This window comes from Halolactibacillus halophilus, assembly GCF_900115605.1.
Classification (GTDB): domain Bacteria; phylum Bacillota; class Bacilli; order Bacillales; family Amphibacillaceae; genus Halolactibacillus; species Halolactibacillus halophilus.
On the sequence record NZ_FOXC01000003.1, the window covers coordinates 1 to 57,671 of the forward strand.

Annotated in this window: 43 protein-coding genes and 1 pseudogene (1 of these 44 running past the window's edge); 14 read left to right on the forward strand and 30 right to left on the reverse strand. The window is 38.7% G+C overall.

What is annotated here, in order from left to right:
- The 3 genes from BM098_RS02160 to BM098_RS02170 form a co-directional block, all read right to left on the reverse strand.
- Positions 1 to 730, reverse strand: a 730-nt coding sequence (locus BM098_RS02160) for an HTH domain-containing protein (protein ID WP_143423363.1), incomplete at its 3' end; no start/stop codon positions are given.
- A 299-nt stretch (positions 731 to 1,029) separates the two neighbouring features.
- Complete coding sequence (locus BM098_RS02165) at positions 1,030 to 2,250, reverse strand: TraB/GumN family protein (protein WP_089829941.1); 1,221 nt, start codon at positions 2,248 to 2,250, stop codon at positions 1,030 to 1,032.
- A gap of 144 nt (positions 2,251 to 2,394) precedes the next feature.
- Positions 2,395 to 2,595, reverse strand: a complete 201-nt coding sequence (locus BM098_RS02170) for a hypothetical protein (RefSeq protein WP_089829943.1) — start codon at positions 2,593 to 2,595, stop codon at positions 2,395 to 2,397.
- A 175-nt stretch (positions 2,596 to 2,770) separates the two neighbouring features.
- Between BM098_RS02170 and BM098_RS02175 the strand changes: the two genes are divergently transcribed.
- Positions 2,771 to 4,027 carry a hypothetical protein gene (locus tag BM098_RS02175; RefSeq protein WP_089829945.1) on the forward strand — a complete coding sequence of 419 codons (1,257 nt, stop codon included), beginning with the start codon at positions 2,771 to 2,773 and terminating at the stop codon, positions 4,025 to 4,027.
- Between the two features lie 275 nt (positions 4,028 to 4,302).
- Here BM098_RS02175 and BM098_RS02180 read toward each other — a convergent pair whose 3' ends face one another.
- Entirely contained in the window at positions 4,303 to 6,954 is a 2,652-nt protein-coding gene (locus tag BM098_RS02180) for an HAD-IC family P-type ATPase (protein WP_089829947.1), read from the reverse strand.
- A 373-nt stretch (positions 6,955 to 7,327) separates the two neighbouring features.
- Between BM098_RS02180 and gdhA the strand changes: the two genes are divergently transcribed.
- The gene (gdhA, locus tag BM098_RS02185) at positions 7,328 to 8,683 is read left to right on the forward strand and encodes an NADP-specific glutamate dehydrogenase (RefSeq protein ID WP_089829949.1); all 1,356 of its coding nucleotides are present in this window, start codon (positions 7,328 to 7,330) and stop codon (positions 8,681 to 8,683) included.
- Between the two features lie 370 nt (positions 8,684 to 9,053).
- Here gdhA and BM098_RS02190 read toward each other — a convergent pair whose 3' ends face one another.
- A complete protein-coding gene (locus BM098_RS02190) occupies positions 9,054 to 10,772 on the reverse strand; it encodes a glycoside hydrolase family 13 protein (RefSeq protein WP_159430085.1) in 1,719 nt (572 codons plus the stop codon).
- Positions 10,773 to 11,114: 342 nt separating this feature from the next.
- On the opposite strand from BM098_RS02190, the gene BM098_RS02195 reads away from it, so the two are divergent.
- The 3 genes from BM098_RS02195 (at position 11,115) to BM098_RS02205 (ending at position 15,498) form a co-directional block, all read left to right on the forward strand.
- Positions 11,115 to 12,140, forward strand: coding sequence for a LacI family DNA-binding transcriptional regulator (locus tag BM098_RS02195; RefSeq protein WP_089829954.1), 1,026 nt, complete (start codon positions 11,115 to 11,117; stop codon positions 12,138 to 12,140).
- Positions 12,141 to 12,361: 221 nt separating this feature from the next.
- Positions 12,362 to 12,943, forward strand: coding sequence for a TetR/AcrR family transcriptional regulator (locus BM098_RS02200; protein WP_089829957.1), 582 nt, complete (start codon positions 12,362 to 12,364; stop codon positions 12,941 to 12,943).
- A 104-nt stretch (positions 12,944 to 13,047) separates the two neighbouring features.
- Positions 13,048 to 15,498: a YhgE/Pip domain-containing protein gene (locus tag BM098_RS02205; RefSeq protein WP_089829959.1), complete on the forward strand. Its 2,451-nt coding sequence runs from the start codon at positions 13,048 to 13,050 to the stop codon at positions 15,496 to 15,498.
- A gap of 73 nt (positions 15,499 to 15,571) precedes the next feature.
- Here the strand turns inward: BM098_RS02205 and serC are convergent, their stop codons facing one another.
- Positions 15,572 to 16,663, reverse strand: coding sequence for a 3-phosphoserine/phosphohydroxythreonine transaminase (gene serC / locus BM098_RS02210; protein WP_089829961.1), 1,092 nt, complete (start codon positions 16,661 to 16,663; stop codon positions 15,572 to 15,574).
- Between the two features lie 275 nt (positions 16,664 to 16,938).
- Between serC and BM098_RS02215 the strand changes: the two genes are divergently transcribed.
- Positions 16,939 to 17,655, forward strand: coding sequence for an HAD family hydrolase (locus BM098_RS02215; protein ID WP_089829963.1), 717 nt, complete (start codon positions 16,939 to 16,941; stop codon positions 17,653 to 17,655).
- A 373-nt stretch (positions 17,656 to 18,028) separates the two neighbouring features.
- Here the strand turns inward: BM098_RS02215 and BM098_RS02220 are convergent, their stop codons facing one another.
- The 17 genes from BM098_RS02220 to BM098_RS02300 form a co-directional block, all read right to left on the reverse strand.
- Positions 18,029 to 18,556, reverse strand: coding sequence for a GNAT family N-acetyltransferase (locus BM098_RS02220; RefSeq protein ID WP_159430086.1), 528 nt, complete (start codon positions 18,554 to 18,556; stop codon positions 18,029 to 18,031).
- Positions 18,557 to 18,749: 193 nt separating this feature from the next.
- Positions 18,750 to 21,242, reverse strand: a complete 2,493-nt coding sequence (locus BM098_RS02225) for a beta-mannosidase (RefSeq protein ID WP_089829967.1) — start codon at positions 21,240 to 21,242, stop codon at positions 18,750 to 18,752.
- Between the two features lie 219 nt (positions 21,243 to 21,461).
- A complete protein-coding gene (locus BM098_RS02230) occupies positions 21,462 to 22,298 on the reverse strand; it encodes a sugar phosphate isomerase/epimerase family protein (protein ID WP_089829969.1) in 837 nt (278 codons plus the stop codon).
- 38 nt (positions 22,299 to 22,336) lie between these two features.
- Positions 22,337 to 23,317: a zinc-binding dehydrogenase gene (locus BM098_RS02235; RefSeq protein WP_089829971.1), complete on the reverse strand. Its 981-nt coding sequence runs from the start codon at positions 23,315 to 23,317 to the stop codon at positions 22,337 to 22,339.
- A gap of 68 nt (positions 23,318 to 23,385) precedes the next feature.
- A complete protein-coding gene (locus BM098_RS02240; protein ID WP_089829973.1) occupies positions 23,386 to 24,339 on the reverse strand; it encodes an alpha/beta fold hydrolase in 954 nt (317 codons plus the stop codon).
- Between the two features lie 9 nt (positions 24,340 to 24,348).
- A complete protein-coding gene (locus tag BM098_RS02245; protein WP_089830099.1) occupies positions 24,349 to 25,278 on the reverse strand; it encodes a glycoside hydrolase family 113 in 930 nt (309 codons plus the stop codon).
- A gap of 16 nt (positions 25,279 to 25,294) precedes the next feature.
- Complete coding sequence (locus BM098_RS02250) at positions 25,295 to 26,554, reverse strand: anaerobic sulfatase maturase (protein WP_089830101.1); 1,260 nt, start codon at positions 26,552 to 26,554, stop codon at positions 25,295 to 25,297.
- A 70-nt stretch (positions 26,555 to 26,624) separates the two neighbouring features.
- Positions 26,625 to 28,349: an arylsulfatase gene (locus tag BM098_RS02255; RefSeq protein ID WP_159430087.1), complete on the reverse strand. Its 1,725-nt coding sequence runs from the start codon at positions 28,347 to 28,349 to the stop codon at positions 26,625 to 26,627.
- A 110-nt stretch (positions 28,350 to 28,459) separates the two neighbouring features.
- Positions 28,460 to 29,482 (reverse strand): glycoside hydrolase family 130 protein, encoded by a 1,023-nt coding sequence (locus tag BM098_RS02260; protein ID WP_089829977.1) that lies wholly within the window; start codon positions 29,480 to 29,482, stop codon positions 28,460 to 28,462.
- A gap of 25 nt (positions 29,483 to 29,507) precedes the next feature.
- Complete coding sequence (locus BM098_RS02265) at positions 29,508 to 30,338, reverse strand: carbohydrate ABC transporter permease (protein ID WP_373863171.1); 831 nt, start codon at positions 30,336 to 30,338, stop codon at positions 29,508 to 29,510.
- 1 nt (position 30,339) lies between these two features.
- Entirely contained in the window at positions 30,340 to 31,248 is a 909-nt protein-coding gene (locus tag BM098_RS02270; protein ID WP_234987381.1) for a carbohydrate ABC transporter permease, read from the reverse strand.
- 114 nt (positions 31,249 to 31,362) lie between these two features.
- Positions 31,363 to 32,724 (reverse strand): ABC transporter substrate-binding protein, encoded by a 1,362-nt coding sequence (locus BM098_RS02275; RefSeq protein WP_089829981.1) that lies wholly within the window; start codon positions 32,722 to 32,724, stop codon positions 31,363 to 31,365.
- Positions 32,725 to 33,639: 915 nt separating this feature from the next.
- Complete coding sequence (locus BM098_RS02280; protein ID WP_089829983.1) at positions 33,640 to 34,467, reverse strand: sugar phosphate isomerase/epimerase family protein; 828 nt, start codon at positions 34,465 to 34,467, stop codon at positions 33,640 to 33,642.
- 224 nt (positions 34,468 to 34,691) lie between these two features.
- Complete coding sequence (locus tag BM098_RS02285; RefSeq protein ID WP_089829985.1) at positions 34,692 to 35,285, reverse strand: DUF624 domain-containing protein; 594 nt, start codon at positions 35,283 to 35,285, stop codon at positions 34,692 to 34,694.
- A 30-nt stretch (positions 35,286 to 35,315) separates the two neighbouring features.
- Positions 35,316 to 36,329, reverse strand: a complete 1,014-nt coding sequence (locus tag BM098_RS02290) for a substrate-binding domain-containing protein (protein ID WP_234987382.1) — start codon at positions 36,327 to 36,329, stop codon at positions 35,316 to 35,318.
- 179 nt (positions 36,330 to 36,508) lie between these two features.
- Positions 36,509 to 37,687: a glycoside hydrolase family 130 protein gene (locus tag BM098_RS02295; RefSeq protein ID WP_089829986.1), complete on the reverse strand. Its 1,179-nt coding sequence runs from the start codon at positions 37,685 to 37,687 to the stop codon at positions 36,509 to 36,511.
- Positions 37,684 to 38,850 (reverse strand): AGE family epimerase/isomerase, encoded by a 1,167-nt coding sequence (locus BM098_RS02300; protein ID WP_089829988.1) that lies wholly within the window; start codon positions 38,848 to 38,850, stop codon positions 37,684 to 37,686. The genes BM098_RS02295 and BM098_RS02300 overlap by 4 nt, the downstream gene beginning before the upstream one ends.
- A 345-nt stretch (positions 38,851 to 39,195) precedes the next feature.
- On the opposite strand from BM098_RS02300, the gene BM098_RS02305 reads away from it, so the two are divergent.
- The 5 genes from BM098_RS02305 to BM098_RS02325 all read left to right on the forward strand — a co-directional run bounded on the left by BM098_RS02305 (position 39,196) and on the right by BM098_RS02325 (position 44,715).
- On the forward strand, positions 39,196 to 39,507 hold the full coding sequence (locus BM098_RS02305; protein WP_089829990.1) for a PTS sugar transporter subunit IIB: 312 nt from the start codon (positions 39,196 to 39,198) through the stop codon (positions 39,505 to 39,507).
- A 15-nt stretch (positions 39,508 to 39,522) separates the two neighbouring features.
- Positions 39,523 to 40,806, forward strand: coding sequence for a PTS cellobiose transporter subunit IIC (celB, locus tag BM098_RS02310; RefSeq protein WP_089829992.1), 1,284 nt, complete (start codon positions 39,523 to 39,525; stop codon positions 40,804 to 40,806).
- Between the two features lie 85 nt (positions 40,807 to 40,891).
- On the forward strand, positions 40,892 to 41,197 hold the full coding sequence (locus BM098_RS02315; RefSeq protein ID WP_062319679.1) for a PTS sugar transporter subunit IIA: 306 nt from the start codon (positions 40,892 to 40,894) through the stop codon (positions 41,195 to 41,197).
- A gap of 14 nt (positions 41,198 to 41,211) precedes the next feature.
- A complete protein-coding gene (locus BM098_RS02320) occupies positions 41,212 to 42,591 on the forward strand; it encodes a glycoside hydrolase family 1 protein (RefSeq protein WP_089829993.1) in 1,380 nt (459 codons plus the stop codon).
- A gap of 183 nt (positions 42,592 to 42,774) precedes the next feature.
- Positions 42,775 to 44,715: a BglG family transcription antiterminator gene (locus BM098_RS02325; RefSeq protein ID WP_089829994.1), complete on the forward strand. Its 1,941-nt coding sequence runs from the start codon at positions 42,775 to 42,777 to the stop codon at positions 44,713 to 44,715.
- An 89-nt stretch (positions 44,716 to 44,804) separates the two neighbouring features.
- On the opposite strand, the gene BM098_RS02330 is transcribed toward BM098_RS02325, so the two are convergent.
- Positions 44,805 to 48,620, reverse strand: coding sequence for a glycosyl hydrolase (locus tag BM098_RS02330; RefSeq protein WP_089829995.1), 3,816 nt, complete (start codon positions 48,618 to 48,620; stop codon positions 44,805 to 44,807).
- 400 nt (positions 48,621 to 49,020) lie between these two features.
- On the opposite strand from BM098_RS02330, the gene BM098_RS02335 reads away from it, so the two are divergent.
- Both BM098_RS02335 and manA read left to right on the forward strand, forming a co-directional pair.
- The gene (locus BM098_RS02335) at positions 49,021 to 49,932 is read left to right on the forward strand and encodes an ROK family protein (RefSeq protein ID WP_089829996.1); all 912 of its coding nucleotides are present in this window, start codon (positions 49,021 to 49,023) and stop codon (positions 49,930 to 49,932) included.
- Positions 49,933 to 50,029: 97 nt separating this feature from the next.
- A complete protein-coding gene (gene manA / locus BM098_RS02340) occupies positions 50,030 to 50,989 on the forward strand; it encodes a mannose-6-phosphate isomerase, class I (protein ID WP_089829997.1) in 960 nt (319 codons plus the stop codon).
- 262 nt (positions 50,990 to 51,251) lie between these two features.
- Here the strand turns inward: manA and BM098_RS02345 are convergent, their stop codons facing one another.
- The 3 genes from BM098_RS02345 to BM098_RS02355 form a co-directional block, all read right to left on the reverse strand.
- Entirely contained in the window at positions 51,252 to 51,914 is a 663-nt protein-coding gene (locus BM098_RS02345) for a Crp/Fnr family transcriptional regulator (RefSeq protein WP_159430088.1), read from the reverse strand.
- A gap of 67 nt (positions 51,915 to 51,981) precedes the next feature.
- A complete protein-coding gene (locus BM098_RS02350) occupies positions 51,982 to 53,826 on the reverse strand; it encodes a heavy metal translocating P-type ATPase (protein ID WP_089829999.1) in 1,845 nt (614 codons plus the stop codon).
- Between the two features lie 118 nt (positions 53,827 to 53,944).
- On the reverse strand, positions 53,945 to 54,151 hold the full coding sequence (locus BM098_RS02355) for a heavy-metal-associated domain-containing protein (RefSeq protein WP_089830001.1): 207 nt from the start codon (positions 54,149 to 54,151) through the stop codon (positions 53,945 to 53,947).
- Positions 54,152 to 54,381: 230 nt separating this feature from the next.
- Between BM098_RS02355 and BM098_RS02360 the strand changes: the two genes are divergently transcribed.
- The gene (locus BM098_RS02360) at positions 54,382 to 56,040 is read left to right on the forward strand and encodes a thiamine pyrophosphate-binding protein (RefSeq protein ID WP_089830003.1); all 1,659 of its coding nucleotides are present in this window, start codon (positions 54,382 to 54,384) and stop codon (positions 56,038 to 56,040) included.
- Between the two features lie 74 nt (positions 56,041 to 56,114).
- On the opposite strand, the gene BM098_RS13955 is transcribed toward BM098_RS02360, so the two are convergent.
- The 3 genes and pseudogenes from BM098_RS13955 to BM098_RS02370 all read right to left on the reverse strand — a co-directional run.
- Positions 56,115 to 56,606, reverse strand: coding sequence for a methyl-accepting chemotaxis protein (locus BM098_RS13955; protein WP_373863173.1), 492 nt, complete (start codon positions 56,604 to 56,606; stop codon positions 56,115 to 56,117).
- Positions 56,607 to 56,648: 42 nt separating this feature from the next.
- Positions 56,649 to 57,038 (reverse strand): annotated as a pseudogene (locus tag BM098_RS13960) (PAS domain-containing protein); the annotation flags it as partial.
- A gap of 412 nt (positions 57,039 to 57,450) precedes the next feature.
- A protein-coding gene (locus BM098_RS02370) for a methyl-accepting chemotaxis protein (RefSeq protein WP_089830007.1) crosses the window boundary here: on the reverse strand, positions 57,451 to 57,671 show its final stretch. 1,468 nt of this gene lie beyond the right edge of the window; the window shows 221 of its 1,689 coding nt (coding positions 1,469–1,689); its start codon lies off the right edge, out of view; it ends in the stop codon at positions 57,451 to 57,453.

Here is a 57,671-nt window from a genome sequence, read left to right on the forward strand (position 1 = left end):
GACAAATAATTGAATATTTCCGCATAAGTCTCTGAACCTTTTTACGATTAACGATAATCTTTAACTTGTTATAGAAGTACATGACGATGCCACGATATCCTTTATCATATTTGCGGTAATGATAAGCTTGTTCAATTTGCTTTTTCCACATGAGATCCATCGTTTCATTCGCTTCTCTTTGATCAGCGCTGTTGAGGTAATTGTAGTAGCCAGAACGCGACACACCTAGTAGATCACACGCATCAACAATCGTTCCTGTATAGGAGCCATTTGTTTTCATGTGATGGATACGTTCGAAAACATCACTTGGACGTTCGCTTCTTTCTTGCCTCCTTTCGCTCCATTCTGATTTTTTTAACAGATTATTCTCTTCTTCCAAAAGCGTGATCTTCGATTGTAACTTCTCAATCTGTTGTTCCGGCGTTAAGGCAGATTTTCTAGGGCGACCTAAGTTTTCAACCCGCGTATCTTTTAGAGCGGACACCCCATGTTCACGATACTTATTTCGCCATTTCTTGGCGAATGATTTCATTCTGTAATCGCCCAGTACCTCTGGATCAAATCCTGATTCAGAGAAGATTTCTTTCATTGTTAAACCGTTGAGCGATTCTGACACAAAATGTTGTTTAAACTCATCCGTGTAAGTAATACTTTTATCTGATACTCTTTTGACATAAGGATTAGATGCAAGTGTTTGTATCTGTTCATGTGTGAATGTTCGTTTCGCCATAAGTAGCACCCTTTCTGCATGAAGTATGGAACGGGCTTGATGAAGTTGGCGAATATCGTGACCCAGTGTGTATTGACTGTCAAAAGAAGAAGCGACAGCGACTTTTGATAGTCAATACACACTGGGTTATCATGAAGAAGCCACTTCAAGCCCACTGATTGTGATTTGATTTGAGTATAACAAAACAGACCCTAAAGAGGGGACTTTTTTTAGTGTCCATTCTTTAGGGTCCATTTTAGTGTGTCGGTGCTGCCTTTCTTATAACTATGAACTTTTTTTGTCATGTTTATCAATCGCTATTAAAAGATGTTTTCAATAAATAGCCGAATGACATCTGTACTTGCAATAATGGTACCGAGTGTTGAGCCTAAGTTAGCTAACATAACCACAAGCAAAATACGTGTCACTTTATTTTGCCAAAAACCTTTCACAGTATACACATCATCACTAAGCGCTTCGAAATCACTCACTTTCGGTTTTTTCACGTAGGCTTGAACAAGTCCACTGACCCAACCTGCGGCCATTAATGGATTGAGTGATGTAATCGGGGCGGCCACCAGTGCTGAGAGAACAGCAAGCGGGTGTCCGAAAGCAAGCGCTGTTCCAAGGGCTGAGAAGAGACCGTTCCAAATGAGCCAACTCATTACTTGATCGGTTCCTGCCTCTGGATTCATAATAAATGTTGCGAGTATCATTAAAACAATCCCAACCGGAATACCCCAGGCAATTCGTTTAGGCCATTTTGATTTTTTAGGGACTTTATTTAACTGCTTTAAATCATGATCTTTTTTAATTTCTTCGGTAATACCTGGCACGTGGGCAGCACCTAAGACTGCGACAACCTTGTCGCCTTTCGCCCGTTTAATTTTTTCGGCTAAGTATTGATCTCGTTCATCGATAAGCGGCGTTTTTAGGCGCGGAAAATGTTCGGTAAACTCATCAAGAATCGCACCAATTGCATCTTGACTTTTCATCTTTTCTAACTCTTCTTCTGTGATAGATTCATTAGAAAAAATACCAGCCATCACTTGTGTCAGTAACATGAACTTTCCCTTTGTTCCAACATTACCCCAAATACGTGAGAAGGTGATTTGGATATTACGGTCCGCAAGGACAAGTTCTGCGCCAACGTCTTCAGCCGACTTAATGCCCTGCATCATCTCTTGACCCGCCTCAATATTAAATTGCTTAGCCATCCGCTTTTGGAAAGAGGAAATTGCTAAATTCATTAACAATAGTGTAGCTTTCTTATCTTTAATAACCTTAAAGATGTCCATCTTCTTCCACTTATCGCTGTCCATCATCGATTGATAGCGTTGTTCATCTAATTCAATACATACCGCATCTGGTTGTTCGCGTTCAATAACTGCTTTTACTTCATCCGCACTCGTTTTAGACACGTGGGCTGTTCCAATCAGTATGTAGGTTTTACCTTCTTGTTCAATTCTAACGACAGTATTCGCCTGGTCATCAGATGTTATTTCTGCTTGTTCAGATGTTGCTAATTGATCTGTATCCATATTTAAATCCTACCTCTTTTTCTGTCTTATCTTTCTAGTATAACTTATCTCACAGCTATATGGCTAAAGAAACCTACCTAAAAATTTAAAAAAGGTGAGTAAGCATCTGCTCAATCACCTTTTCGATAGAAGCAACAAGTATTATTACAACTTAAACTGTTCAACAATCCGCTTCATTTGGACAACTAAAGCTGATAACGCCGTGGCACCTGCTGTTATATTATTCATTGACCCACTCACTTCTTGACTAGAAGCAGAGGTTTCTTCAACACCAGCTGCTGATTGTTCAGAAATAGTGGCGATTTCCTCAACCTTAGATAAGAGTTTTTTACTTCGGTCGGACATCTCATTTAATGCGAGCGAAATCGCATCAATACCAGTAGCCGATTGCTTTTTTCAGTCCACCTACTACTCAAAAGAGATACATAATTCTTCTTGCCTTTGTTATACTAGTTAAATAATCATTTAACGATTAAAAATGGACGTAATAATTATAATATAACTTCAAAGGAGATCAACGATGACGGAAGAATATATTTCTACAGCTACAATACTGGATGCTTTTAGGCGGGACTTGGAAGCAAAAAAGTTAACAACGAAAACGATTGATAAGCATATGATTAACGCAGAGAATTTTTATGAGTTTATCGAAGATGATCAAATGGAACCGCCCCACTATTATGATGTATTGATCTTATCCTTTCTAGGCGACTACTACATTAGAAAATACTTATTCAGCGCCAAAAGTGATGTTGGTCCGTATTTGGCGACGTTTAAAAAGCTCGCCAATACACTTAGTAATCACAACTGGATCTCATCAGAAGAAAAAACAGCTATTAAAGACTTATGTAAAGAGAAAGCATTCTTTATGCACCGGTTTGATACATTTCAAACAACACGTGATTTTCTCGACTGGACGTTTAAAAATGATCCACATCTTTATCATCAGCCAACAATGAATCATAAGAATAATCATGAAGCAGCAAGCGCGCTTGATGTCGACGACTTACTTGTGGCCCCGTTAAAAACAATTGAATTTGACCAACCACCCTTTTTTGATATGTTTAATGCTTTTCTTAATGTGCTCAGTCAAAAACAACGTCACAAAGTTACCAATGGTACCCAGCATTTAACGCGTGCCTTTTGGAAAGACTTTGATGATATGAACGACTTCAATTTTTTCAAAAAGCCAACCTTAAACCAGCGAGATATTCCTTGTTTCCACCTGTTGTATACATTTGCGGAGGCCGGTGATTTTTTCATTATTGATGGGAATAACTTAATTCCGACCGATTTCGTCACTGACTACTTGAATGCTGAAATAGAAGCACAAGTGGCTTATGTAATGGAAGTCTTCTGGCATGGTGTTGACTGGCGATTATTAGATGATCACAATGGTAAGCATCTGCTTGACGCACTCCAAGTAGACCGGAATAACTTTGCTGAGATACTGAGTACGTTCCCACCAGGCGAAGCAATCACAGCGGACCAGCCATTGTTCAAACCACTCTTTGGCTACACATCTCATCTACGCCCGACTTTGGATAGCTTCTTTTTAGACGTTTTACCTGCCTTTGAACCATTCGGTTTGTTGAAGCTTGATTATCATTATTTCAGCCCGGTAAACACGGTAACTTTTAAAGAACTATCAGCGATCACAGTTACTCCACTTGGGCATATCTTCTTCTCTATTTTCAAGGACATGGCTGATGCGTTCGATGATGATGATGATGACGATGAAGACGACTTTTTCCGTTTGATTCTCGATTCACTGTAACAAAAAAAGCGCTAAACCATCTGGTTTAGCGCCTTTTCTATTAATTCAAACTTCACTTACCTATCTACGATAAAGCGTAAAGTTAGTCTTTTAGTTTATTGGCCTGTTCTTCGGCCCACTTATATCTTGCAGTCCACCCCCAAATACTTGACCCTACTAAAATAATACCTAGTCCAACATATACATAAGTCACGTTGATCCACTCCTTTTTGTCATATTAAAATCAATGATACAAATATACCCTTAATACCAGAATATCTAATTCATTACTTTTGCTACTGCCGCTTAAATACGCGGTGAGTCAATAGCTTTTCAATTTCAACGATAACAAAGACGCCAAGGCCAATTATCACCGGATAGAACCACTCTTGAACTGAGATGGGGCGCAAGTCGAGCGCCACTTGCATAAATGGTACATATGTCACCAGTAGTTGGACGATAATCAAGATAGCGGACACAATAAAGGCTGCTTTATTTTTAAAGAAGTCTTTGTTTATACTAATGTGTCGTTCATTTCGTACATTAAACATATGAAACAGTTGAGCAAAGACGAGCGCATGTAACGTAATCGTACTAACATTTTCTTGGCCGTATTGTTCAATCCAGTGCGGATAAAGTAACAAGATCGACCCACCAATTAATAGTGCCACAAACACAATCCGGAACATGTAATAAGGGCTCAGTAAACGTTCAGTTGACTTTCTCGGCGGTTTTTCCATTGTTCCCCGTTCAATCGGTTCAAAGGCCAATGCTAAGGCGACGGTCACGGCTGTCACCATATTTACATAAAGAATTTGTACCGCTGAGAGCGGCATGGTAATCCCTAACAGTAAGGCCGCCATCACAAGAAAAGCTTCGGCGCCGTTGGTCGGTAAAATAAATAAAATGGTTTTCTTTAAGTTATCATACACACGCCGGCCTTCCTTTACGGCGTTAACAATCGTTTTAAAATTATCATCGACAAGGACCATTTCTGATGCTTCTTTAGCGACCTCTGTCCCTTTAATCCCCATCGCGACGCCAATATCGGCGCGCTTCAGTGCTGGTGCATCATTGACCCCGTCTCCGGTCATCGCACTAATTTCACCGTTTGTTTGGAGTGCTTCAACGAGTTGTAATTTATTTTTAGGACTCGTTCGAGCAAAGACATCGACTTGCCTGACAATCTCACATCTTTCTTCATCCGTCATCGCATCAAGGTCACGACCTTCAACAACTACATCACGACCGGTTAAGTCCATCTGTTTAGCAATTGCAAGTGCGGTGTCTTTATGGTCACCAGTAATCATCTTAACGGTGATCCCTGCTTGTTTACATGCTTTAATTGCTTCAATTGCTTCTTCACGGGGCGGATCAATAATCCCCGCAAGACCAAGTAATGTCATTCCTTCAGTGACATTCTCATGACCAATGGCTTCTGTTTCCTTATTGACCACTTTTACTGCCGCTGCAATCACCCGCTCTCCTCGAGCCGTCCGCTCTTTCATTTGTTGTTCCCAGTAATTACGTTCGTCTGAGCCTTCTTTTAAACCAGCCATATCAAATACCCGATCAGGCGCACCTTTTAAGTAAATCTTCTTTTCCCCTTCTTCTTCGACGAGTGCCGCCATATATTTATAAGAGGAATCAAATGGAATCTTTGACTGCATTGTGAGTTTCTTAATATGTTGGTCAGCTTTATCTGCCAATGTCACAAGGCAACCTTCGGTCGGTTCCCCCTGGACAATCCACTGGTTATCTTTTTCAATCACATCTGACTCGTTTACCGTTTTAACCGCCGTTAGAAAACTTAACAGTGCAGGGTAGTCAGCTACGGCGATCTTCGCATCTTTATGGCGCAATTCACCCGTAGGTTCATATCCTGTGCCAGATACATCAAACTGGTTATCTTCTGTCACGACGGTCGTAACCGTCATCTCATTTTTTGTAAGTGTGCCCGTTTTATCTGAACAAATCACCGTCACTGCCCCGAGTGTTTCAACAGACGGGAGCGTGCGCATAATTGCCTTATTATCTGCCATCGATTGGACACCTAACGCTAAAATAATCGATAAAATAGCGGGTAAGCCTTCCGGAATAGCCGCCACCATTAAGCCAATCACAGATAGCAAGAGCTCTTGCCAGTCATATTGATGAAATACAAGACCAAATCCGAAGAGAACTACCGCGAGGATGACAATGACAACCGAAATCAACTTACCGAAATCATTCGTTTGTTTAAGGAGAGGCGTTTTAATCTCCTCAACGTCTTGCATCGATTGATTGATTTGACCAATCTCTGTATTTTCACCCGTAGCAACAACGATTCCTCGTCCAGTTCCTTGTGAGAGCGACGTCCCGGAAAACAACATATTAACCCGGTCGCCTAGTACCGCCTCATCATCTAATACCATTGTTTCTTTTTTAACAGACGTTGACTCCCCGGTTAGAGATGCTTCTTCTGCCTTTAGGTGATCAGCTTCCACGAGACGGATATCCGCCGGCACTTTATCACCTGCTTTAACTAAAACAACATCACCCGGAACAAGGTCTTCCGCTTCGATATCATGGCGTTTTCTCTCGCGAACAACGGTCGCATGTAGCGACAACATGTTTTTGATCCCGTCGAGGGCTTTTTCTGCTTTTCCTTCTTGAATATAACCAATTAAGGCATTGATGACAGCGACAAGAATAATTACAATTGTATCAATATAGTGGCCTAGGATAAACGTCACCACCGCTGCCACGAGTAAAATATAAATTAAGACATCGTGGAAGTGTTTAATAAATTTTAACCACTCAGGTGTCTTTTCTTGTTCAGGTAGTTTATTCTTTCCATAATACTCACGCTTTTCTGTGACTTCACGTTGGACTAACCCTTCTTCACGGTCGGTTTCTAATTGTTTTTCGATTGCGTCCAAATCTAAGCTAAACCATTGCCTACTCATATAAGCACCTTCTTTCATATTTAAATATCTATATTAGCAGTTATTGTTCGAACGTCATCTTCATGTCTTTTTCCTGCTATTTATTTTTTCCTTTTCTACGGTGCAGTTAAACATTTTCCTCAACATGCCTGATTGTTTCGTCTTTCTAATAATGCAGGCGGTTATAACTACATAAAAGAGCATTAATTAAACCCTAAATGTGCAAATAAATGATTAATCAATCTAAAATATAGATTAATTTGATGTTAGATGCGTATTGTTTCGGGGTATAAATAAACGGTAGAATTAAAAATATATCAAGTTCAAAATTATCAGTCAATTTATTTTGATTTTACAGAGAGAAAAACAGTAAATTAACAGGAGGAATTATTGTATGTCAAAAGATCGCGCATTAAATTATGTTAATGACGTATTCGAAACAGTAAAAAAACGCAACCCAGGAGAAACTGAGTTCCAACAAGCAGTTAAAGAAATTTTAGATTCACTTGTTCCTGTCTTTGAACAAGACCCTAAATATATCGACCATTCTATTTTGGAGCGTATGATTGAGCCAGAGCGTATCATTCAGTTCCGCGTTCCTTGGACAGATGACAGTGGTAAAGTTCATGTCAATCGTGGTTTCCGTGTCCAGTTCAACAGTGCAATTGGACCGTATAAAGGTGGGCTTCGTTTCCACCCATCAGTAAACGCAAGTATCATTAAATTCTTAGGTTTTGAACAAATCTTTAAAAACTCATTAACTGGCCAACCAATCGGTGGTGGTAAAGGTGGGGCAGACTTCGACCCTAAAGGAAAGTCAGATAACGAGATTATGCGTTTCTGTCAAAGCTTTATGAGCGAGTTATCAAAATATATCGGACCAGACACAGACGCTCCTGCCGGTGATATCGGTGTAGGTGCTCGTGAGATTGGTTTCTTATTTGGTCAGTACAAGAAAATGCGTGGTGGTTATGAAGCTGGCGTCTTAACAGGTAAACAAGTTGGCTTTGGCGGTAGTTTAGCACGTACAGAAGCAACTGGTTTCGGTACGGTATACTTCGCACAAGAAATGTTAAAAGGCCAAAATGATTCATTCGACGGCAAAACCGTTGTTGTTTCTGGTTCTGGTAACGTATCAACGTATGCGATGCAAAAAGCAACTGAACTCGGCGCTAAAGTCGTTGCCTGTTCAGATTCAAATGGTTATGTCTATGACAAAGACGGCATCAACTTAGATACTGTGAAACGTCTAAAAGAAGTTGAACGCAAGCGTATTAAAGAATATGTAAAAGAACATCCAAACGCTGAATACCACGAAGGATTCGAAAATATATGGCGTATAAAATGTGACGTTGCACTTCCATGTGCGACTCAAAACGAACTCGATGAATCAAGTGCCCAAACACTTGTCGATAATGGCGTAAAAGCAGTTGCTGAAGGAGCTAATATGCCTTCAACACTTGAAGCAGTTGACATCTTCCAAAAGAACAACGTACTCTTTGGACCTGGTAAAGCTGTAAATGCTGGTGGTGTGGCTGTATCCGCCTTAGAAATGGCGCAAAACTCTGCCCGTATCACGTGGAAATTTGAAGAAGTTGATGAAAAACTTCATGAGATTATGGTGAACATCTATAAAAACAGTATAGATGCTGCTGAGAAGTATGGCGAACCTGGTAACCTTGTTGTCGGTGCCAACATTGCTGGTTTCTTAAAAGTTGCCGATGCGATGATCGCACAAGGCGTCATTTAATTCATCCACTCTTTAAACATCTATATAAAGAACCCAACCATTTACGTGGTTGGGTTTCTTTTTATGGGCTTTTCTATTAAAACTGTCTCACTCTAACCTTATTGCTTCCTACTTTCTTTTTAGATAGTCAAACACACTAAATTTTTAATCCGCATTAACTTTATCGGAATTATATGTTATAATATTTTCAATACGGTGAACGGAGTGATATAAATGAAACGCATCCCTATTATTGATATTCGAAGTTTTATTTTATTATTAATACTCGTACTGATCGTTAGTTTTGTACGCTTGTATAGTTAAAAACGCTTCCCAATATTAACCCATATGAATAGGCGGTCGAATAGCTCAACCGCCTATTTATTATAAATTATTTTTCTTGTTTAATCACACAATACCCATAACCATTTAGTATCTGGTCCTCCGTTGAATAAAGAAGCAGATCTCCCTTATAATCCGATACGCGGATTGGTTCGGCCGTTGGATTGATAATAAAGATTAACTGTTCATTGGTTGTTTCTTTTTGATACGTTAAACTCTCATCTGACGTCTCAACAAAAGTAAACGTTGCCTCATTTGAAAAGCCTGTTTCGGTTTTTCTTAAATGAATCAGTGTTTGAATAAAGGTTCTTAACTCTAAATCTTGTCTTTCTTTATCCCAAATCATACAGCCACGACTTTCAGGCTCTTCTCCGCCAACCATGCCAATCTCATCACCATAATAAATACAAGGTGAACCAGGATAAGAGAATTGGAACAGATACAAGAGTTTTGCTTTATCAATTGAATCACCTGTTTGAGTAATTAAGCGTGCGGTGTCATGACTCGCAAGAATATTAAATAAGTGTTCCGTTACGTGTTGTGGATACATGTGCAAAAGATGAACAATTCGTTCTTTAAATGTTTGCTTATCAATCGACTGTTCTTCAATATAACGAATTAAACTGTCCACAAGTGGATAATTCATGACCGCGTCGAATTCATCACCACGCAACCAACTCATTGAATCATGCCACACTTCTCCGACAATATAAACATCTTCTTTCACACCTTTAACAGCATCTCTAAACTTACGCCAAAAGCGGTGATCAACTTCATTCGCCACATCTAAACGCCAACCGTCAATATCAAAAACTTCAACCCAATACTTACTCACATCGAGTAAATAATTTTGCACCTCTTTATTTTGTGTGTTTAATTTTGGCATCCGACTTACAAAACCAAATGTTTCATAGTTGGGTTTCGGTTCTGTTTGAACCGGAAAATCATGCATATGGAACCAATCTTTATATTTAGAAGCTTGTTCATTTTTTAGCACATCTTGAAACGGCTCAAACTCATAACCGCTATGATTAAAGACAGCATCTAACATCACGCGAATGCCGCGACTATGGCAGGCTTCCACTAACCGCTTAAACGTTTTTTTGTCACCGAAATGTGGGTCAATCTCATAGTAATCAATCGTGTCATACTTATGGTTACTTGGTGATTTAAAAATTGGGGTAAAGTAAATCCCATTAATACCTAAATCCTCTAAGTAATCAAGGCCATCGATAACACCTTGTAAGTCACCACCATAATAGCTCTTTGGTGTGACAACGCCTTCCTCCCATGCGACCGCATCACGCGGCGAGATACTAGGTTCGCCGTTTTTAAATCGTTCAGGAAAAATTTGATACCAAACGGTATCTTTCACCCAATCCGGCGCCTGGTACTCATCATTCGGATGGAAATACGGAAAACAGAAATAATCGCCAATTTCTTTAGATGGCGCTGCGAACGTGCCTCGTTCTAAATAAAAGACTTCTTCACCGTTATAACCGGTCAATTTAAAGCCGTAGCGCATCCGATTGTTCGGTGGTTTTACTTTCGCTTTATAATAATCAACTGTCGTTGTCTCACCTGTTCGTTCAACTGGAACTGTCACATAGTTCCATGTTTTTTGTTCAAAATCATAAGGATCGCCGTAGATGAGTTCGACTTTCTCTGCATCTTTATGTTTTGTCTGCAAGACAAGATGAATTGTTTGATCATCATATCCGTAAGCGTATTCATTTATTGCTCGGTGGAAAATCATTGCTTTTTCCATTCTATTGTTTCGCCCCTTTTCCTCACTTAGGGCAAGCGGTTGCATTTTTAAGTCTACCTACCCCTGTTTTTATGTTAATAGCATTCATAATATACGCTTTTAAATATAAACGCTTACACCTATATGGTCAAGCCCTTTATAAGAAAATGAATTAAATTAAATAAGCTATTTAAATCACAACAGAAATCAGATATAATATAAGTACGCGCTTTCACATTTTTTCATCAACCGTTTGCATATGTGATTTCACAGATTTTCTCTGTACGAAATATTCATACAAAAAAGTGAATGGATTTATCCGTTACGCTTTTAATTCATAGCTTTTTAAGGAGGCATAAACCTATGGCGGTAACCATTAAAGATGTTGCCAAAAAGGCAGGGGTGGCGCCGTCTACGGTCTCTCGCGTGATCGCAGATAGCCCGCGCATTAGTACTGATACGAAAAAACGCGTGAGAAAAGCCATGAAAGAATTAGGCTATCATCCAAACGTCAACGCAAGAAACTTAGCTGTTCGTTCTTCAAAAGCTATTGGGGTCATCATGCCATCTTCAGCTGAAACAGCCCTACAAAACCCATTCTTCCCTGAAGTGTTACGTGGCGTGGGTACTGTAGCTCACGACACCGAGTATTCGTTATACGTCTCAACCGGTGGAAATGACCAACAATTATACGAAGAAGTCAAACGCATGGTCTACGGCCATCGTGTTGACGGGATTATTCTACTTTATTCACGGATGAATGATGCGATTATGGACTTTTTAGTCGAGGAGAAGTTCCCATTTGTTGTTGTAGGAAAACCTTATGAAAATGAGTCTAGTATTACATACGTCGATAATGACAATGTAAGCGCAAGCAAAGAATTAACAAAACATCTCATTGATTTCGGTCATAAAAATATCGCCTTTATTGGTGGAACGACTGACCTTGTTGTGACATCCGATCGATTTGAAGGTTACAAGCAAGCCCTGATTGAATCAGGTATAAAAGTGAGAGAAGACTATATTATTAATGATGAATTTAACCGGTCAAGTGGTAAAAAAGCGGTTGAAAAACTATTAAAGCTTAAAAACCCACCCACAGCGATGGTGATCAGTGATGATATGATGAGTCTTGGCGTTATTAATATGCTAGAAGAGTTTGGTCTTGATTGTCCTGAGGATGTATCTATCACAAGTTTTAACAACTTATACTTATCTGAGATTACTCGGCCACCCCTTACAACGGTCGATATTCAAATTTATAAACTTGGTATTCAAGGGGCCAAGTGTTTAATCGAACAGCTCCAAACAAAAGATGAGCCTGCTAAACGGGTGATTGTCCCTTATGCGATTAAGTACCGTTCATCAACAAAGCGCTTTGAACCTTAAGTGAAAATACAATCTTAGCCCGAGCAATCAAGGATTGCTCGGGTTATTCGCCTCTATATCTTTAGGTTTATCCAGGGATTTTAGACATGCTCTAAAACGATAAACCTTTTGGTTAAATCTCTTTAATGCTCTTTTTCACTTGTAGCACTTCATAGTATATGTTAATATATCTATATTGAACTTATGACCGTTTTATTCATTTGGTCAATTAGGAGGGGTTGATGATTGTAACTATCGATCGAAAACAACAAATATTAGAAGCAGCTACACACTCTTTTTCATTATTTGGTTATAAAGCAACGACGATTGATCAGATTGCTAAAATCGCCAATGTAGGAAAAGGGACCATATATACTTTTTACAAAAATAAAGAGCAACTGTTTCATCAAATCATTTCACTGCTTATCCAAGAAATGAAGGCAGCTGTTGATGCTATCATTAATGATGACTTAACTTTTCACGAAAAAGCTGACCGGGCCTTATTTAAATTATTAGAATATCGAACCGATCACCAACTAATGATTAAATTACTACAAGAAGAAAAAGAATTAGGCACACCCGCAGTCAAAGAAGTGATTCAGTCCATCGAACAAATGATTATCGATTATTTAAAAACAATTATTCAAAAAGGCATTGATGAAGGCGAAATTAAGCCTTGCCATACTGAACTTACCGCCTTTATTATGTTGAAACTTTACGTGGCACTTATTTTTGACTGGGATGAACAACATAAACCATTAGATAAGGATGAAATTTCAGCTCTACTTAAATTGTATGTGCTTGACGGTTTAACACCATCATAAACGAGCTAAAATTCAAAGAAGACCGACATGCATCGGTTATTCTTTTTGAAATAAAATGACCAAATGATCAAAATGGTCAAACGTTCACATAGGAGGTACATTAGATGAAACATTCAGCTTTTTTAAGCGAATTAAAACACATCGTAAAAAACAAAAAAATCATTATCCCTATTATCGCCGTCATTCTAGTCCCACTTCTGTATAGTGGCATGTTCCTTTGGTCATTTTGGGACCCTTATGATCAAATGGAATCTTTACCCGTCGCTGTTGTCAATCTAGATGAAGGCGCAACTTTTGAGGGGACAGCACTCCATTTAGGTGATGAATTAATCAATCAGCTGAAAGAAGAAAAACCGTTCGATTTGCATTTCATAGATGGCGAAACAGCCCAAAGTGCTTTGGAGGCACGCGAGTATTATATGTTAATTGAAATCCCTAAAGATTTTTCACAACACGCCACTACGTTATTAAACGACACACCCGAACCACTTATCTTAAACTATATACCAAATGAAAGTCATAACTTTCTTTCAGCACAAATCGGTGAAACCGCCATGCAAGAAATTAAAGGACAAATGGCAAAACAAGTCTCAGCCACTTACGCCGAGACGATGTTTCAAGTAATCAATGATGCGGGCGATGGTTTGGTTAAGGCTGAAGAAGGAAGTGATGCCCTTCAAAATGGCGCAAAGCAAGTAGATTCAGGCGCAAAGGTATTGCGGGACCATTTAAAAACACTTGCTTCAACGTCCGTTACCTTTAAAGACGGGGTAAGTACACTAGCCATTGGTGCCAATGACCTTAAACAAGGAACAGCTACATTATCAAATGGCGCCGAGCAATTATCAGCTGGGAGTGCCACTTTATTAGCTGGTTCAAAGACAATAAAAGAAGCTACTACTGAAGTGTCAGATGGAACAGAGGCGCTTGATAAAGGTATAAGTGAAGCATCAGATGCACTCCCGACGTTAATGACAGGCACAGAAACATTAAAACAAGGATTAGTTCAAGCAAAAAACAAACTGCCTGAACAACTAGCAGCAGCGATTACCTCTGAACTTAGTCCCGTATCTGGCTTAGAACAGCTAAACACAACCATTGATCAGCAGTTATCATCCACTGTTGACGACCGAGTGAAAACGGAACTAACGTCCTCTCTAGCAAATGCTGTAGCCAAAGACATGATGGTGGCACAACAAAAGCAGCAGAAAACATTAGAACAAGTTTTAGTTGATGCGAACATGTCAAGCGATACAATCAATCAACTGCTTGCATCATTAGAGAGTAATATGCCGTCACAAGAAACATTAACCACATCACTACTTGAACAGTTAACACCATATGTGAGTGACTATATTGATGGCAGCATCCAAACGATGACAACTCAAATAGATGAAGGATTTGAGCAATATCAAAAAGGTGTCACTAAAGCAATGACAGATACCGAAACAACACTTATTGAAGCAATTAAAACAGCAACGGCACCAACGTTTGATCAATTTATTGTGGGTGCTGATCAGTTACTTGAAGGTGAACGGACATTAAATAGTGGTTTAAATCGATTAAGCGACGGTGCCACAACCTTACACGCTGGAACGAAAGATTTACACCAAGGCCAAGTGGCATTTGTGAATAATTTCAATATATTAAACGACAAAATATCCAGCTTAAATAATGGAACAATCGAACTGGCCGATGGCGCAACAGCACTTACAACTGGCCTTACAGAATTAACTACTGGGACAGATTCGTTAACAACAGGTGCTGAGCAATTGTATGAAGGAGCAACAGACCTCTCAGAAGGTACAGATCAGCTTACAAGCGGATCAGATGAATTGCACACTGCTTTGTCAGAAGGCGCAGAGCAATTATCTAGTATTGATGCCAATCAAGCAACTTACAATATGATAGGTGAACCTGTATTCGTCAATAAAGAAGCTGTGAATTCCGTACCTAACTATGGGACTGGTTTTGCACCATACTTTATCTCACTTGGCTTGTTCGTTGGTGCACTGTTGATGACGATTGTTTTTAATATGAGAACACCCGCTTCAACACCAACCTCAGGCATTCAATTGTTTATAAGTAAATTTGGAATCATTGCCATTGCCGGTACACTTCAAGCACTTCTTGTCGCTGGTGTCTTGTTAGCGGTGTTAGATTTACACGTCAAAAGTGTACCATTATTTATCGTTGGTACGGTGATTACGAGTCTTGTCTTTATGACGCTGATTCAATTTCTAGCAACAACGCTCGGCAACGTCGGTCGGTTTATTGCGATTATCATTCTCGTCATGCAACTGACAACAAGTGCCGGTACGTTTCCACTTGAATTAATTCCAAACGTATTACAGCCAATCCATCATCTTCTACCAATGACGTATTCTGTTCAAGCATTTAAAGCGATTATTTCTAGCGGTGACTTCGCTTATGCTTACCAAATGCTTTTTGTTCTTGGTATCTTTACTATCATTCATATGGTAATGACAATGGGTTACTTATCGATCAAATACAAACGTCATCCTGAAGAAATTTTAATAGAACAAGCAAGTTAGGCAAAGCTTTAAAAAATACAATAGCCACATAAAAAAGCGATCAACCTCAATTAGGCTGATCGCTTTTATAATCCTATTGATTATTTTCGTCAAATTCTTTAATGAAATCTACAAGGGCTTGTACACCTTCCATTGGCATCGCATTATAAATACTTGCGCGCATACCTCCAACAGAACGGTGACCTTTTAGTGTGACCAGACCACGTTCGCCTGCTTCTTTAATAAATTTTGCTTCAAGTTCAGTATTACCGGTTTTTGAAATGAACGGTACGTTCATCCAAGAACGGTCACGATCTTTGATCGTTGCTTCAAATAATACTGAATGATCAATCGTATCATATAAAAGATTTGCTTTTTTCTCGTTTAGTTCCGCCATTTTAGCTAAGCCACCGATATCATTTTTAATCCAATCAAAGACAAGTTTCGCCATGTAGATTGGGAATGTTGGTGGTGTATTGTAAACTGAATTTGCTTTTTGGTGTACTTGATAATCTAACATTGTTGGTACATTTTCAGACGCATGGCCAATGAGATCGTCACGAATGATGATAACAGTCATACCCGCGGGCCCGATATTTTTCTGTGCACCGGCATAAATTAAACCATAATCCGTCACATCAATGAGCTCTGATAGAATGTTTGATGACATATCCGCGACAATCGGAATATCACCCGTATCAGGCAACTCATAAAAACATGTACCTTCAATTGTATTATTCGTTGTAATATGCACATAATCCGCTTCTGGGTCAATCATGTCGCGGGTTACTTTTGGAATGTGTGACAAGTCGGCACCATGTGAATTGGCAATTACACGCGGCGTACCATATTTCTTTGCTTCTTCATATGCCTTTTGTGACCACGTACCGGTAATCACGTAATCAGCTTTCTTGTTTTTGATCATCAAGTTCATTGGGACCATCGCAAACTGCGTTGACGCACCCCCTTGAAGGAACAAGACAGTATAATTATCAGGAATATTCATTAACTCACGTAATGTTTTTTCTGCATCTTGGATAATATCCATAAATAATTTTGATCGGTGACTCATTTCCATAACTGACATGCCAGAGCTTTTATAGTCGGATAACTCTGTCTCTGCTTTTTTCAGTACACTTTTCGGTAATGTCGATGGTCCTGCTGAAAAGTTATAAACTGGATTCATAAATTTAACCACACCTATTCTTTTAGTTTTTTTACCATCTTTCTTTATTTAAAATAAGGTCCCCCTTATTTCTCCACGAAATCATAACATAAAGCTTAGTTTTTTTATGTGAGTCTACCCGACCCATTATAACAAAAATCCCTCACTCATTCAAGTGAATATTCTCAAAATTAGCACAATTAAAACTTATGAAACTTTTTCGCGCACTCATTTTATGTTAAAATAAGTGAAGTTAAAATGCAAATAACTGACCTAAAAAGAAAGAGGCGACTCCTATGAATAAACAGCTTTCCACCGTTATTTTCGATGTCGATGATACGTTATACGACCAGCACTTACCCTTTAAACAAGCACTCGTTAATAGTTTTGATTACCCCTTTACTGAGACAGATATTGAAAAATTATATCTTCTTAGCCGCAAATATAGCGATGACGTCTTTGATGAAGAACAAAGCGGAAAAATAACAACAGAAGACTTACAAGTTTACCGCATCACCGCCTCATTGAAAGACTTAGGTTATGCGATCACAAAAAAAGCAGCCCTTCGCTTTCAGGAAGCGTATGTCTCTTACCAGAACCAAATCACACTCATACCTGAAATAAAAACTTTGCTTGATTATTTAAACAGTAAACAGATCAATCTCGCGGTTCTTACAAACGGCAACACCGACCACCAACAGATGAAAATAACGCAGCTCGGCATAGATCAGTGGATAAACCCTGATCAACAGTTTATTTCTGGTTCTTTACCGTTTCAAAAACCGGACCCACGTGTCTTTGACTATATCGTCGATACACTCAAACTAAACAAAGACACCACCTGTTATATTGGTGATGCCTACATCAATGATGTATTAGGCGCTAAAAGCGCTGGACTTTCCGTTGTCTGGTTTAATCATCGACTCCGGACTCCAGAAGGTGACGTCACGCCTGACTTTTCAGCAACGACAGCTGAAGAGGTGTTAGCGTTCTTTAAATCACATCTAGATTAACTCATCTGGATTGAATCCGGCGATAAGCAGTAATGACAGCGGAGTGAAATTGCCAACCATCGACAAGTGATAACTCAACGTTTCAAACGTGTTTTGATCCGACCGTATACTGACCGAACGGCAGCATGCAATTCATTAACACTTGTGGACCAAATATCCATTATCCCTGGAATCACTTTCCATTGAACAAACTGACGAAAATAACACTGATTAATAGCGGCGGTAGCGTCGACGAAACAGCAATAATATCATCTGTTAACACGCCATAGCACATATTTGATTGATCTAGCCAAACCCTTTTTAGCCGAGTACTAAAGCTGATAAATCAGCAGTAATTAAACTCGGTAAAAAGGGTGTTTAAAAGAACGTAACTTTACGACGCAACCTCAGATGCCAATACACTCATTAAGTGTAAACTAAGATAGTCCCCTTGAAATAACCGGGCATCACGCATTACGCCTTCTTCCTTAAAACCGACTTGTTCATACATCTGTTTTGCTTCTAAGTTATTACTTAATACATAAAGCGATAAACGGTGTAAACCCAAGTCGCTAAAAACATAACGTTTCATCGTTTCTATTAAAGCTTTTCCATATCCTTTTCCTCGGCTTTCTTCACGAATATATACACGATTTAAAAAGGCCGATTTATTCACAGCGTCAATATCTGACATTTGGATATGACCTATTTTTTCTCCTGTGTCTTTTTGGATGACAGTAAAAAGCTTGACGGGTAGCGTTTTTCGATTTACTTCCGCTTCATAGGCAACTAATTGTTCTTTTGTGACAGGTGGTGTAAAGGTACGACCCGCAAAAAGAAATAAGTCTTTTTCTGTTGCATCCTTTTGCCACTCAATAAATGCGGTATAGTCTGATTCATCAAATTGTTTTAAGATAATCATAGTTTCTCCTTTCAGTAAAATAAGTCTGTTTATTGATTTGTTATTAACTTTCCTTCTTAAGTTTAGCACAAACGTATCGTCAACTGCGGATAAAGGTAGCGTAAAAGACATAAACGAAGGAAGATAACAATCAAACGTTGACCATATCAATGATCAACGTCTGATTCTTTCAGCTATCACGTGTCTCTCGATACTATTTTATAAAAGCACCCATGCCTTCTGCTTCTATATCTATGCACTGACTTCCATCACTCGGATAAAATACCACTTCTTTCACTTCATCCGGTAACAAATCAAAATAGTTCTCTGAAAAATGTCCCTCAACCGAGGCTACTAATCGAACGGCTTTTTGGAAAGCCAACGATGAAATAGCATACGTATGGTTTTTCAATTGTTTTACCGTCACTGCTTGCTTTTTAAGTTCTAACGCTTTTGTTTCAACAAAATAGTGTCGTTGCTCGATCACTTGTTCATGCATACGTTTAAATTGAACAACTAACACTAGACCGGCAGGCTCAACACCTTCTAACAGGTTTGATTGATCAAACATCTTAAGTGTCGTACTCGTTTTCCGCATCAACGTTACATTATCCACTTCCTCAAATAACACCTCACCAGTTAACGTCTGAAGAACAACACTTAACTTACCGGTCACCGCTTCTTGGTCATTCACTCCGTGAATCGCGAGCTGTTGATCGGTCTCACTGACAACCAAAATTTGTGATTTAAAACTTTCTTTTGCTTGGTAATGCATCGCTTTATAACGACCATAATAATCGACACTAGACCACGAGGCAACTGGCCAACAATCATTCAGTTGCCAGTAAAGCGTCCCCATACAGTACGGCATTGCTTTTCGATGCGCTTCAATCGCTTGTTTCATTGCTTCTTGTTGAAGCACTTGCGACAAGTATAAGAAACTTTCAAAGTCTTTCGGTTCCGGTAAGGCATCTTTCATATATGTCTCAATCAAATGATTGCCATCGCCATTCTTTTGATGATGCAACATTGGAACAGAATCAATTTGGTAATCTTTTTCAGTCATAAACGTTTCAATGGTGCTTTTTTCCGGAAATGACTGAAAGCCATATTCACTCATGAATCGTCCGACATGATCGTGATAGGAGGTAAACGGTTGTTTTCCGTGCCACACATCCCAGTAATGGACATCACCTGAACCACTCACTCCGAGCGCATGTCGTGACGCATCACTTGCTTCAAATTTAAGGGGAGAACTGGACCAATAACAAACATCAGTACGCTCATCAACAACCTCTTTAAGAATCGTGTGAAAAATCGTTTGATAATCAGCCCAGATCTTCTCTCTCAAATCATGACTAAAGGCTTGCTTCCAACCCCAACCACCATTTTCTTCATAATGCGCCCAAGCTGAATCCATTTCATTATTGCCACACCATAGCGCAAGTGAAGGGTGACGTCTTAAACGTATGACTTGATCAATCGCTTCTTGTTTGACATTGTCTAAAAAGGCTGCGTCTCCTGGATACATGCTACACGCAAACATAAAGTCTTGCCAGACAAGAATACCCGCTTCATCACACAGCTCATAAAACTCATCCATTTCATATATGCCACCACCCCAGACACGCAACATATTCATGTTACTAAATAAGGCAGCATCGATTTCTTTTTGATAGCTCGCTTTGGTGACTTCTGTGACAAAGCTATCACCTGGAATATGGTTCGCACCTTTTATAAAGAGTGGCTCACCGTTTAATTCAAAATAAAACGACTGCCCTGCTTCATCAGGTTCTGTTACTAGTCGGACTTTTCTTAAACCTGTTTTAACCTGTGTGTGCGCTACTAAACACATCTCATCTCGCACCGTTAACGTAAACGTGTATAAATACGGCTCACCTAAATCATGTGTATACCATCTTGTTGGATTGTTAATGACCACAGGCAACGTGACTGTTTGTTGATTATGCTGCAGGTCAAACGTCTCCTCGATGCGAAAATTTTCGGTATGAAGCGTGAACGTATAAAGCCCTGGCTTTGCTACTGATACTGTCACTTCCGCTTCACCAACTGCTTCATCTTTCTCAACCGAATCCATGCGGACATAGATATCATCAACGACGAGTGCGTCGTAAATAATCAATTCAACCGGCTTATAAATACCAGAGGTGACAAATCGCGGTCCCCAATCCCAACCGTAGTGATACGGCGCTTTACGGGCAAAGATACTCAACTTCTTATCACCTAATCCACCCATCTCACTATCGTCATTAACGGCCGGTAATTGGTATCCAAGCGCATCAAGTTTCGGTAAATCAGTCTTAATTGGTGACTGAAAGACAATGACTAACGTATTCTTCCCTAGTGAAACGTACTGATTCAAATCAAGATGATAGATTCTAAACATATTAGCTGTCTGTTTAACGCACACACCATTGATATAAATGTCCGCGTATGTATCCAGCCCGTGAAAGGTAAGTGTCATCATTTTTTCTAGCATCTTCTGTGTCACTTCAAATGTCGTCTCATACTGCCAATCTTCTTTATCAATCCACTGCAACTCTTTTTCTCGGTCCTCATAAAACGGATCGCTAATTAGACCATTCTTTAATAAATCCGTATGAACACACCCAGGTACATAAGCAGGATAAGTATGTTTCGTTCCTACTTGTTTAAACGTCCAATCCGTTAATTGTCTTTTTTCCATCTGTAACCTCTCCCATTCTTACTTCATTAGTCAGGCAAAATCTATATACTTTATTTCAGTAGTTACATTTATAAACAAATCAGTTGTACAAAAAAGCCGAGAACTTCTAACCTAAAATATCTTACTCAAACGAAAATTTAAAAAGTAGCATAAATCCATTGTTTTGGATATTACACTACTAATCTTAGTATGTTTGATAAAGAACATTTGTTTTAATAACTATTTAAAAGTGATGTGATTTTTTTCTGCCACTTTTCGGATATACTGACTAGCTAAATCATAACTCAGCTCATCAGGCAAATGCTCAATGATAACTGGTAAATCCGGATCCAATGTGTCGAGTTTCTTAAGCAAGACCGGATAATCCAATTGTCCCCTGCCTGGTAAAACTTCTTTTAAATTTATTGTTAAATCTGAGGTCAATAAGATATCTTTTAAGTGGACGTTTATGATTGAATCACCTAGTTCCTCGATGAAGTTAGAAATGACCGTTCCGTTTTGATAATAACATTTTGGACTGTTAATCATATTGACCGGATCAAAATGTATCTTAAATGCCTTTCGGTCAATCATGTCAACAAGTTGTTTGTAATCCCATACATCACTTGGAGGTGTATAAGGCATCATCTCGAGACTATATGTTGTCTGCGTTGGTTTGACATCGTCTATAATGTCTTGAATAGTTCTTGCAATAAGTTCAAAAGTTTTTTGAGTATAATGTTCATGGTGAGGGCCATCCCACTCGGAGCCAAGTGAACCTGCAATATTAACACATGTTCTCACACCCATCTCATCACTAAAAGCGAGTTGTTGCTTAATATAATCGATGGCTTTTTTTCGCGTCTCACGATCAGAGCTAATCGGATTACTCCATGCACCAACCTCACTCAACAATATATCGTGCTCTTTCGCTAAAGCTTTATAGTCATTTCTCTGTATTTCAGAACATGTATGATCAATCGGTAAAACAGCACTATTAAATCCTTTCTCAAGATGTTTCTTCACCCATGATTCTGGGTTTAAATGGTCAACAAAAACGAATCCTCCTAATCGCATATGAAACCTCCTCTATTTTAATATGATCTACAGTTAAATCAGCCGATTTTTGCTACAATTTTCCCTTTAACCTTACGCGTGGCCAGTTCAGCTAACGCTTCTGGAACTTCGTCTAACGAAATCACCTTTGCAACAAGTGCGTCAAGTTTACCTTCTTGAAGAAGCATAAGCATGTGATCCCCCATTTGCGAGAGTGTTCGTTGTTCCTTTGCGTTATTAGACTGATGCACACTTCCAAGTGCTACTTGGTGAAAAGACAGAGGATGTGCAAATGAAATAGCCTTATTTATATCCGGAGCCCCTGCAATAAAGGCAATATGGCCATTAAAAGCAAGCGCTTTTAACGACTTGTTAGCATTCTCACGTCCTACTGTATCTATAATAAAATCAACACCTAATCCATGAGTGATTTCCAAACTTTTCTCTGCAAAATCTTCTTTATGGTAGTCAATCGTATAATCAGCGCCTAAACTTTTTACATACTCGTGATTGTTATAAGAAGCTGTTGTTAAAACAGTTAACCCAGCATTTTTTGCTAATTGAATAGCAAAACCACCAACTCCTCCTGCACCAGCATGAATCAAAATTGTTTTCCCTTTTGAAACACTCATTTTATGAAACAGTGCTTGGTAAGCTGTATAGCCAGCACACGGAAGAGCAGCGGCCTCTTCAAAAGATACTCCCTTCGGAATCAATGAAACTGTATGAGCTGTCGTTACACCATATTCAGCAAATCCCCCTTTTTTCGTTAAATCACTGTGATAAACCACCCTGTCCCCAACGTTAATATTCGTAACATCCTCACCCACTTCTTCAACCACACCGGCTGAGTCTAAACCCAAAATATGAGGATATAACCAATTCGGATTTCCTTGATTACCGGTTTGATAGTCTACAGGATTTAAGGCCGTAGCAATTACTTTGATCAAAATTTCTCCCTTATTAACAATCGGCTTTTCTATATTGCCTACTTTCATTTCGAATACCTTATTTTTTTCTTCCAGTAATAATGCTTTCATTCTGGTCCTCCTCGGATAATATGTTTATGGTTAAGATCTTTGTTTTAACCTAAACTCTCCATACTTTTTTAAAGTAATTTAAAGAACTGAAAAGCCTCATCAGCGTGATGTGGAATATGTTCATGACCGTGTTCTGGATATAAACGATGCGTTTTCTTCGTAATTAAATGATTGAACACCGCAAACTGCGTCGATGGTGGACAAACATTGTCGCGCATCCCCGTCACCATAATGACATCACTCTGAATCCGTGGTGCTAAATGACGTAGGTCAATGTAACCTAACTTTAAAAACGTTTCCTCTTCAAATTGATGTAGTGGGTCGACATTTCTAAAGTAAAAGGAAAGCTCTTCATAGGCTGAGTTTGTGACATCCATTTCCCAAGCACGCTTATAGTCACTTAAAAACGGGTACACACTATACGTCTTTTTAATCTCTGGTACAAGGCTTGCGACCGCAAGCGCTAAAGCTCCGCCTTGACTTTGTCCGTAAGACCCTATTCGGTTTGGATCAATATCTTTCATTGACTGCATGATTTTAATAAGTTGAGCCGTATCCAAAAAGACCGCGCGGTAATATAAATTTTTTGGATCTTTATCTTTCAACCCACGAATAATATGTCCTCTAACCGTCGGTCCAATCGTGACAATCGTATCTTCACTTAACCCCCCTTGACCACGACAATCCATCGCAAACACATGAATACCTTCTTTGGCATAAGCCACTTTATCAAGCCAGTCACCACTATCGACACCGTAACCATGAAACATCACAACTGCTTGACCGGTCGGTTGATGTGGTTTCGCCCATTTCGTATGCACTTTCATACCACCTATACCGGTAAAGGTTAAATGATAGAGCGTCATACCTTCAACTCGAAAGTCCGCTTCCACCACTTCATAATCAAGTGATAGCGCATTGAGTTCAGCCAATGCTTCTGACCAGTATTGATCAAAATCCGACGGCTTTGGATTTATACCCTGATAACGTTTTAGTTCTTCAATTGGTAAATCAAGATGCATAATGTTTCCTCATTTCTTACGATAATAATCAAAAATTAGTTGTTCAGCCGGTTTCCCATAGACACCGTAACCATCATGATCTTCAACTTCATCTAGTGTGTGCAGTAAAGTGTTCCAGTCCCAAAGACCAAAACCTTCTACAAATCCGTAGCGTTCACACGTCCGAAACATGTCTTCATAAAAGTGGGCTTGTTCTTCAAGATTAACATCACCTACATGTCCCCAATCATTTGGAATTTGACTAGAGCCCTTCCGGCTTGGACAACCCGCTTCAGCAAAGAAGAACGGTTTATCGTAAGCTGTCACAACCTTCTCAATGCGGTCAAGTTCTTTTTCCCATTGACCCGTTGGGTAATAACCACTTGATGAGATTACATCAACCGCATCCCAAAATGTAACGCGATTCTCTTGATACTTATCCGTGTTGTAGCTAACAAGGCCCTGGTAAACCTCTCTTACTTCACGAATGAGTGCGCGCCAATCATCTGCCCGTCTTTCTGTTTGAACCATCTCACAACCCACAATCATCATCTCACATCCCGTTCGTTCGGCAATATCGGCATAATGTGTCTGATAAGCCGTGTAAGACTTGAACCAATCTGAGAATTTCGGTTCACACGGAACATCTAAATCAAAGAAGTTAATATGTGCACGCCACGTTCCATCTTTACAATTTACTGTCGGTTTTAAGATAACCCTTAATCCTAACGTTTTTGCATATTTAATCATTTCGATGAGCTCTTCATCACTGACCATATGTTCATCCCAGTAATCAACCTCTGTCGTATGCGCGGTTTCCTGCAAGGCACTTAAAGCAATAATAACTGTATCACTTGCGGTACGTTCTTTCATTAGGCGTAAACTTCTCTTTGCTGCTTCTTTTAAAAAGTCACCCCGCCTACTATCCCAACCGAAAGTAAATCCTTTAATAAATTTCATACTAGTCATTCCCATTCTATTTTAGTCCTATCTTTTCTGTCTCACTAGCTACCATATCCATACAACACTTTTTATATTTTTTACCACTTCCACATATGCATTGATCATTTCTATTTGGAAGATTATTGCCCCGTGCTAAATAGTCTTTCCACCACACTATTTTTATATTTTCCGCCACAACTCTCATACGTTGATCTGCGTATTTATAAACCTGTTTATAACTCTCACAAAAGTAATCCTGCGACTTATCCTTTGATGAACCTAACACACGATTTCTCGGACAACCACCGTTACATAATCCTTGGTATTCACACGATTGACACGCATCCGAAAGCGCTGGTTTTAATTGCTGGAATTTCTTATAGTGATCATGTTGAATAATATCAGTGAAACAATCTTCGAGCATATTTCCCATCCTGTATTCTTCATCTATATAGAAATCACATGGATAGACATCTCCATTCGGTTCTATTAATAAATTTAGTGGGCATTTATCCAATTGGATACAGACGGTTGGTTGTCGATTCAAATAAAAAGCCAACATATTTTCAAAAAAACGTATAGACGTATTTGGATGTCCCTCATTAAACCAATGATCAAAAAGATCACAAAGAAAATCCCCGTATTGTTTTGGTGTTATTTCATAGACTCCTGGTTGACTCGCATCATGTGAACTAAAGTCCATACAAGGTAAAAATTGGATAAAACCAAAAGATTGCTCTTCAAAAAACGTCATTAAATCATCAGCTCTGTCAACATTCTCTTGATTGACAACGGTTAAAACATTAAACGCAACTCCCTCTTCTCTCAAATAATTTATACCCTTCATTACACGGTTATAGCTCCCTCTACCAGCCGCATCTACTCTTCGCTTATCATTTATTTCTTCTGTACCATCTAGACTCACACCAACAATAACCCCATATTTTTTAAAAAATATAGCCCATCGCTTTGTGATTAATGTTCCATTTGTCTGCAGGGCGTTTGTGAAAGTTATTCCTTGTTTAGAATATTTTTTCTGACTAGCCATTACTCGCTCAAAGAAGTCCAATCCAGCAAGTAACGGTTCCCCACCTTGCCAAACAAAATTAATAATGTTGTAACCTTCTGATATCGTTTTTTTAATAATGACGTCTACTAAATCCACATCAATTGTACTTAAATCTTTCACAAGGCCCCCACACCTGCTATAGTAACAATAATCACATGCTAAATTACAAGCTTCTTCTACCGTTTTTACCATCAGCCCTATTGATTTATTTATATCACTAAACATCTTTATCACTCTCCCCCCTATATATATAATTAGCTTACCTATTATTCACCAAATAATAGGTAAGCCTTTCTTAATTTCTATTCACTTTCTCTATAACAATACCATCTGCAGGATAACCAAATTGGATTGCTTCACCCTCACCTGCTGATGTACTTTTTAATGAGATGGTAAGATACGTTTTACCTTTTGGTAATTTTACAACTCCTAACTCCGTTTGTTCGTTCAATCGAAGTGTTCCTTCAACTTTTTGTTCGCCTATTTGCACATTAATTATAGTGTTTGGCTTTATAACCTTACCTTTAAATGACAGCTTATAATAATCATCCGCTAGGACGTCTACATTTATAATTTGGGCATCGCCTGCACTGGTCCAATTATACGTAAAATGACTAGATGCTTTTACTTGCCCCTCTAAATGTACGGGTGCATATGTTGGAATCAATGTACTGTCTTCATCTTTATAGCCAATATAAAACGTTGCGATTTGGTGCGATCTACCCGAGTGAATTAAATCGACATACCATTCTTTTAGGGCAGCTTTTAACTCCTCGGTTTTTTGAGGATAGTCTAAAGACAAATCTTTCGTTTCTTGGAGATCTTCTTCTATATCAAATAATTCATAAGTATCTAGACCTGTCTTAACCAGTTTATATTTCCCTTCTCTAACAGAAATATTTTCTCTTTGTTGTTCAAATGTCAGTTTTTCACTAGTGGGCATAACCTCCCACTCTTCATTTCTACCTTCCCACCAAGTTTCATGCGTACCATTAAATAGAAATCTATTAGGTACATCGGAATCACCTTCTAAAGTCGGTATTAAACTTAGTCCATCGATACTTAATGACTCGTTCAACATATTTGAATTTGTGATATCTAAAATCGTTGGGAATATATCCATGCAACTAGCAAAGTCAGTTATTAAGCGCGGTTTGAACTTCTTAGGGTACTGAATAAAGCAAGGTACTCGCGAACCATTTTCCCATATAGTCCCTTTATTCCCTCTCATATTTGGTGGATTTCTTAAATCCATTTCAGCTTGAGTCAAACTACCATTTATAGAACAGTCGCCAATTGGACCATTGTCACTCATATAAATAATTAGGGTGTTATCCATTATATTCTTTTCTTCTAATTTGTTAAAAAGTCTACCAACGTTTTGATCAATTTGTTCAACCATTCCATATATTGTTGACAAACCCTTCGATAAACCTTTCGCCTGATATTTATCTACATACGCATCAGGCGCTTCCCAAGGTTCGTGAGGACCTAAATAGGGTAAGTACAAGAAAAAAGGTTGATCACTATTGTCATCAATAAAATCAATAGCTAAATCAGTTAAAACATCCGTTGTCCACCCCTTAGTCTCAACCATATGACCGTTATAATCCATTCTACAATTATAATGTTGATATAAGGTAGCAACCCATGCCTCGTCAAAGCCACGATTGTAAGGTAAATAAGCATTTGTTTTACCAGAATGCCATTTCCCCATCATAGCAGTCTTATATCCATTGTCTTTTAAAACCTCTGGTAGCATTACTTCATCAATATTCACAAAATCTCTACCACCATGAACATGAGAAACACCTGTTTTTAAGAAGTTTCTCCCTGTCAAAAGAGAAGCTCGGGTTGGAGCACAAACAGGTGAAGCATGGAAATTATGAAATCTTACACTATTTTCTCCTAAACGGTCTAACGTAGGTGTTTCAATATGCTCGTTATCATGTATGCCAATATCTCCGTAGCCTTGATCATCCGTTAATATTAAAACAATATTTGGTTTTTTATTTTTCATTTTTACACCTCTCATTTTAATAAAAGATCCTTTTTATATTTTTATTTAATTTGATTTAAATCAAAAGAGACTAATCACCCAGTACAAGGTGTCTTAGCCTCTTTGATTAATCACTTAATTCCTATCTCTGCATCATCCGCTACGTCTTCTGAGGTTTCCTTTACATATTCAACAATTTCGTCAACGGTTGTGTATGCAAGACCAACATACGTATCAGCTGCGCCGTAATAGATAGCGATTTTACCTGTGTCGGCATCATGTAGTGTCGCACAAGGGAAGATAACATTATCAACAAAACCTGTTGTTTCGTATTGTTCTTCCGGTGTTAACACAAAGTTTTTTGAACGATATTTCACTTTTGAAGGTTCTTCGAGGTCTAAAATAACCGCACCCATCGAGTAAACAAAACCGTTACATGTGCCTGTAACACCATGATAAAACATAAGCCAACCTTCTGACGTTTCAATCGGCGCTGGACCGCCACCAATCTTCACATTTTGCCACCAACCGTAGCCACCTTTTGACATTACGTGGCGGTGTTTGCCCCAGTAAGTCATATCCGGTGACTCACTTAAGAACACATCACCAAATGGTGTATGACCACTGTCACTTGGACGAGACAGCATCACATAGTTACCGTTAATTTTACGTGGGAATAATACCCCATTTCGGTTAAATGGTAAGAACGGGTTTTCTAAGCGGACAAACGTTTTAAAGTCATCTGTCTTTGCTACACCAATTGCCGCACCATAGAAGTCCGTACACCAAATAATGTAGTACGTTCCTTCTACTTTTAATAACCGTGGATCATACGCTGACGGTGGTTGGAAGCTGTTACCTTCTTCATCAACGAATGGAATTTTTTCTTCTTCAATCTCCCAGTTCAAACCATCTTGACTCTTACCTAAGTGTAAGTGTGGGCGCCCATCGATCGTTTCAGCACGTAAAACACCAACAAATTCATTGTTATAACTAACAACCGCACTATTAAAAATACGAGCAATCCCTTTTGCGGGGTTACGTTTAATAATTGGGTTTTGACTGTGACGCCAAACAGGCGCGTTTAATCCTGCCGGTTTATCCTCCCAAGGCATTGCATGAATTTTATCAGCTATTATTTTAACTTTTGTCATAGTAAATGTCCCCTTTCAGTATCGATTATTTAACCGATCCGTTCGTTAATCCGTTATAAATATATTTTTGTAAGAAAATGAAGGCAATTAATGTAGGAATAATCGCAATCATGACACCAGCAGTTATCACTTGCCACTCTGCTCCAAAAGGTCCTTGGAACTTAAAGAGCGATGTTGATATTACTTGTAAATCAGTTTTCGGCATATATAAGAACGGCGTGTAGAAGTCGTTATAGACGTTAACCCCTTTAATAATAAACACCGTGACAATTGCCGGTTTTAAGAGCGGCAATACAATCTTACGATAAATCGTTAAGTAAGAAGCTCCATCAAGCATAGCCGATTCATCAAGTGAAACTGATATCGAGTCCATAAACTGCAAGAAGATATATACAGCAATAATATCCGTTCCAAGGTACAACACAATCGCCGCAAAGATGGTATTAAATAAACCTAAGCGGTGAACGATTTGAAATGTCGCTACTTGGGTTGTAACTGCCGGAATTAATGTCGCTAGTAAAAATCCACCTAAAATATATTTACTTCCTCTAAATGTAAATCTATGCAACACAAATGCTACCATCGAGCCAATCAATGTTGTCCCAATAACAGAAGTGATTAGAATAATTAAGGTGTTTTTAAAACCAACCAACATATTCCCTTCACTAAAAGCACGTGTGTAATTTTCAAAGTTCAACCAATTCTCAGGTAAAGCTAAAGCTCCTGTTGATCCGTATTCATTCCCTGTCTTAAATGAAGCAAAGAAAATTGCTAAAATTGGAATGATACTGAAGGTTGCGCCAAGCAACAGCGTGAAATATTTAAATACTTTCCCTAACGTTCGTTTACTGTCCACTTTACTCATCCCCTCCACTAAAGAACTTTCTCTGAACGCCTGTTACAACAACGACAATAAAGAGTAAAATTACCGCCATCGCAGAACCAAGACCAATCTTACCGTACTTAAATGCTGTATTTACTGTTTGAATAACAAAAGTAGCACTACCATTCGCTCCACCCGTCATAATAAACGGAATTTCAAAAGCACTGAGGGATCCACTAATTGCTAGAATTAAGTTTAATGACACGATAATTTTAATACTTGGTAAAATAATGTAACGGAATTGATGCCAACGATTTGCACCATCGATCTCCGACGCTTCATATATTTCATTTGGAATCGATGAAATTGCTCCGAGGAAAATAATGAAATTAAAGCCCATATAACGCCAAATAGACACACCTGCTAACGAGTAGTTAATCAAATCTGGGTTACCTAACCACTTTTGCGTAAGCTGCCCTAATCCAATTGCTTGAAGGACAGTATCAAGGGTTCCATCTGCTCTAAAGAAGAACAAAAACATTAAGCCAATTGCCACACCATTTAGTAAATAAGGGAAGAACAAAATGCCTTTGAAAAAGTTTTTGAACTTCACTTCAAAACTAAGGATCGTCGCAAAGTATAACGCAATTGCTAATTGAACAAATGTCGCGAAGAAATAATACAAACTTACTTTAAAAACCGCAAAGTATTCTGGATTTGAAAAAATCGTTTTATAGTTTTCAAGCCCAACAAAATTCATCTTGCTATAGCCATTCCAGTCGGTAAAGCTATACCAAAACATATTGATTACCGGTAAGAACGCGAACGTTATAAGTAGTATCATCGGAATTGCTAAAAACGATACGATAATAATATTACGTTGCGCTTTATAAGAAATTTTTGAAAAACTTAACTTACTCACTATCTGCTTTATTTTTGACAAGGGTCCGCACCTCCTAATGCCTAATCTCTAGCCGCAAGCGTATTTCTATCTATTAAAGATGAGAAAAGGAGCACATGAAGCACTCCCTTTCTATCTATTTAAGCTGTTTTAACGTTATTCCATAACTTTGTTGTAAGCTGTTTCCCAAGCATCGTTCCAGTCATTCATAACATCATCAAAGGACATGTCACGATTACCAATAGCTGCTTCAATTAAAATTTGTTTTTTATCCGGCATCCATAGACCAACTTCTGATTCTTTATCAATCGCGTCTAATTTACCTTTTAATTCTTCAGGAGATGGCTCGAGCATAACGAATTCAGCACCTGCTGCCTCTGCATCCGCTAATGTATCAGGAAGTGGCATATCTTTAGCTGCACTAATACCACCAGCTTGCTCCACAGAGTATCCTGATTCATTAATAAACCAATCAACCCACGCAAAAGCTGCCGGTTTGTTTTCACTAAATTTACTAATAGAAATATTATAATCACCACTTAGAGAGAACAATGTTCGATCTGCATCATTAGGAAAGGCCATAATTGCAATATCATCAGGGTTCGGACCTGCTCCTTGGATTTGACCTAAAGCCCAAGAACCAAGAACCATTGTCGCAATTTCGCCTTCATTCATCATGACTTTAGAAGCTTCCCAGTCTGTTGTAAGTGGATCTTCTTCAATTAAACCTTGTTCAGCCACATCATACATAAGTTTGTAATGATCGTAGTGCGGATCCCCCGCTTCAAATGGACGCGGATCTTCTAAACTATCGATGTTATAATAGGTTTCAGTACCAGCTGTCGTTGATACCGCTCCCTGCCATTGCGTTAATGGCCATGCATCTGCATAGTTTGTATATAGCGGAATGGCGTCAGTATTATCTTTCACCATTTGTAGCGCCGCTAAAAATTCTGCTTTAGTTTGGGGTATTTCAGTTACACCAGCTTCTTCAAAGACAGCTTTATTATAGACAACCCCTGTATACGTAACCGCAATTGGAATACCATAAACGGTATCATTAACTGCACGTTCTTCAACACCTAAGTATTTTTCTTGCATTTCTTCTAATGTACCCATAGGCTCAAAGAAATTTGGAACATCTTGAACTGGTAACTCAGTAGGTAAATATTGTACATCGCCGAAATCTTGCGTATTTATACGTGGCATAATATCACCACCATAATCATTCAATGCTTCGAACGTCACATTTACATTAGAATACTTCGATTCAAACTGTTCTTTATAATCTTGGAAGACATCGTCAACAATATCTGTACGGTTTGTAATAACCGTTAAATCGCCTTCGATTTCTTCAGGATCCATGTCTTTCCATGCTTCACTCATTGGCACATCTTTACTTGATCCATCATCTGAACCAGTACCGTCTGAACCTGACGTATCGTCATCCCCGCCACATGCCGCTAGAGCAACTAACATAAACAGACTCATTAATAAAACCATCAACTTTTTACCCATAATTAAACACCCTTTCTTTTTTAAAAACTAACATTAACCTAACTTTAAGTTATCGATAAGTTAATAACTACATTGTATATTGAAAACGGTTACTCGTCAATAGCTTTTTGTTAAATCTTTTTATTTTTTACTTAATAATAAAATTTAATTTAAGTAAATTTACTTAATCTAATTAAAAACCATAATTCATGGAGTTTTAACTACTCGACTATATATGGCACAGATACTATTCTATTCCAGGCTACCCCTCCCCCGATCATTTTCAATCGATATATCTTCTATTATAGCTGACTGATTTAAGTAAATAAATATATTATTACTTTATTTATTACGTTATTAATTTTGCACTTTACTACTGTAGTAGTTTAAAACACCACTCGAAAACTCGTTTTCCACCCAACTTCAATGGGACACCTGAGAACAATCCTATATAAAAAGATAAACTCTCTTACTCACAACATTTGATATGAATGAAGGCTACGCCATTATTATAAATGGTACGAAGTCATCATCGATCGTTATTCCCACTGGAGGAACAAAAAAGACATATCTCGAATAAGTATTCAACATATCAAACGGCGAAAACAAAAAATACCGTCGGTTCAAGCGATACTAGCGACTCATGTTAAAATATGGTAAGGTCCTCTCAAGTACAGAATATAAGCACTATACTATGTTCGGACAGCTGCCATCTAAATCCGTTGTAGATATTATGTTAAAGTATTCTGATGAACTAAAAGCAAACCATAGCCTTATCCAACGATGCTTTAAAGCTTTAGATGATAGGAATGTTGAACCATAGAAAAAAGCACAAAACAAAACACATGTTTCAGCTGCATAAAAAGAGCTGAAACATGCGAATGATAAGTGGTGTTATAAAGTTTGCAATATTTCTAGATTTAACATATATAGTATTTAAAATATTTCTAGAGTTTCCCTAGCGTAACGAACGCTTTCTTCTACGTAGGCCCTTTCTTTTTTTAGAGTGGCATCTTCGTTAATATCTTTTTCAACAGGTATTTCTAATACTATTCTGTTTAAATTCGAGCTACGCTTGAGAATTTCTAGTATCCCCTTCAAATCTATGATTCCTTGACCTAAAGGAACGCCATATGATTTGAATCCCCAATTCATCATCTCCATTGTATAATCTTTGAAATGAGTATTGATGATATAGGGTGCTAATTTTCGAACTGAATCAATTGGTTTTTCCTGATGTATCATAAAGTTCCCTAAATCAACACAAACACCAACTGTTTCACTATTAATTGCTTGCATGATTTCAACCATTTCATCGACAGTGGCATCACAATGGTTTTCAATAGCAATTTTGATGCCTAATTCATTTGCTGTTGGTATAATATCTTTTATGACGTTTATTGCTTTATCAACTTCGTATTGAGCATCGGAAGATCCATCATATCGATTAAAACCCATAAATGTTCTCATGAGTTTCGCACCCAGTTTATGAGCTACATATAACTCATTCAATGTATGATTTTCTTCAATTCCTGTAGAACCATACTCAATGAACAGGCCTTTATTTTTTGCATACAGACCCACTTTGCTAAGATAATCAGAGTCCCGGCTTTCTAAATGCATAATATCTATTTGCACTCCATCAACATTAAGATTACACATTAGATCCATAAAATCAAATATATCCATAGGATTTTCGGGTTTAAATACCTCATGTTTTCCAAATGCTAAATGATAGCTATAACTAAATACTCCTAATTCCATATAGTCCCCCTTAATAAAATTAACTTATCGATTAGCTTATAATAATTGTATCACATTCGCTACTAACATGGTAATTATTTTTATTGCGCTTGATAAAAAGTTTAGGCATTTGGTTTTACAATTCATGAGAAAAAAACACATGTTTCAGCTGCATAAACAGAGCTGAAACATGTGAAAAATAAACTTAAAATGATTGGTTAAAAAAGGAATCCATAAAGATCACTCTAGCTTTGACTTGATTTCTTAACTAAACCTGTCACAACAGCAGCATATCCAGCTGGAAAAACAATGAGAAAAAGTACTGCATTATAATATAAAATACCGAGTAATAAAGCTACCGCAATAACGAGCGGCACCGTCACTTTTAATTCTTTAATCATTTCAACAAAACCTTCAGCAAAAGCAAGTCGCCCTGGTTTTTTATTTAGCATTAGATGATAAAAGGTAAAGCTCATTGTTCCAATTAATAACAACAAGAAATAAATAATCACGACGACAAGTACAAGCGATACACCTCTAGCTAAACTATAGGTAAACAAAGCCATCAACAACAACAAACCGATACTGATAAGAAATGAGAGGAGCTTGTAGTGATCATAGTTCCGGTAATGTTTAAAAAATTGTTGTTTAATATATTTGTCATCAACGTCTTCATTTTTTTTCATGGCCTCATACGTTAGAAATACACTGACACATGCGGGTGTTATCCCATAAAGAATGAGCCCTCTTAATATTCCTACCCAAAAATATAGCGCTAGCACAATGTAGTGATACACCGTTAGCGTCCATTCAACGACTTTCGTACCGATTGTTCTCACTTCCCTTCTTAAGACAAAAAGACAAGAGCATTACTCTTGTCTTTTGTCTGATACAGAGTCACGTTTAATAATCTTCCCTTTAACCGATTGTCTTCCGTAACATTTATTATTACCTTGAACTTTTTTAATTATGACTTTGACAGCTGCTGTAACCATTTCATCAATATCAACTTCCACAGTAGTTAAATTCGGTTCAGTAATTGTAGCGTAAATATCATTATCAAAACCAACCACGGATACATCCTCTGGAACGCGATAACCTTCTTGTTTTAATCGTTTTACAAATGCATGGGCAACTTGATCGCAGTTACAGACAAAAGATGATGGTATATCTTTTGGCAACTGAAATTCAATGTATTTCCCTCGCTGATCACGGTCATTTATAATCCAATCCGCGTTAATATCTTTCCCGTGTTCTAATAGTGATTTATAGTAGCCGAGGTAGCGGTCTTGTATACTGCTCGTTGAATGCAGGTTCCCAACAAACCCAATCTTTTTATGCCCTTTATTAATTAAGAAGTTCGTTAAATCATAAGCACCAAAAAAGTTATCGGTAATAACTGAATCGATTTCATCATGTTCATCATAGAAATCAAGAAACACTTTAGGCATGTCCATCTCTTTAATAATATTAATGTAGTCACTCGATAATTGGCCTAAGAAAATAAAGCCGTCTACCTTCTTTTCATAATACAAGCGTGGTAACTTTAACGCTTCTTCATCTGCATCCGTTAAGATATTCATAATTCCGTAGTACCCGTACTGTTCAAACACACGGGCAGCTTGTTGATATGCACGGAAATAAAACGATTGTGACATTCCACCTGAAAAACGTTCAGGAATAACGACACCGATGTTATAGGTTAAGCCATTTTTCATTGATTTTGCCGTTGTATTATATCGATAGCCCATCTCATCTGCAAGTTGTTTTATTTTATCTTTTAGCGCATCACTAACGCCCTCTTTATCATTTAATGCCTTTGATACTGTAACACTACTGACACCAATCTTTTCAGCGATATCTTTCATTGTAACATTCGCCATCTTCAACACATCCCATCTTCGAACGTCCAGTCATTCATTGTCTTATCATTTCAAACTAAGTTATAACTTTATTAAGTAGATTAACTTAGTTAATTAATTGAATGAATCCTCTTTAATAGTACCAAACCTTAGGCCATAAGGCAATAAACCAACCTTAATTCGAGTAGGATCTTCTTCATTTAATTTAGACTTAATAATTGTTCGTTTTTTTCAATTAACTCTTGTCTAACTTTGGCATTATCTAGAGAACGATACTGATCCTCTGGTGTATAAAAGGCATAGTCTAACAACTGATTAATCGTTGTTGTTGCGACATGTACACGTGTATCACTCGATGCATAATAAATGAAGACCTGATCTTTTTCATTAACAACAGCACCGTTACAGAAAATCACGTTTGACACGTCCCCTATTCGCTCATCATCATAAGGCGCGATAAAGTGTCCACCTGGTGCGGCAATAACTTCCGTCGGATCGTCTAGGCTTGTCACCAATACATATAAGACATAACGCAAACCAGCGGCTGTGTTACGCACACCATGTGCAATGTGAATCCAACCCTTAGCCGTTTTAATCGGCGCTGGACCCTGACCATTTTTCACTTCATAGACCGTATGGTATTCACGTTCATGAATCACTTCTTCTTTTGTGATGACGGGATTTTCAATATCATCACATAACGCAAAAGCAATACCTCCACCAGAACCGGTTGAAATAAACCCATCTTGTGGACGCGTATAAAACGCATATTGCCCATCCACAAACTCTGGGTGAAGTACGACATTACGTTGTTGCGGTGATGGTGTTTTAATGTTTGGTAGTCGGGTCCATGTTTTTAAATCTTTTGTTTTAACAAGTCCAGCTTGAGCGATTGCGCTCGATGTGTCAGTTGCCGGTACATCTGGGTCTTTACTTTCCGAACAGTAAATACCATAAATATAACCGTCTTCATGTTTTACTAGTCGCATATCGTACATATTCGTCTCTTTTTGATCAATATCTTCCCAGACGAGTGGGGCATCGATAAAGCGGAAATTGTCGACACCATTATCACTTACAGCCAATGTGAAAATAGACTTTCTATCTAATCCTTCTGTTCTAACGACGAGATAATAGTTTCCGTCATGATATAACGCACCTGGATTTAGAGTCGCATTAATCCCTAAACGTTCTTGGAAATAGGGATTCGTGTCTTTATTTAAATCGAATCGCCAGTGAATCGGCACGTGATGACGCGTGATAACCGGGTATTGATAGCGATCATATATCCCGTTATAAAAGTCTTCGTTTACCTCATTTTTTCTTGTTAGTAACTGTTCTTGTTTGTCTTGTAGTTCAAAATATTTTTCATGAATCATTGTTTATCCATCCTTTCGATGAGCTCTAAACAGCTCCGAGTATTATGATAAGAAACTTTCCACGGCTCAGCAATTTCACGGCTATTGGGAATATTGTCTTTACTTAATGACCAGTACCACTCACTGCCTGGGCGCGTGTCTTTCATATAACGAACGATATAATTCCAACAAGCTTCCGCTGCTTGTCTAAACATGCTATCACCTGTTTTTTCATAGGCATTATAAAACCCTAAGGTTGTTTCTGCTTGGACCCACCAAATGCGCGTCTCATCAACGACACCATTTTCACGTTCGTTTTGTAAGGAGCCGTCTACGTTCACTGCCACTGATAAAATATTACGCGCGATGTCCGTAATCATTTGATCATATTTTGGTTCCTCTAACTTCAACACTTTTACTGTTTCATCCATTAGCCAGGACGCTTCTATATCATGACCAAATGATTGAAGATTAATAATACTTTTCCAGTCTCTGTCAAAGAATACACCTAAAAAGTGATCAGGTTGATAGATTTTTTCAAAATGAATTTTTAGTAAGTATTCTAATCGCGCTTTTAAGTCTGTCGATGGCGCTACTTTATAAAGATTAGTATACGCTTCTAAGATGTGAATATGTGTGTTCATCGTAACGTCTGCCATTACACCGTTCTCACTTAACATCACATTCGGCGCTTCTTTCCACTCGCGCGTAAATTCTTCTTTATATGCACCACTTTTTTCGTTAAAGCCTTCCACTTCAATTAAATCATAGAGTTCTAAAGCTAGATCAAGTGCTTCTTTATTTTTCGTAACACGGTAATATTCACTTAGTCCATAAATCGCAAACGCTTGTGCATAAATATGTTTACGCTGGTCAATAACGCGTCCGCGATAATCAAGCATCCAGTATACACCACCATATTCACGGTCTATACACTTTTCTTTAATAAATTGATACATATGATCCGCCATTTCTAAATAAGCTGGGTCCTTTAATACCCGATAACTGCTTGAGAACGCCCACAAATGACGCGCCGCCGCTATTCCACCTTTTTCTCCAACATCAATGATTTCTAAATCATACGTTACGCGACCATATAGCCCACCGTATTTTTCATCTTTTAGTTTCATCCAAAAAGGCAAAATTGTTTCGGTTAATTCTTGTTTGATCTCTTCTTTATTCATCAGGTCACCTCCAATTAGTTAATCGATAACTTAATAATTTAATATTAAATAACCTTTTTATAAAAGTCAATAGAAAGCCCTTTCTTTTTATCACTTTCTCATATATTACTTTTACTTTTTTCGTATATTTTTTTCACTATATTGATCTGACAAAGATAGTGAATATCAACAGGATTTTTTCCTTTCATCTAATAGACTCATCTCACTCACTTCATTTTCCTCTGCAACAGCAAGGGTTAGAAAACTTCCGGAACGATACGGAAAAACAACACGTGGTAATGAAAGCGCTTATACCATACACTTGAACTATCAACAAAACACATCACATTTGAAAGGATGATTAACATGAAGAAAATTTTACTTGCCTGTTCAGCAGGTATGTCCACTAGTTTGCTCGTATCAAAAATGGAAGAGGTTTCAAATGAACGTGAACTCGATACAAAAATCTGGGCAGTCGCTCAAGACAAAGCACCTGAAGATATGAAAGAAGCTGACGTCTTATTGATTGGTCCACAAATGCGCTTTATGAAAAAGAAATTTGAAAAGATCGGGGAAGAACTAGGTGTGCCTGTTGCTGTGATTGATTCGGTAGCTTATGGGCGAATTGATGGAAGCGCTGTCCTGGATCATGCCATTAAATTAATCGACAATAACTAATCGGAGGCTTAATCAATGAATAAATTTATGAATATGTTAGAAAACGTTTTATTACCGGTAGCGGATAAACTCAATAATAACCGCTACCTTACCGCTTTACGTAATGGCTTTATGGTTGCCTTACCACTTATTATTTTCGGTTCTATCTTTGTGGTTTTAGCTAACTTACCTTTCTTAGATAAACTGATTGGTGAAGACGCTTACCAAGCTTATCAACAAGCACTTAGTCCGGCTTCACAAGCGACACTGACGATTATGGGTCTGTTCGTTATTATGGGGATTGGTTATAAGATGGTTGAACAGCGTGGCGGCGAGGCAATATACGGGGCAGCTGTAAGTGTTGCGGCGTTCGTAGTCTTAACACCACAAGTGCTCGGCGATACAGCCAATGTTATTCCAACAAGTGTGCTCGGAGCTGAAGGTATGTTCCTAGGTATTTTCACTGCCTTTGTTGCTGCTGAGTTATACCAACTATTTGTAAGTAAGGACTTAACTATTAAAATGCCAAAAGGTGTGCCAGGTGCGGTAGCACGTTCGTTTAGTGCCTTAATTCCTATTTCCTTAACACTCACGATTTTCTTAGCTGTCCGTATCTTGTTCGGTTTCACACCTTACGATACCGTTCAAAACTTTATTTACACAATCATTCAAGCACCACTTACATCACTCGGTAGTGGCTTACCTGCAACAATTGTTGCGGTACTATTAATCCAAGTGTTTTGGTTCTTTGGTTTACACGGTCAAATTATCATTAACTCAATCTTTGACCCAATCTGGTATGCGCTAAATGAACAAAACTTAGAAGCTTTCCAATCTGGTGCTGACGTGTTACCAAACATCGTAACCAAACAATTCATTGATACCTTTATCGTCGGAATCGGTGGGTCTGGTATGACACTTGCTGTACTCCTTGCGATCTTTGTTGTTGCGAAGAGTCGTCAACTTAAAGACTTAGGAAAACTCGGGATTGGATCAGGGATTTTCAACGTAAACGAGCCAGTTATCTTCGGTATGCCGATTATTATGAACCCACTGGTTATTATCCCTTGGTTACTCGCACCCGTTGTCGTAGCAATCGTGACTTATACATTAATGTCGATTGGCTTTGCCCCACGACCAGCCGGGATTATCGTCCCTTGGACAACACCTGCGCTTTTAAGTGGTTACCTGGCGACAGGGAATAAGATTATGGGAACAGTTATGCAACTCATTAACATGGGCATTGTCTTTATCATCTGGTTACCATTCCTTAAAGTGATGGACAAACAATATTACGAATCTGAACAAAAAGCAAATTAATCTAACAACTATAAAAATACAAATAGCGGCCAGGCGACTTGTGCCTGGCCGGTATTATTTCAACGATTTAGAGGGGGACATCATTATGCAATCTATGACAGAAATCGCATTTCAAATTATTTTATTTGCCGGCAATGGTAAATCAAGCGCCATGGAAGCCATCCAAGAAGCAAAAGAAGGGGACTTCGAAGCCGCTGATGCTAAAATCACTGAAGCTAACGAAGAACTTTCACGTGCACACCGCTTCCAAACTGACTTACTTCAACAAGAAGCACGCGGTGACAGTAAAGATATTAACTTGATCTTAATTCATTCTCAGGATCACTTAATGACTTCGATGACTGTTCGCGATTTAGCAATTGAGATCATCGAAATTTATCGTAATAAATAAGAAAGGGGATCATTATGACAACACGTACATTTCCAAAAGACTTCTACTGGGGTTCTGCCGCTTCAGCTGAACAAACAGAAGGTAACCAACATGGCTCAAAAGTAAAAACAATTTGGGATCACTGGTATGACTTAGAACCTAATCGTTTTTTTGATGAGGTTGGTCCAAGTGAGACATCTGATTTTTACCATCGCTATAAAGAAGATATTAAAAATATGAAAGACTTTGGTCACAATAGCTTCCGCTTATCACTCTCTTGGGCACGCCTAATTGACGAATCAGGCCAATTAAATCAAGAGGCGGTTTCGTTCTATAATGATGTGATTGATACACTGATTGCTCATGATATTGAACCATTCGTCAATCTGTTTCACTTTGATATGCCGATGCACCTACAAGAACAAGGTGGTTTTGAGTCCCGCGCCGTCGTTGACCAATTTGCAGACTATGCCAAAACAGCTTTCTCACTTTTTAGCGACCGGGTAAAAGTCTGGTTCACCTTTAATGAACCGATTGTTCCAGTTGAAGGTGGCTATTTATATGACTTTCATTATCCAAATGTTGTTGACGCTAAACGCGCCTTTCAAGTCGCTTATCATACGATGATTGCTCATAAGAAAGCATGCGCCCATTATCACGCACACTATGATGGCAAGATTGGTATTATTCTTAACTTAACGCCGTCATATCCGAGAAGTCAGCATCCAAGCGATTTAAAAGCGAGCCACATTTGTGACTTGTTCTTTAATCGCAGTTTCTTAGATCCTGCCGTTAAAGGCGAATATCCAGAGGATTTGATCAACTTATTAAAAGACTATGATCATCTACCTGAGACAAAGCCTGAAGATGAGGCACTCCTAAAAGACAATCCGATTGATTTTCTTGGAGTGAATTACTATCAGCCGCGCCGCGTAAAAGCTAAAACCCATACACCGCATCCTGATAGTCCCTTCTTACCGGACTGGTTTTTTGATAACTATGAGATGCCAGGACGTAAGATGAACGTCTACCGAGGCTGGGAAATCTACGAAAAAGGCATTTACGATATTATGATTAACTTGCGCGACAACTATGACAATGTTGATTGCTTTATTTCAGAAAATGGTATGGGTGTTCAAAATGAAGAACGTTTTATTAAAGATGGACGGATTGAAGATGACTACCGAATTGACTTTATCTACAGACATTTAACCTGGCTTCACCGCGCAATTGAAGAAGGTTGTCACGTAAAAGGTTATCATTTATGGACGTTTATGGATAACTGGTCTTGGGCTAACGCCTACAAAAACCGTTACGGTTTCTTTTCAGTAGATTTAAAGACGAAGAATCGTACCGCTAAAAAGAGCGCTTACTGGTTTAAGCAATTAACAGAAGCGAATCAATTAACTAAATAATCTTGGTCATTTATACTCACTGCTTCATAAAGGCCCTGTAGCGCAATGCTTTTGCATTGCGCTCGTGCCTTATTATAGTTAAAAGTATACTTTGTTGAGATATTTCTTGGTAAAGTAAATGAGCGGTGGTTCCTCTGTTATAATAGACTTAAACAATATTCAAACAATAAGGAGGTGAATCCAGTGCATCATAGACAAACCACAATTTTAAAAGAACTTGTCGGTACTGATACTCCGTTAACTAGTCAGACACTTGCCAATATCCTTAATGTTAGCTCTCGAACCATTAGAGACGACATGAAAGAACTTGATCAAACGCTCATATCTTACGGTGCAACAATTACGTCAACCCGAGGAAAAGGTTATACATTAGCAATTCATGACGATCCATCATTTAGACAATTTTTAAAATCATATGTATATGAGCACTACGCCAATGACTTTTCACAACCTAACCAACGGATCAATTATTTAATTGAACGGTTTTTACTGGCTGATGCTCATATTAAAATGGATGAATTAATGGATGACATGCATGTCAGTCGCTCAACGATTCAAAGTGACTTGCGTCAAGTCAAAGAACAATTAAAAACGTATCAACTTACCCTCGAGCACAAACCGAATTATGGGATGAAGTTGATTGGCTCTGAAGTTAAGCGCCGCTTTGCCTTATCTCAATTCATATTTGACCAACGTGACATGCGCGAAACAATGATTTGGAAAAAGCAATTAACCGACCTAACCCATATAACCGACCAACAAATAAAAGCATTATGGGCATTACTCATTGATACAACCTCACGTCATCATATTTCTTTATCTGATATTGCTTTAAACAATTTATTTATTCATATCGCGATTGCTTATAAACGCATTAAAGACGGTCATGAAATTGATTTCCTCCAGTACGATTTGACTGATATACAGAATGAACGTGAGTATACGGTCGCAAAAGAAATCGTTAGCGCAAGTGAACAGATTTTAAATATTGATTTTCCTGAAACAGAAGTGTGCTACATTGCGATTCACTTACTCGGAACTAAAATTGTCACCCAAAAAAGTCAATCAGAAGATGACTTAAAACAATGGTTACCTGCACAAATTGTAGCCGTAACCGCACAAATACTTCAAACGATTGAAGCTAAACTCAACTTATCGATTCAACATGACCGCGAACTTATCCTTGGCCTTGGTTTACATTTAAAACCAGCGATGAACCGATTTAAGTACGGCATGAACATCAGAAATCCGATGCTTGAGGATATTAAAGCCAATTACCCGTTAGCCTTTGAAGCTGGCATTATTGCCGGTGTCGTACTAGAAGAAACACTCCAAGTTGCTATTGATGAAAATGAAGTTGGTTATTTAGCTCTTCATATTGGCGCGGCGATTGAACGACAAAAGCTAAAGGATAAGCCACTTGCTTGCTTTATTGTTTGCGCCTCTGGTCTTGGTAGTGCGCAACTGATTAAATATAAGTTACAAGCCATGTTTGGTTCTAAAATTAACATTCTAGGCACATCAGAGTTCTATAAAATCAATCAGCTGCCTTTTGAAGCTATTGACCTTATTATCAGCTCTGTCCCAATCAAACAGGATTTACCGGTACCCGTTGTCGAAGTAAACGCCATTTTGACAGAACAAGATCTCCATCAAGTAGAGACTTATTTTAAAACAGATTATAAAGATTTGATGCAATATATTGACCAGCGTGCCATTTTCTTAAAACAAGCCGCTTCATCAAAGGAAGCAGCCCTTAACTTTTTATATGAACAATTAAAAGCACCGCTGCAACTGCCAAACGATTATTTAATTCATGTGTTTGAGCGCGAAAAAATTGCCCCGACTGCCTACGGCAACTTAATCGCCATTCCCCATCCGATTACAGCACAAACAAAAAAGACCCACGTCAGTATTATGACATTAGATAAACCGATTGACTGGGGCGATAAGAAAGTTCAGTTTATTATTCTTTTAAATGTCGGAAAAGATACGAAAGAAGACTTACAATCTCTTTATGGTTTCATTACGAAACTTGTCGAAAATAAAAAGCATATTCAGCGTTTAACACAAATTGATACGTTACCCGCTTTTATCGATCAATTATTTTCGATGACACTTTGATGAGAAAGAATCACCAAAAAGAGTGGCAATGATACCCGCCACTCTTTTATTCACCTATCATTAAGACAATGCTTTTACTTTTTAATCCGTTAACGTAGCGATTGTCTACGCTTTTTTCTTTCTACGAAGAATAGTATGAATGCAGCTGCCATAACAACTATTGCCACTGACATAACGTTATACGTTGACGTCGCTGTTTCAGGCAATACTTCGCCCGAACCACTCTCATCTATCACATTTTCTTCAGCTGTTGCTCCTTCTTCACTCTCAACTACAATCACCCCGTAACTACTAAAGTGTTCAACTTCCGCATAAACAAGGCCGTTTTCTTGATCGATATCAATTGGATCTAGTAAGGCTTCTTGTTCACCCTGGTCATTGACATAGACAACTTTAATTATGTCAAGAGCTGCAACATCACTTAAATCAACATTAAAAGCTAATCTTACATGACCACCATCAAAATCAATCGCTTGACCTGATGTATCTAATAAAGTGAAAGCGACTAAATCACTGATTAAGTTTAAATCCGCACCAAGCGTATCCGTCATATTTTTAGTAGAAAACGTGACGTCACCATGCCCTTGTAGCATACCGACTGGAAGCCCGACTGTCACTGTATGATAGTTAAGCTCTAACCAATCAGTTTCATCAAGTGCACTTAATACTTCTTCTGTTATATTCATAACAGGCTTCACATTATCAACGATCCACGTATTGGGCTGGTCTTGTTTTTGTGTTAAATCTATTTGTTCATTTACGTCTGTGTCTTCCGCGTCTTCATCCGGCACCTGAGTTCCTGCATCTTCCTCCTCTTCACCTGGTGCTTCTGATGGAAGTTGGTCCAACGTTTCTACTATACTTATAGAATCAATATCAACGACTGCTTCTTTAGTTGATGCACCAATAAATTCAATACCAAGTTCACGTACAGCATTTAAGTTCTCGGCAGTTGATAAATCAAAAATCACATCAACATATTCCCCGTGCTTAAGTGTTGTTTCACCACTATCTAACCATGCCCAATCTTCACCAGTCTTAATGAAGACTTTAGCTTTTAGGGCATTTGCTTCTGTTTGGGTACTATCATACTTGATTCTTGCGACAATATAGTGATAGCCATCCAATGATTGACTAAAATTACGCTTAACTTCTGTTTTACCTTCTAAGTTAACCGTTCCATTTAGATGACCGGCTTTTACGTCAAAATCAGCACCAGAGAAATCCTCTTTTGATTCATCAAAGGTAAGATGAATCGGGTTAAGTTCTATCGGTCCGTTGTCTTCTTTATCTGGTACCGGGGCAGCCCCATCAATGTTTGTTGCTTTAATATCATCAAAGAAAAGCGTGCCTTCCCCTGTTTCTCCGCCCATATAAAGGGCAAATTGGGTCACTTGTTGAATCCGTTCCGAATCAATGATCGCCGTTTGGTTACTTTCCCAAGGTGCTGGCGCAAATTCACTAAATGGAATCGTCACAACCCCTTCATAAGCATCACTTAATGCCACGTTTGATTCAAAACTCACACCACCTACTTGAACTTGAACCGTCAAGTGTCTTTCGCCTTGCGCTTCATGGTTTAACCAGAAAGACACACCATTTGTCTCTGACCAATCAACGCCTCCAAGCGAAACCTGTTTGCCAGAGTATCCTGCACTGCCAAGCGTATAATCAAATGTCAGGCCATAATCACCTGATTGTTTTTCTGATTCTGATAACGAAACCGCAATTGGATCACCATTATCGCTGTAAGCACGATCGAGTAATGCATTATCTCCCATGTAACTTTCAAAATCATCCACTACAAGCGGGTCTTTTACCGTTTCACGGTAGACATTTTTCAAGGTTATATTATCAACAAAGAACGGATCATCAAAGGTTAGTTGTTTTCCGACAAGTGAGATAGCCAAACTTTCTGCCGATTCTACTTCCGGAAAATCCACGGTTGCTTTTACTAAATAATAATCTTTACCATCGACAGTGACAGTATCATAGTCATGCACATTTACCTCATGACTGTATTTTGTTTCCCAGTCCGGTGGCAACATCACTGTATTCACTAATGCCTTCTCACCAGCTGACACGGGAACATACACGTCATACTCAACCTGATTCACGGTTGCTAAATCAATAGTTGATACATTTGTTAGTTCCAGTTTAAGTTCTTGCCACCAAGCTTCAGGCTCCATATTCGTGACCTCAAGAGCAAGGGCGCCTCCATTAAAATCACTGTGACTTACTGACAACACAGGTGTATCCCCAGAAATATCTGAATATGTGCCATTTGTCTTAATGTCATCAATATCTTCAGTAAAGCCATACGTTTTGATTGGAAGTTCATCAATCGTCACAAAATAACGATGACTTTCTTCATCAATTAACGCGTCTGTTTCGTAGTAACGATAAGTTACATCGATGCTACTGTCGTTATAACTAGCAGCTGGCGTGTACTGAGCACTATAATAGCCGTCAGTTAGCATCAGCTCTATTTCTTCTCCGTTACCCACTTGATACGTCACCCGTGGATTATTTCCATGATTGACTTTCGTGCGCAATGTAATGGGTGCTTTCGTGATTTTTGTTCCGTTTGTTGGGTTTAAAACATACATGTCTTTTTCATGTTCAATTACTGTATAATCAACACTTTGGTTATAGACATTACCTCCATTCGCAAAAACGGTACGTGCATCATCATGGTAGTCTTTAAAAGTCGGGAGTAGTTCATGATCCCCTCCTAAATCGCCATTCACATCTTCATAAGGAACATACATATTATTTGGCAATCCAAAATTTGCCCATGTTAACATGTAAGAGGTTTCTTTTGCTTTTGGGAAGGCATCATTATTCATAATACCTTCTAATATTCTCATCCACCAATCAAGGGTATTTCCTGTTTCATTCATCCCTTGCGCGCTATAACCGAATTCAGTTAAAGCTGATACTTTCCCGCGCGCCTGCGCTTCTTCTGCAAGCATTTGTAAATCGCCCGCTAACCTATTAATCCACGCTTCACTACCGGCATTATTTTTATTATCATAACTATCAATACCTATAATATCAACGTAATCATCACCTGGATACGTCTCAAAATAATGCTCTTTATCTCCACTTGGTCCAGAATTCGGAGAAAAACCAATTAAAATATTATTATTGCCATGTTCATGTAAGTAATCAACGGTATAGCGGAAAATCGCTTTATAATCTTCTGGTGTTGTTGAACTTTGCCCCCACCAGAACCAAGAGCCTGTCTGTTCATGAAATGGACGGAAAATAATCGGAATCGCTTCACCGTTTTTATCCACGACTTTATGTGATAAATCGACAATTTGATCAAGCCAAGCATTGAACACTTCATGCTTACTTTGACCTGGGAGTATCTCTCTTACCACGTTACCAGCGGTATCTTTATAGTTACCACCCGTTACAAAGTTATTCGGGTGCATACTAAGGGTAACGATCCCGCCAAGTTCATGGGCTTTTTTCATTGATGCCGCCAAATTATTTAGTCTTTCTTCATACGATAATGCAACATCACCAATCGCATTACCTGGACGCTCACGTCCATCTAAACTATTCGTATCCCAACCGAACACAGCTGGATATTCACCCACTGCATTTTTAACTTCTGACTGATCAGATGCGACGCGATTACCGTCATTCTTTAAGGTAATCCCTTCATCAATCGCATGTTGTTGACCGAAAAGAATTTCATCGCCACCTAAACCTTTTAAATACGCAAATAATTCCTTTGTATACGTCGATGCATCAGGATTAGACAGTTTTAATTCCACTCCCTCTTCTTCTGCTGCTTCAACTTCTACATAGGGTAAAACCATTTGTAGCGTAAGAATCATCAGCATCACGCTTGCCATACCTCGTATAAATATTCGTTTGTACTTCTTCATTCATTCAACGCCTCCTTCGATTTTTGAAACCGCTATCATTTACCATTATATATCATTAAGTAATATTTTCAATAATAAACTTAATTTTTTTATAAGTTATTTACTTTTTAAGTTAACTTATATTTAATATTTACTCACTTTTTTCATTTTATCCTTCGCATATATTCACTTTTCCTTTATTAATAACATACTAGTCATCTCACTAAAAACATGTTATATAAGTTTTTAAAGACATTTACCAGCATGAATCCTGTATTTTTATACCGCATAAAACTTTAAGTTAACGTTAACTTAAAGTAATGAATGATAATGCTTTGATTATCGTTGAACATCCCGATGGAAAATGATAAACTTTAAGTAGTCAACCAAACGTTAAATAACACATAAAAGGGGAAATCACATGTATGCTTTAGGTATTGATATTGGCGGAACAAAAATCGCCTTAGCTATTGTGACCACACAAGGCACTGTCATTGGTCAGGATAAACTTGCGACCGACCAAATGATTGAACCAAAAGAAATGATCGATACAATCGCTACCCGTGCAAAACACTTATTATTAGCACACAATATTAAAGAAGACGAACTATATGGTATCGGCATTGGTGCCCCCGGACCGCTAGATAGCGAGCGCGGGATGATTACCTATCCACCTAACTTACCGCGCTGGCGCAATGTGCCTATAGTGAAGCTAATGGCGACGCACTTTTCAGTTCCTATCCGTTTAGAGAATGACGCCTCAGCCGCTGCCGTTGCTGAACACACCTTTGGAGCAAGTAAAGACTACAACGATAGCCTTTATGTAACAATTAGTACTGGCATTGGCGCTGGCATTATTTCAGGAAATACGCTCATTTCTGGCAGTAAAGGTAATGCAGGTGACATTGGTCATATGGTGATTGATCCATCATTTGGCGAATGCGTGTGTGGACAATACGGATGCTTTGAACATATTTGTTCCGGAACAGCGATTAGCCGGGAAGTATCAAAACTAAAAGGGATAAATATTTCTACCGAAGAGGCTTTTCGTCTTTATGAGACACACGACGCTGACATTGTCCCTTATCTTGATACCGTCATTGAACGGATGGGGATGGCCTTCGTTTCACTTATTAACACACTCGACCCTGAGATTATCGTTGTTGGGGGCGGGGTAAGCCAGGCGGGTGATAGACTATTTAAACCGATTCGTCAGTATGTTAAACGATTTACTCTTAATAAAGAGGCAGGCGACACACCAATTGTTTTGGCAAAACTTAACCAAGAGGCAGGTGTCATTGGAGCTGCGGCACTTTCCTTTCCACTTAAATAAAAAAACACCTGTCTTGGCTTTTAATCTATGCACAGACAAGCTATACTAATAAGGAATTGACGTATAAAACTACAAAACAAACATAAGGAGCGTAACTATGACAACACAACCATTATTTTTATCCCCTGCCCTGCAAGAACGTATTTGGGGCGGAGATAAGTTGAAAACGGAGTTTAACTATGAAATTCCTTCAAACAAAACCGGTGAAGCATGGGTTATCTCAGCACACGAAAATGGCCCAAGCACAATTGAAAACGGTCCTCTTAAAGGACAGACGCTGACAGAAGCATGGGAAAATCATCGCGATTACTTTAACCGGAGCGAAACCGATACCGAAGCTTATCCTTTACTCGTTAAAATTTTAGATGCGGCCAAAGATTTGTCTGTTCAAGTTCATCCGGATGATACTTACGCACGTGAACAAGAAGGCGTACCATATGGCAAGACAGAATGCTGGTATGTGCTTGATGCTGAAGCAGATGCTAAAATTGTTTTTGGTCACCATGCGAATACAACTGAGGAACTTCAAACACTCGCTGAAAACGGTGAGTGGGAAAAGTTATTGCGCTACGTACCAGTGAAAAAAGGCGATTTTATTTACGTACCAAGTGGTTCTATTCACGCGATTGGGGCAGGAATTGTTATTTTAGAAACCCAACAAAGCTCTGATATTACTTACCGCGTCTATGATTATGATCGTACGGATGATGCGGGTAACACACGCGAATTGCACCTTACTCAGTCTATAGATGTCACCACAGCACCTCACAAAGACCCTGAACTAAAACAAACAGAAACAACAGAAGGTGACCTTGCGGTTACTCAATTAGTAAAAGAACACTATTTCACAGTAGAGAAATGGACTTTAGCGGGCAACGTAACCAAATCACAAAATCAAGATTTCCTTCAATTAAGTGTGATTGACGGAGAGGGTACACTTACCGTTAATGATGAAGCCTATCCTATTAAAAAAGGCACACACTTTATCTTGCCACATGGTGTTAAAACATTTGATTTAGTCGGTGACATGACCCTGATTACGTCATTCACATCATAACTTTTACGCTGTCACCATTATGTGGCAGCGTATTTTAATGGGACTTAAAAGAAAACAGCCATCATCAAACTTAACTTATTTTTTCTTTTCATCTTCATAAGTTCTTCACTTCTTCTTCGTATACTTAAAGTATTAAGAAAAAGGAGGCACAAAAATCGAAATAAATTATTGGTTTATCTAAAATAGACCCTAAAGAGGGAGACTTTATTTTAGCGTCCATTCTTTAGGGTCTATTTTACTATATAGCTGGTCCTTTTACTTATTATAAAGGTTTTAAAATCATAAAAGATTTAGGTCCGAGTTTTTTTAGCTCACCGTTTTTTTCTAATCGTTTAATTGCCCGGCTAATACTTTCAGGTGTCGTCCCTAGGTGACTGGCTAAATCTTTTTGTTTCATCGGCAACTCACATTTAACTGGTGGTTGTGCTGTTAGCACCAATTGATGGAGAAAGTTTTTTAACCTAACATCAACCGGACCTGATGTGGCTTGTTGCAGCGCACGTTCGGATTCATCTAAGCGATGAGCAAGATGCTTCAACAATGTTAAAGCAATCGGTGGATACGACGTCAATAGCACATCAATATCACCCTGTCTAATATGACAAACTTGGCTATCTTCCACCGCCTCAGCGAAAACATCATGATCTTGGTCTAAAAATAAAGCTAATTCTCCGGTGAAATCCCCTGGTAGTAACAGGCGAACCAGTTGGTCTTTTCCGTCTTCATTTGAACGATATAATTTCACTTTCCCAGTGTGCACGACGTAGAGACCGGTTGAGGCATCACCTGCTTTAAACAAGAAACTACCGGCTGAAAACGGCTTTGAATGAACGACTTTCATTACCTCCATTAACTGCTCCTCTGGTAGATGATTAAATATTGGGACGCGTCTCACACATCCCGTCATATGCTGACATCCACTCATGCTTCTCCCCCCTATCGTCATCCTTAAGTTAAATCTTATCACCATTTACCCTTAGTGATGACCTTTATTATTTCGGTTGATAACGAATTAACCGCATACCATTTAAAATAACAATGAGGACACTTGCCTCATGAACAAACATACCTGATGCTAGATGTATCGTACCATTTAACACGCCGAGAAGTAAAAAGAAAACCGTCAGTAAAGCAATCGCGATATTTTGCGTCCGGTTTTTCACCGTCGCTTTGGCAAGGCGATAAGCATGAACAAGCTTATCTAATCGGTCGTTCATCACGACCACATCCGCTGTTTCAATTGCTACATCAGTACCTGATAATCCCATCGCAATACCGATATCACTGAGTGCTAAAGCTGGAGCGTCATTGACACCATCTCCTACCATCACGACTTTTTCTCCTTTTTGTTGTCGTTGTTTAATTTCCTCTAGTTTATCTTTCGGTTGTAATTCCGCTCGAACAGAAGTGATCCCTAATTGTTTTGCGACATATTGCGCTGTTTTCTCGTTATCACCTGTCAACATCACTAAGTCACGGGCACCGTTATGTTTAAGAGCAGCTAACGCTGTTTTTGCTTCTTCTCTCATCACATCATTAATGACGAGGTAACCAATAACACGCGCTTCTTTTGCGACAATGACAACTGTTTTACCCTCAGCTTCTTCTGCTTCAATTTGTTTATTTACTGCTGACGTTATCTCAATACTTTGCGCATCCATTAATCGGCGATTACCAATCGTATATTGTTGACCATCAAAAAAGCCACATAAGCCTTGACCTTTTATAAGGGTAACATCTAAATGCTGATCCGTTAAACTATGCGTTTTCTTCGCATAATCCACAATCGCCCGTCCCAAATGATGTTCAGAGTGACGCTCAAGTTCTGCGACTTCAAATAACCAGTCCGCTTCAATAAATGAAACGACATTTGTAACAGCCGGCTCGCCTTTTGTTAGAGTGCCAGTTTTATCAAACATAAATGTTGTGGCTTGTTTAAAGCGATCAACAGCGTCGCCACCTTTTAATAACACACCATTTTTAGCCGCATTACCAATCCCACTCACATTAGATACTGGCGCACCAATCACAAGCGCACCTGGACACGCAATTACTAAAAAGGTAATCGCTAAGTGCAAGTTTTGCGTCATTAAATAAACAATCACACTTAATATAACGACGCCTGGTGTATAATATTGACTAAAACGATCGAGAAACTTTTCTGTTTGCGACTTTTGATCTTGTGCTTCTTCCACCAATTCGATAATTTGATTAAAGGCCGTATCTTCTCCGACTTTTTTCGCTTGTACTTTAATATAACCTTCATCGACAATCGTTCCACTAAAGACCGCTTCACCGGTTGTTTTTTCCCTCGGCACACTTTCACCCGTCATCATCGCTTCATTTAATTGTGCTTCACCTGAAATAATCGCCCCATCAACCGGAACCTTTCCGCCCGCTTTTACAATCACAATATCATCAAGCGCAACGTCACCAACAGCGACCTTAACCTCTTGTCCATCTTTTAAGAGAATGGCCTCATCTGGTGCGAGTGCCATCAGCGACTGGATTGATTCCCTCGTGCGCGCTAACGTGCGCGCTTCTAAGAAACTACCAAATAAAAACAAAAACCCTACAACACTACTTTCGACGTATTCACCGATGACAATCGCACCGATGATCGCAATTGAAACGAGTAAATCAATACTCATATATTTAAATTTAAGTGCCTGTAAGGCAAAATAAACAATTGGGATACCTGTCAGTACCGTTGCTACAACGAGTAATATATCAATTGAATGATTTGCACCAATTAAATTAAGAAGAAAGGCTAGTGCAATAACTAGTCCCGAACTAATCATGGCGATTGATTTAAACTTCGTCATTTTTTGAGCCATGAGCTTGTCTCCCCTTTTCATTTCAATGAGCTGTTTAGCCCATTTATTACTAAATAATTATAATTGCTTTGATTTCCCTTAAACAGAAACTCCCCCTCAAAGTAAGGGAGACACCTGGTTAACCTCTTATTGTATAACCCAACTTTTCAATAACCATTTCAATATCATGACGCGTTACGGTTGCCTCATCAAAATCAACTTTTACTTTACTCGAGTTAAACAATACCTCGACACTATTCACCCCGTCTTGTTGTTTGACACCTGATTCTATTTTCTTTACACAACTTGGGCAGCCCAGTTGGTTTAATTTAATTGTTTCTAACATGTTTGTTTCCTCCTTTGTTTGTTGTTAACTCCACTATAACGGAGAAATCATGATTAAAAATTGATGCACGTCAAGTTATAAATTATTTCTTTTTGAACGTTTTGTGAACCTTTCTTTTTTTCTATTCCTTTACGTATAGAAAGTGATATGATGACGTTACTTTATTTTTTAGAATATTTAAAATAGTTAAACATTAATACATTTATTTCACCTTACTAGGAGGAACGCTCATGATTATTGCTACACCGACAAAAACAAACCTGAGCCATCATTTTACAAAACTATTAAAGGCGCATCACATTAACCATACTTTCATAACTGGTCAACCGTTACCGTTTTTAGCTGACCAACCCGATTTCCCCGTCACCTCACTCGTTCATGACCAAGCAACGGTCCATGCAGCGGATGGCTATAGCCGGGCAACAGGCGCTGTGGGCGTCTGTTTTTTATACAATCATCAAGCTATACCGAGTGCGATTACGGCGATGGCGACAGCGAAATTAGATTCTGTTCCCCTCGTTATCTTACTCCAGTCATCTGATCATGAATCACGGCTCAGCGCTGACACTTTTTCGATGACGCAAGCTTTAATAAAAGACTATGTTCCGGTAAGAGGTAAAGATGAGCTTTTACCTCGGGTCGATGACAGTCTGAAGCTTGCCAAAACTGGTCGACCAGGTATTGTTATTGTTGATGTTGATTTTCAACTTTTTAATGCGGAAATAGATGCTACATTTAACCCAACTGATACTTCAGTATCATCTACCAAAAAACAAATCAAAGATGATAAAATGACCGAAATACTGACGGCACTAAAGGAAGCCAAACAACCGGTGATCCTTGTTGGTGGCGGTACGGTAATAGGCAATGCTTCTCGTGAACTTGATTACTTTATCAAACAGACAAGCATCCCGTTTGTAAGTACATTAATGGGACTTGGCGCCATTGATGAAGACCACCCACTTCACTTAGGGATGGTTGGCATGCACGGGACTTATAGCGCTAACCGTGCGGTCCATAAAGCTGACTTACTAATTTGTCTTGGCGTCCGGTTCTCTGACCGTATTACCGGAAAAATTAAAGGCTTTTCACCACATTCGAAAAAGATACAAGTTGACATTGACCCAGCAGAAATCAATAAGTTGATTTCCGTCGAGCTTCCGATTATTGGCGATGTTAAAAATGTCTTATCTGAGTTAAATCAACAGGCACTTCCTCAAGCTTTAGACACTTGGCAAACAGAAGCATGTTCCTGGCAACAAACATCGGCTAAATTTCATAAAGTCACGCATGAATCATTAGATCCTTCGGTTATTCTGACAACTCTTCAACAAGTTGCTCAGTCAGATTGTCTGGTTGCGACCGATGTCGGTCAACATCAAATGTGGACGGCCCATCATTTTAGATTACGCGGTCCAAGGCAATTCCTTACGTCTGGCGGATTTGGCACTATGGGCTACGGCCTGCCCGCTGCGATTGGCGGGGCGAGAAAGACGCCAAATCAACAAGTGATTTTAGTTACAGGAGACGGCAGCTTTCAAATGAACCTCCAAGAGCTGATGACAGTAAGTAGAGAACGACTTAATATTAAAATAGCTATTTTCCAAAACGGTTACTTGGGGATGGTTCGTCAGTGGCAACAATTATTCTATCAACGGCAGTATTCTGAAGTGAAAATTACCTCTCCTGATTTCACATTACTCGCATCAAGTTACGGGATAAATAGCGGTCAAGCCCACACGAGTGATGAAGCTCACGCCCTTATTAAACGTGCGATGGCGACTGATGGTCCGTTTGTGATGAGTTTTACGATTGAAGACGAGAAAAATGTTTATCCGATCGTTCCACCTGGTGGTAGCAACACTGAAGCGTTATTAGACGGTGAGTAATATTCAAAGAAATAGAAACAACCACAGAGTAAACATACTCTGTGGTTAGCTTTTCTAGTGATTCCCTTATATTTTTATACAATCGTTGTAACTTCTCCTGCTTGTTTAGATAACTGTTCGGCCGCATCTAATACATTATCAAAATCCGTTGTTGCGGTATTGACTTCTACTTTTGTTTGCTTAATATTATCTTGAACTTCTTTAGCATCACTGACAATTTGTGAAATTTCACTGGTGATTTGATCAATGTTTTGACGAATCTCTCCGATGGATTGATCGACACCTGTTGCTAATTTTCTTACCTCATCGGCAACAACACTAAACCCGCGTCCATGCTCACCCGCTCGGGCCGCTTCAATGGCCGCATTTAAAGCAAGCAAGTTCGTTTGTGAAGCGATGCCACGAATCGTTTTAACGATATCTTGAATTGATTCGGTATTGCCTTGAAGTGTTTCTAATGTTTTTTGCGAGACATCATAAGCTCGATCAATTTGATCAACTTGTTTGGCGATAGCTTGACTACGATTTATACCAGTTCGTGCGCGTTCATTTAACACTGAAGACATTTCACTAAGTTGCTCAACGACACTAGTAATCGTATCTTGGCGGTCCGTTATATCTGTTGCGACTTTTACGACACCAACTACTTCACCTGATTGATCCTTCAGTGGCATATAGGTCGCTTCAAGCCATACGCGTTCACCTGACTTTGCTTTTCGATCAATTTTATCTTGAAAACTTTCCCCATTATACAAATCATTCCAAAAGTCATCATACACCTTTGTTTTACTAAAGCTATCAAAACACAGTTCCTTGTGGTGCATGCCTTTCATCTCTTCTGGTCGGTATCCTACCGTTTGCGCAAATAAAGGGTTCACATAAGATACCCGGCGCTGCATGTCAAATTGTATAATCGCTAAGTTACTTTCTAGCGCTTCGATAATCAGTTCACTTGATTCACAATTTTGAAATAATTTTGTTTCCATCTTTTCCTCCATCTGGACTCCGCTTCAAATATAGGCCCTCTACAATATCTATTGATTAATCCATGTCATAACCCTTACTTTATTACTATCGACATGATTTATTAAATTATTAGTATTCGCTTATACATTAACTATACGTAGGTTATCCAATATATTCTGCATAGTCAAATGTTTCGACTTAAGAGAAAAAGATTTTAAAAAATCGAGTAGGAGGTAGGTGATTAGTTCACCTTCCGTTTCATATCACTATGAACGTTTGGACTAAAAAATAGAGATCTCCCCGGGTAAGAGTAGTCACTTTCCACTCATGTCACTGCTTCATTTACTCAATGAAATTTCGGACAGTATTGGACTTCATCTTGTGGTGCCGGGCGCACAACAAAAACCCCGCTCCCAACCAAACGTTGGAGCGGGGAAACAATCGTTAGGAAATTGTTTTAAAGTGACTCACTTCTTTATTCAAGCTCTCTGCAAGTTCTGCGAGTGTATTCGCACTTGATGAAATTTCATTCATTGAACTTGCTGACTGCTCAGACGAAGCTGCTGTTTGTTCAATACCTGCAGCTGACTCTTCTGATACCGAAGCAATTTCTTCAATCGATGTATTAATTAATACACTTTCATTGGTCACATCAGAAAGTGTCG

Coding starts and splice junctions, on each gene's coding strand:
- BM098_RS02240 (WP_089829973.1), bottom strand. CDS start 24,339: ATGCATCTTGATTTACCAATTGAAGAACTAAAACGTTATCAGGGTATA.
- BM098_RS02275 (WP_089829981.1), bottom strand. CDS start 32,724: ATGGGTAAAAAGTTGATGGTTTTATTAATGAGTCTGTTTATGTTAGTT.
- BM098_RS02315 (WP_062319679.1), top strand. CDS start 40,892: ATGCAATCTATGACAGAAATCGCATTTCAAATTATTTTATTTGCCGGC.
- BM098_RS02250 (WP_089830101.1), bottom strand. CDS start 26,554: ATGTTTAGTGATATAAATAAATCAATAGGGCTGATGGTAAAAACGGTA.
- celB (WP_089829992.1), top strand. CDS start 39,523: ATGAATAAATTTATGAATATGTTAGAAAACGTTTTATTACCGGTAGCG.
- BM098_RS02335 (WP_089829996.1), top strand. CDS start 49,021: ATGTATGCTTTAGGTATTGATATTGGCGGAACAAAAATCGCCTTAGCT.
- BM098_RS02305 (WP_089829990.1), top strand. CDS start 39,196: ATGAAGAAAATTTTACTTGCCTGTTCAGCAGGTATGTCCACTAGTTTG.
- BM098_RS02300 (WP_089829988.1), bottom strand. CDS start 38,850: ATGAATAAAGAAGAGATCAAACAAGAATTAACCGAAACAATTTTGCCT.
- BM098_RS02170 (WP_089829943.1), bottom strand. CDS start 2,595: ATGTCCGACCGAAGTAAAAAACTCTTATCTAAGGTTGAGGAAATCGCC.
- BM098_RS02165 (WP_089829941.1), bottom strand. CDS start 2,250: ATGGATACAGATCAATTAGCAACATCTGAACAAGCAGAAATAACATCT.
- BM098_RS02225 (WP_089829967.1), bottom strand. CDS start 21,242: ATGGAAAAAAGACAATTAACGGATTGGACGTTTAAACAAGTAGGAACG.
- BM098_RS02280 (WP_089829983.1), bottom strand. CDS start 34,467: ATGGAATTAGGAGTATTTAGTTATAGCTATCATTTAGCATTTGGAAAA.
- BM098_RS02360 (WP_089830003.1), top strand. CDS start 54,382: ATGATTATTGCTACACCGACAAAAACAAACCTGAGCCATCATTTTACA.
- BM098_RS02220 (WP_159430086.1), bottom strand. CDS start 18,556: ATGATTATCTTAAAACAATTTGATGAATCAGACTATACCGCATTTATT.
- BM098_RS02175 (WP_089829945.1), top strand. CDS start 2,771: ATGACGGAAGAATATATTTCTACAGCTACAATACTGGATGCTTTTAGG.
- BM098_RS02345 (WP_159430088.1), bottom strand. CDS start 51,914: ATGAGTGGATGTCAGCATATGACGGGATGTGTGAGACGCGTCCCAATA.
- BM098_RS02245 (WP_089830099.1), bottom strand. CDS start 25,278: ATGAAATTTATTAAAGGATTTACTTTCGGTTGGGATAGTAGGCGGGGT.
- BM098_RS02205 (WP_089829959.1), top strand. CDS start 13,048: ATGAAACATTCAGCTTTTTTAAGCGAATTAAAACACATCGTAAAAAAC.
- BM098_RS02295 (WP_089829986.1), bottom strand. CDS start 37,687: ATGATTCATGAAAAATATTTTGAACTACAAGACAAACAAGAACAGTTA.
- BM098_RS02180 (WP_089829947.1), bottom strand. CDS start 6,954: ATGAGTAGGCAATGGTTTAGCTTAGATTTGGACGCAATCGAAAAACAA.
- BM098_RS02255 (WP_159430087.1), bottom strand. CDS start 28,349: ATGAAAAATAAAAAACCAAATATTGTTTTAATATTAACGGATGATCAA.
- BM098_RS02230 (WP_089829969.1), bottom strand. CDS start 22,298: ATGCGATTAGGAGGATTCGTTTTTGTTGACCATTTAAACCCAGAATCA.
- BM098_RS02350 (WP_089829999.1), bottom strand. CDS start 53,826: ATGGCTCAAAAAATGACGAAGTTTAAATCAATCGCCATGATTAGTTCG.
- BM098_RS02190 (WP_159430085.1), bottom strand. CDS start 10,772: ATGGAAAAAGCAATGATTTTCCACCGAGCAATAAATGAATACGCTTAC.
- BM098_RS02290 (WP_234987382.1), bottom strand. CDS start 36,329: ATGGCGAATGTTACAATGAAAGATATCGCTGAAAAGATTGGTGTCAGT.
- BM098_RS02260 (WP_089829977.1), bottom strand. CDS start 29,482: ATGACAAAAGTTAAAATAATAGCTGATAAAATTCATGCAATGCCTTGG.
- gdhA (WP_089829949.1), top strand. CDS start 7,328: ATGTCAAAAGATCGCGCATTAAATTATGTTAATGACGTATTCGAAACA.
- BM098_RS13955 (WP_373863173.1), bottom strand. CDS start 56,606: ATGTCTTCAGTGTTAAATGAACGCGCACGAACTGGTATAAATCGTAGT.
- serC (WP_089829961.1), bottom strand. CDS start 16,663: ATGAATCCAGTTTATAACTTTTCAGCAGGACCATCGACATTACCGAAA.
- BM098_RS02195 (WP_089829954.1), top strand. CDS start 11,115: ATGGCGGTAACCATTAAAGATGTTGCCAAAAAGGCAGGGGTGGCGCCG.
- BM098_RS02235 (WP_089829971.1), bottom strand. CDS start 23,317: ATGAAAGCATTATTACTGGAAGAAAAAAATAAGGTATTCGAAATGAAA.
- BM098_RS02355 (WP_089830001.1), bottom strand. CDS start 54,151: ATGTTAGAAACAATTAAATTAAACCAACTGGGCTGCCCAAGTTGTGTA.
- BM098_RS02320 (WP_089829993.1), top strand. CDS start 41,212: ATGACAACACGTACATTTCCAAAAGACTTCTACTGGGGTTCTGCCGCT.
- BM098_RS02215 (WP_089829963.1), top strand. CDS start 16,939: ATGAATAAACAGCTTTCCACCGTTATTTTCGATGTCGATGATACGTTA.
- manA (WP_089829997.1), top strand. CDS start 50,030: ATGACAACACAACCATTATTTTTATCCCCTGCCCTGCAAGAACGTATT.
- BM098_RS02200 (WP_089829957.1), top strand. CDS start 12,362: ATGATTGTAACTATCGATCGAAAACAACAAATATTAGAAGCAGCTACA.
- BM098_RS02330 (WP_089829995.1), bottom strand. CDS start 48,620: ATGAAGAAGTACAAACGAATATTTATACGAGGTATGGCAAGCGTGATG.